This window comes from Marinobacter sp. L-80 (genome assembly GCF_056859395.1).
Window position 1 is genome coordinate 346,030 of the sequence record NZ_JBSXOI010000077.1, and the last position, 56,808, is coordinate 402,837.

54 protein-coding genes and 4 tRNA genes (2 of these 58 cut by a window edge) are annotated in these 56,808 nt (G+C 58.8%); 15 read left to right on the forward strand and 43 right to left on the reverse strand.

Annotation, left to right across the window (positions count from 1 at the left end):
* The 22 genes from fliR to AC13E3_RS21245 form a co-directional block, all read right to left on the reverse strand.
* Nucleotides 1–256: the 5' end (the start) of a flagellar biosynthetic protein FliR gene (fliR, locus tag AC13E3_RS21140; RefSeq protein ID WP_008173076.1), read on the reverse strand. 530 nt of this gene lie to the left of the window's left edge; the window shows 256 of its 786 coding nt (coding positions 1–256); the start codon lies at nt 254–256; its stop codon lies beyond the left edge, outside the window.
* Nucleotides 257–259: 3 nt separating this feature from the next.
* Complete coding sequence (fliQ, locus tag AC13E3_RS21145) at nt 260–529, reverse strand: flagellar biosynthesis protein FliQ (protein WP_008173075.1); 270 nt, start codon at nt 527–529, stop codon at nt 260–262.
* 8 nt (nt 530–537) lie between these two features.
* Nucleotides 538–1,314, reverse strand: coding sequence for a flagellar type III secretion system pore protein FliP (gene fliP / locus AC13E3_RS21150; RefSeq protein ID WP_008173074.1), 777 nt, complete (start codon nt 1,312–1,314; stop codon nt 538–540).
* Between the two features lie 4 nt (nt 1,315–1,318).
* A complete protein-coding gene (gene fliO / locus AC13E3_RS21155; protein WP_273018029.1) occupies nt 1,319–1,768 on the reverse strand; it encodes a flagellar biosynthetic protein FliO in 450 nt (149 codons plus the stop codon).
* A gap of 1 nt (nt 1,769) precedes the next feature.
* Nucleotides 1,770–2,252: a flagellar motor switch protein FliN gene (gene fliN, locus AC13E3_RS21160; protein WP_053112483.1), complete on the reverse strand. Its 483-nt coding sequence runs from the start codon at nt 2,250–2,252 to the stop codon at nt 1,770–1,772.
* A complete protein-coding gene (fliM, locus tag AC13E3_RS21165; protein WP_273094625.1) occupies nt 2,245–3,243 on the reverse strand; it encodes a flagellar motor switch protein FliM in 999 nt (332 codons plus the stop codon). The genes fliN and fliM overlap by 8 nt, the downstream gene beginning before the upstream one ends.
* Nucleotides 3,244–3,279: 36 nt before the next feature.
* Entirely contained in the window at nt 3,280–3,789 is a 510-nt protein-coding gene (locus AC13E3_RS21170; RefSeq protein ID WP_008173070.1) for a flagellar basal body-associated FliL family protein, read from the reverse strand.
* A 165-nt stretch (nt 3,790–3,954) separates the two neighbouring features.
* Complete coding sequence (locus tag AC13E3_RS21175) at nt 3,955–5,145, reverse strand: flagellar hook-length control protein FliK (protein WP_482902464.1); 1,191 nt, start codon at nt 5,143–5,145, stop codon at nt 3,955–3,957.
* Between the two features lie 153 nt (nt 5,146–5,298).
* On the reverse strand, nt 5,299–5,646 hold the full coding sequence (locus AC13E3_RS21180; RefSeq protein WP_008173068.1) for an Hpt domain-containing protein: 348 nt from the start codon (nt 5,644–5,646) through the stop codon (nt 5,299–5,301).
* A complete protein-coding gene (locus AC13E3_RS21185; RefSeq protein ID WP_008173067.1) occupies nt 5,639–7,396 on the reverse strand; it encodes a PP2C family protein-serine/threonine phosphatase in 1,758 nt (585 codons plus the stop codon). The genes AC13E3_RS21180 and AC13E3_RS21185 overlap by 8 nt, the downstream gene beginning before the upstream one ends.
* A gap of 24 nt (nt 7,397–7,420) precedes the next feature.
* A complete protein-coding gene (locus AC13E3_RS21190) occupies nt 7,421–7,726 on the reverse strand; it encodes an STAS domain-containing protein (RefSeq protein ID WP_014577632.1) in 306 nt (101 codons plus the stop codon).
* 122 nt (nt 7,727–7,848) lie between these two features.
* Nucleotides 7,849–8,292 (reverse strand): flagellar export protein FliJ, encoded by a 444-nt coding sequence (gene fliJ, locus AC13E3_RS21195; protein WP_273071297.1) that lies wholly within the window; start codon nt 8,290–8,292, stop codon nt 7,849–7,851.
* Nucleotides 8,292–9,686, reverse strand: coding sequence for a flagellar protein export ATPase FliI (gene fliI, locus AC13E3_RS21200; protein WP_014577634.1), 1,395 nt, complete (start codon nt 9,684–9,686; stop codon nt 8,292–8,294). The genes fliJ and fliI overlap by 1 nt, the downstream gene beginning before the upstream one ends.
* On the reverse strand, nt 9,667–10,560 hold the full coding sequence (locus tag AC13E3_RS21205; RefSeq protein WP_482902465.1) for a flagellar assembly protein FliH: 894 nt from the start codon (nt 10,558–10,560) through the stop codon (nt 9,667–9,669). The genes fliI and AC13E3_RS21205 overlap by 20 nt, the downstream gene beginning before the upstream one ends.
* Complete coding sequence (fliG, locus tag AC13E3_RS21210) at nt 10,560–11,603, reverse strand: flagellar motor switch protein FliG (protein WP_008173060.1); 1,044 nt, start codon at nt 11,601–11,603, stop codon at nt 10,560–10,562. Before fliG ends, AC13E3_RS21205 begins: the two co-directional genes overlap by 1 nt.
* The gene (gene fliF / locus AC13E3_RS21215; protein WP_482902466.1) at nt 11,596–13,305 is read right to left on the reverse strand and encodes a flagellar basal-body MS-ring/collar protein FliF; all 1,710 of its coding nucleotides are present in this window, start codon (nt 13,303–13,305) and stop codon (nt 11,596–11,598) included. Before fliF ends, fliG begins: the two co-directional genes overlap by 8 nt.
* A 15-nt stretch (nt 13,306–13,320) precedes the next feature.
* Nucleotides 13,321–13,689 (reverse strand): flagellar hook-basal body complex protein FliE, encoded by a 369-nt coding sequence (fliE, locus tag AC13E3_RS21220; RefSeq protein WP_008173058.1) that lies wholly within the window; start codon nt 13,687–13,689, stop codon nt 13,321–13,323.
* 251 nt (nt 13,690–13,940) lie between these two features.
* Nucleotides 13,941–15,407 (reverse strand): sigma-54-dependent transcriptional regulator, encoded by a 1,467-nt coding sequence (locus tag AC13E3_RS21225; RefSeq protein WP_008173057.1) that lies wholly within the window; start codon nt 15,405–15,407, stop codon nt 13,941–13,943.
* Between the two features lie 12 nt (nt 15,408–15,419).
* Nucleotides 15,420–16,658: a sensor histidine kinase gene (locus AC13E3_RS21230; protein ID WP_092033265.1), complete on the reverse strand. Its 1,239-nt coding sequence runs from the start codon at nt 16,656–16,658 to the stop codon at nt 15,420–15,422.
* 230 nt (nt 16,659–16,888) lie between these two features.
* Nucleotides 16,889–18,340, reverse strand: a complete 1,452-nt coding sequence (locus AC13E3_RS21235; protein ID WP_104270007.1) for a sigma-54 dependent transcriptional regulator — start codon at nt 18,338–18,340, stop codon at nt 16,889–16,891.
* Nucleotides 18,341–18,410: 70 nt separating this feature from the next.
* Nucleotides 18,411–18,740: an SOS cell division inhibitor gene (locus AC13E3_RS21240; protein WP_092033270.1), complete on the reverse strand. Its 330-nt coding sequence runs from the start codon at nt 18,738–18,740 to the stop codon at nt 18,411–18,413.
* Between the two features lie 17 nt (nt 18,741–18,757).
* Nucleotides 18,758–20,116: a DUF1329 domain-containing protein gene (locus AC13E3_RS21245; RefSeq protein ID WP_482902467.1), complete on the reverse strand. Its 1,359-nt coding sequence runs from the start codon at nt 20,114–20,116 to the stop codon at nt 18,758–18,760.
* A gap of 224 nt (nt 20,117–20,340) precedes the next feature.
* Here AC13E3_RS21245 and AC13E3_RS21250 point away from each other — a divergent pair, with 224 nt between their 5' ends.
* Nucleotides 20,341–20,853 carry a DUF6586 family protein gene (locus AC13E3_RS21250; protein ID WP_008177455.1) on the forward strand — a complete coding sequence of 171 codons (513 nt, stop codon included), beginning with the start codon at nt 20,341–20,343 and terminating at the stop codon, nt 20,851–20,853.
* Nucleotides 20,854–20,904: 51 nt separating this feature from the next.
* Nucleotides 20,905–21,165: a hypothetical protein gene (locus AC13E3_RS21255; protein WP_008177453.1), complete on the forward strand. Its 261-nt coding sequence runs from the start codon at nt 20,905–20,907 to the stop codon at nt 21,163–21,165.
* Nucleotides 21,166–21,169: 4 nt separating this feature from the next.
* Here AC13E3_RS21255 and AC13E3_RS21260 read toward each other — a convergent pair whose 3' ends face one another.
* Entirely contained in the window at nt 21,170–21,661 is a 492-nt protein-coding gene (locus tag AC13E3_RS21260) for a cell division inhibitor SulA (RefSeq protein ID WP_008177450.1), read from the reverse strand.
* Between the two features lie 42 nt (nt 21,662–21,703).
* Complete coding sequence (gene lexA / locus AC13E3_RS21265) at nt 21,704–22,315, reverse strand: transcriptional repressor LexA (RefSeq protein ID WP_008177448.1); 612 nt, start codon at nt 22,313–22,315, stop codon at nt 21,704–21,706.
* A 215-nt stretch (nt 22,316–22,530) separates the two neighbouring features.
* On the opposite strand from lexA, the gene AC13E3_RS21270 reads away from it, so the two are divergent.
* The 3 genes from AC13E3_RS21270 to AC13E3_RS21280 are packed head-to-tail and all read left to right on the forward strand — an operon-like array spanning nt 22,531 to nt 24,995.
* Nucleotides 22,531–23,532, forward strand: coding sequence for an amidoligase family protein (locus AC13E3_RS21270; RefSeq protein WP_482902468.1), 1,002 nt, complete (start codon nt 22,531–22,533; stop codon nt 23,530–23,532).
* Complete coding sequence (locus AC13E3_RS21275) at nt 23,525–24,259, forward strand: gamma-glutamyl-gamma-aminobutyrate hydrolase family protein (protein ID WP_008177443.1); 735 nt, start codon at nt 23,525–23,527, stop codon at nt 24,257–24,259. The genes AC13E3_RS21270 and AC13E3_RS21275 overlap by 8 nt, the downstream gene beginning before the upstream one ends.
* Nucleotides 24,260–24,290: 31 nt before the next feature.
* Nucleotides 24,291–24,995: an SIMPL domain-containing protein gene (locus tag AC13E3_RS21280; protein ID WP_482902469.1), complete on the forward strand. Its 705-nt coding sequence runs from the start codon at nt 24,291–24,293 to the stop codon at nt 24,993–24,995.
* A 2-nt stretch (nt 24,996–24,997) separates the two neighbouring features.
* Here AC13E3_RS21280 and AC13E3_RS21285 read toward each other — a convergent pair whose 3' ends face one another.
* Both AC13E3_RS21285 and AC13E3_RS21290 read right to left on the reverse strand, forming a co-directional pair.
* Nucleotides 24,998–28,759 (reverse strand): translocation/assembly module TamB domain-containing protein, encoded by a 3,762-nt coding sequence (locus AC13E3_RS21285; RefSeq protein ID WP_482902470.1) that lies wholly within the window; start codon nt 28,757–28,759, stop codon nt 24,998–25,000.
* Nucleotides 28,756–30,405, reverse strand: a complete 1,650-nt coding sequence (locus tag AC13E3_RS21290) for an autotransporter assembly complex protein TamA (RefSeq protein ID WP_273157559.1) — start codon at nt 30,403–30,405, stop codon at nt 28,756–28,758. The genes AC13E3_RS21285 and AC13E3_RS21290 overlap by 4 nt, the downstream gene beginning before the upstream one ends.
* Before the next feature lie 292 nt (nt 30,406–30,697).
* On the opposite strand from AC13E3_RS21290, the gene AC13E3_RS21295 reads away from it, so the two are divergent.
* The 3 genes from AC13E3_RS21295 (at nt 30,698) to AC13E3_RS21305 (ending at nt 33,608) form a co-directional block, all read left to right on the forward strand.
* Nucleotides 30,698–31,705, forward strand: coding sequence for a hypothetical protein (locus AC13E3_RS21295; protein ID WP_482902471.1), 1,008 nt, complete (start codon nt 30,698–30,700; stop codon nt 31,703–31,705).
* A gap of 199 nt (nt 31,706–31,904) precedes the next feature.
* Nucleotides 31,905–32,240, forward strand: a complete 336-nt coding sequence (locus AC13E3_RS21300) for a hypothetical protein (protein WP_482902472.1) — start codon at nt 31,905–31,907, stop codon at nt 32,238–32,240.
* 129 nt (nt 32,241–32,369) lie between these two features.
* A complete protein-coding gene (locus tag AC13E3_RS21305; protein ID WP_008177432.1) occupies nt 32,370–33,608 on the forward strand; it encodes an SAM-dependent methyltransferase in 1,239 nt (412 codons plus the stop codon).
* A gap of 66 nt (nt 33,609–33,674) precedes the next feature.
* Here AC13E3_RS21305 and AC13E3_RS21310 read toward each other — a convergent pair whose 3' ends face one another.
* From AC13E3_RS21310 to AC13E3_RS21340, 7 genes are all read right to left on the reverse strand, one after another.
* Nucleotides 33,675–34,151: a phosphoketolase family protein gene (locus tag AC13E3_RS21310; RefSeq protein ID WP_482902473.1), complete on the reverse strand. Its 477-nt coding sequence runs from the start codon at nt 34,149–34,151 to the stop codon at nt 33,675–33,677.
* A gap of 74 nt (nt 34,152–34,225) precedes the next feature.
* Nucleotides 34,226–34,897, reverse strand: coding sequence for a DUF998 domain-containing protein (locus AC13E3_RS21315; protein WP_482902474.1), 672 nt, complete (start codon nt 34,895–34,897; stop codon nt 34,226–34,228).
* Between the two features lie 75 nt (nt 34,898–34,972).
* Entirely contained in the window at nt 34,973–37,519 is a 2,547-nt protein-coding gene (glgP, locus tag AC13E3_RS21320) for an alpha-glucan family phosphorylase (protein ID WP_482902475.1), read from the reverse strand.
* 152 nt (nt 37,520–37,671) lie between these two features.
* Nucleotides 37,672–37,944, reverse strand: coding sequence for a DUF5676 family membrane protein (locus tag AC13E3_RS21325; RefSeq protein WP_053112513.1), 273 nt, complete (start codon nt 37,942–37,944; stop codon nt 37,672–37,674).
* Between the two features lie 12 nt (nt 37,945–37,956).
* Complete coding sequence (locus AC13E3_RS21330; protein WP_053112515.1) at nt 37,957–38,148, reverse strand: hypothetical protein; 192 nt, start codon at nt 38,146–38,148, stop codon at nt 37,957–37,959.
* A 224-nt stretch (nt 38,149–38,372) separates the two neighbouring features.
* Nucleotides 38,373–38,449, reverse strand: a tRNA-Met gene (locus AC13E3_RS21335).
* A 99-nt stretch (nt 38,450–38,548) separates the two neighbouring features.
* Entirely contained in the window at nt 38,549–39,886 is a 1,338-nt protein-coding gene (locus tag AC13E3_RS21340; RefSeq protein ID WP_075267570.1) for an acetyl-CoA C-acetyltransferase, read from the reverse strand.
* Nucleotides 39,887–40,196: 310 nt separating this feature from the next.
* Between AC13E3_RS21340 and AC13E3_RS21345 the strand changes: the two genes are divergently transcribed.
* Entirely contained in the window at nt 40,197–41,603 is a 1,407-nt protein-coding gene (locus AC13E3_RS21345) for a 3-oxoacyl-ACP reductase (RefSeq protein WP_482902476.1), read from the forward strand.
* 41 nt (nt 41,604–41,644) lie between these two features.
* On the opposite strand, the gene AC13E3_RS21350 is transcribed toward AC13E3_RS21345, so the two are convergent.
* The 6 genes from AC13E3_RS21350 to AC13E3_RS21375 form a co-directional block, all read right to left on the reverse strand.
* A tRNA-Val gene (locus AC13E3_RS21350) sits at nt 41,645–41,720 on the reverse strand.
* 22 nt (nt 41,721–41,742) lie between these two features.
* Nucleotides 41,743–41,819, reverse strand: a tRNA-Asp gene (locus AC13E3_RS21355).
* A gap of 67 nt (nt 41,820–41,886) precedes the next feature.
* A tRNA-Val gene (locus AC13E3_RS21360) sits at nt 41,887–41,962 on the reverse strand.
* Between the two features lie 173 nt (nt 41,963–42,135).
* Nucleotides 42,136–42,393 carry a hypothetical protein gene (locus AC13E3_RS21365; protein ID WP_482902477.1) on the reverse strand — a complete coding sequence of 86 codons (258 nt, stop codon included), beginning with the start codon at nt 42,391–42,393 and terminating at the stop codon, nt 42,136–42,138.
* A gap of 47 nt (nt 42,394–42,440) precedes the next feature.
* Nucleotides 42,441–43,313 carry a DUF2846 domain-containing protein gene (locus AC13E3_RS21370; RefSeq protein WP_482902478.1) on the reverse strand — a complete coding sequence of 291 codons (873 nt, stop codon included), beginning with the start codon at nt 43,311–43,313 and terminating at the stop codon, nt 42,441–42,443.
* A 140-nt stretch (nt 43,314–43,453) separates the two neighbouring features.
* Complete coding sequence (locus tag AC13E3_RS21375; RefSeq protein ID WP_482902479.1) at nt 43,454–44,434, reverse strand: hypothetical protein; 981 nt, start codon at nt 44,432–44,434, stop codon at nt 43,454–43,456.
* Between the two features lie 296 nt (nt 44,435–44,730).
* Between AC13E3_RS21375 and purE the strand changes: the two genes are divergently transcribed.
* From purE to AC13E3_RS21405, 6 genes are all read left to right on the forward strand, one after another.
* Nucleotides 44,731–45,222 carry a 5-(carboxyamino)imidazole ribonucleotide mutase gene (purE, locus tag AC13E3_RS21380; protein ID WP_482902480.1) on the forward strand — a complete coding sequence of 164 codons (492 nt, stop codon included), beginning with the start codon at nt 44,731–44,733 and terminating at the stop codon, nt 45,220–45,222.
* 169 nt (nt 45,223–45,391) lie between these two features.
* Complete coding sequence (locus tag AC13E3_RS21385) at nt 45,392–46,510, forward strand: 5-(carboxyamino)imidazole ribonucleotide synthase (RefSeq protein WP_482902481.1); 1,119 nt, start codon at nt 45,392–45,394, stop codon at nt 46,508–46,510.
* 71 nt (nt 46,511–46,581) lie between these two features.
* Complete coding sequence (gene sodB, locus AC13E3_RS21390) at nt 46,582–47,160, forward strand: superoxide dismutase [Fe] (protein ID WP_482902482.1); 579 nt, start codon at nt 46,582–46,584, stop codon at nt 47,158–47,160.
* Between the two features lie 282 nt (nt 47,161–47,442).
* Nucleotides 47,443–49,503 carry a putative bifunctional diguanylate cyclase/phosphodiesterase gene (locus tag AC13E3_RS21395; protein ID WP_482902483.1) on the forward strand — a complete coding sequence of 687 codons (2,061 nt, stop codon included), beginning with the start codon at nt 47,443–47,445 and terminating at the stop codon, nt 49,501–49,503.
* 22 nt (nt 49,504–49,525) lie between these two features.
* Complete coding sequence (locus AC13E3_RS21400; protein ID WP_459422914.1) at nt 49,526–50,113, forward strand: LemA family protein; 588 nt, start codon at nt 49,526–49,528, stop codon at nt 50,111–50,113.
* Nucleotides 50,114–50,124: 11 nt separating this feature from the next.
* Entirely contained in the window at nt 50,125–52,122 is a 1,998-nt protein-coding gene (locus AC13E3_RS21405) for a M48 family metallopeptidase (RefSeq protein WP_482902484.1), read from the forward strand.
* A gap of 4 nt (nt 52,123–52,126) precedes the next feature.
* Here the strand turns inward: AC13E3_RS21405 and gspD are convergent, their stop codons facing one another.
* The 4 genes from gspD to groL form a co-directional block, all read right to left on the reverse strand.
* Nucleotides 52,127–54,079: a type II secretion system secretin GspD gene (gene gspD / locus AC13E3_RS21410; RefSeq protein ID WP_474546378.1), complete on the reverse strand. Its 1,953-nt coding sequence runs from the start codon at nt 54,077–54,079 to the stop codon at nt 52,127–52,129.
* A 32-nt stretch (nt 54,080–54,111) separates the two neighbouring features.
* Nucleotides 54,112–54,966 (reverse strand): type II secretion system protein N, encoded by an 855-nt coding sequence (locus AC13E3_RS21415; protein ID WP_474546379.1) that lies wholly within the window; start codon nt 54,964–54,966, stop codon nt 54,112–54,114.
* Nucleotides 54,966–55,757 (reverse strand): type II secretion system protein N, encoded by a 792-nt coding sequence (gspN, locus tag AC13E3_RS21420; protein ID WP_482902485.1) that lies wholly within the window; start codon nt 55,755–55,757, stop codon nt 54,966–54,968. The genes AC13E3_RS21415 and gspN overlap by 1 nt, the downstream gene beginning before the upstream one ends.
* A gap of 164 nt (nt 55,758–55,921) precedes the next feature.
* Nucleotides 55,922–56,808: the 3' portion of a chaperonin GroEL gene (gene groL, locus AC13E3_RS21425; RefSeq protein WP_349518175.1), read on the reverse strand. 766 nt of this gene lie beyond the right edge of the window; only the last 887 of its 1,653 coding nucleotides appear in the window; its start codon lies off the right edge, out of view; its stop codon occupies nt 55,922–55,924.

Below are 56,808 nucleotides of genomic sequence, written 5' to 3' on the forward strand. Positions count from 1 at the left end.
CGACGCCGATGAGTATCTGCTGCAGGGTAATGACCACGGCATCGGCGCTCAGGGCTTCCACCTGAGGAACGGGCGGTATCATGGGCGCGATGAGTATGGTCATCAGCAAGGCCAGCCCGAGACGGATCCGGGCCGGCACCAGCTGGGCACCGAAAATGGGGATCACCATCAGGAAGCTGGCCAGGCGGAACAGCGGCCAGAGGTGCTGGCCGACCCATTGGCCGATCACATCCGCGCTGATCTCCGCCGGTATCATCCGTCAGCCAATCAGGTAGGGTATGTTGCCGAACAACCGGTTGGCATGATCCAGCAACTGCGTGAGCATCCAGGGGCCCCAGACGATGATGACAATCAACGTAACCAGCAGGCGCGGCAGGAAGCTCAGGGTCTGTTCGTTAATCTGGGTGGCAGCCTGGAAGGTACTGACCACAAGACCAATCACCAGCCCCGGGCCGATGATGATCGAGGCAAGAAGCACGATCATCCACAGGGCTTCGCGCAGAATGTCGATAACGGTTTCCGGAGTCATGATGCCTCCTATATTCCGTAACTGGCGGCGAGTGTGCCCATGATCAGGGCCCAGCCATCCACCAGAACAAAGAGCATGATCTTGAACGGCAGGGAAATGATGATCGGCGACAGCATCAGCATACCCATGGCCATGAGAACACTGGCCACCACCATATCGATAATCAGGAACGGGATGAACAGGATAAACCCGATCTGGAACGCGGTTTTGAGCTCACTGGTTACGAATGCCGGCATCAGTATCCAGAAGGACACGTCCTGCGGTGTATCGTACTGTGTGTCGGAGATCCGCATGAACAGGGCCAGATCGCTCTCACGGGTCTGTTCCAGCATGAATTTCCGGAACGGTTGGCTTGCCAGCTCGACCGCCTCCAGGGAGGTTACTTCCTCCTGCATGTAGGGTTGCAGCGCCACCCGGTTGGCCTCTTCCAGCACCGGTTTCATGATGAAGATGCTGAGAAACAGGGCCAGGCCGAGAAGAATCTGGTTCGACGGTGTGGATTGCAGGCCAATTGCCTGGCGCAGGATCGCAAACACAACGATGATGCGGGTAAAAGACGTCATCATCATGAGCATGGCCGGCAGGAACGTCAGCGCTGTCATCAGCGCCAGGATCTGCAGGGTTACCGAGTATTCCTGGGCGCCCTCGCCTTCTCCGGGCGTCACTGTGAAAGCCGGTATACCAGGGATGCCGGAAGGCTCCTGAGCCAGCGCCAGTGGCGCCCAGACAAAGCCCGCCAAGACAATCAGGGATGGAAGCAGTCGCTTGATGGTTGCCGCAAGCATGGGGCTAGTCGTTCCTTGTCGGGGAAGTCCAGGATTTGCCGATCATGCCCTGCAGACGCCGGGCAAAATCACTGGAGCCGGCGCTGCCAGCCTCGACAACCGGCTCGTCAAACACATGCAGGGTCCGGATCGCCGATGGGGTAATACCCAACAGGATCTGCTGGCCGCCCACCTCAATCAGCGCGATACGCTCGCGAGCACCAATGGCCATCACCGACACCACCTTGATGGCGTTGTTGTTCATGCCGGTCATGCCGTTCATCCGGCGGATGATCCAGGCGCAGCCATAGATCACGGCAACCACGGCCACCAGACCCAGCCCCAGGCTGAGAATGGTTCCGAGGGTATCCGGGGCTCGCACCGGCGAATCAGGCGCAGCAGTCTTTGCCGTTTCCTGGGCAACAACCGGATTGATCACAAGCAGCGCCAGTGCCGCAGTCACTCTGGACCACATGTTACTTCTGCAACCGCTTGATACGTTCGCCCGGGCTGATCACATCGGTGAGACGGATGCCGAACTTTTCATTCACCATGACCACCTCGCCATGGGCGATCAGGGTACCGTTTACCAGCACGTCCAGCGGCTCGCCCGCCAGCCGGTCAAGCTCGATAACCGAGCCCTGGTTGAGCTGCAGCAGGTTCCTTATCGGAATCTCAGTGTTGCCCACTTCCATGGAAATGGTGACCGGAATATCGAGAATAACGTCGATATCCGGAGCCGGGCCTCCCCCTTTCGTGGGTTCGCTTCCGGTTTCAAACTCCTCCATGGGGGCAGCCTGAACATCATCCTCGGCCTCGCCGGCCTCAGCCATCGCAGCGGCCCACTCGTCCTCGCGTTCGCCCTCATCCCCGGACTCTTCCATGGCGGCTTCCCACTCGGCAGCCAGCTTTTCATCTTCGCTGAGCTCCTGCTCGTCTTTCTTGTCGTCGTCAGCCATTGCGTCCCACCTTCAATTGTTTCTTTACCTTGGGCCTTGATGCCCGCTCATGAATCCGCAGTGCCAGTTTCCCGTCACGGGTCCCCAGAGTTGCCTTGTAAACGGGGATGCCGTTGGCGGTGACCGTCAAATGCTCGGGCACCTCCACCGGGATAATGTCACCGGCTTTCATCTTGGCGATGTCCCGCAACGAGATCCGACGGCGACAGACCGTCGTGTTGATCGGAACGTTGACCTCTTTGATGTCTTCCTGGAGCGCGTTCACCCAGCGCTCATCAACATCGTCAATATCACTCTGAACCCCGGCATCGAGCACGTCGCGGATGGGCTCGATCATGGAATAGGGCAAGGCAAAATGCAGCTCACCGCCGCCGCCGTCGAGTTCAATGTGGAAGGTGCTGACCACGACCACCTCACTGGGGCTGACGATGTTGGCCATGGCCGGGTTCACTTCTGAGCTCAGGTACTCGAAATCCACCTTGAGGACCGCGTGCCAGGCTTCCTTCATATCGTGGAACACCTGATCCAGAACCATCTGCACGATGCGGGTCTCGGTCGGGGTGAACTCGCGACCCTCGATCTTGGCGTGCCGCCCCTCCCCACCGAAGAAGTTGTCCACCAGTTTGAAGACCAGCTTGGCATCCAGCACGAACAGCGAAGTGCCGCGCAACGGGCGGACTTTGCACAGGTTCAGGCTGGTGGGCACGTACAGGGTGTGGATATACTCGCCGAATTTCATGATCTGGACGCCTCCGGTGGAGACATCGGCGTTGCGACGCATCAGGTTGAACAGGCTGATCCGGGTGTAACGGGCAAAGCGCTCGTTGATCATCTCCAGGGTCGGCATCCGGCCCCGAACGATGCGGTCCTGACTGGCAAGGTCGTAGTTCTTTATGCCGGTATCGTCAGTCTCTTCATAGGTATCAATGTCACCGTCATCCACCCCGTGGAGGAGGGCATCGATTTCATCCTGTGACAACAAGTCCTGCATACGTAGTCCTGCCCGTGAAGTACCTTGGCCCGTGCGCTATTGCACGACAAAATTTCTGAATAACACCCGTTTGATGGCGGGCTCGCCTTCCTGCTCCAGAACCTGATTCACCGTGGTCAGCATCCGCTCGGCCAGGCCACTGCGGCCCTCGGGCGTCTGCAGCTCGTTGAAGTTACTGCTACCAAGGACTGTCACCAGCTGGCTTCGAATGAGAGGCATGTGCAGCTTGGCAGCTTCAAGCGCCTGTGGATCGGTGGACTCCAGCGCCAGATAAGCCTGGGCGTAGCGTTGGCGACCCTCAGCCTGAACCGTGGTAACGATGGCTTTTTCCATCTGGTAGTAGCTGCTGGGAATAAAGGTTTCCTCTGCAACCTCGGTTGCGTCACCCTCTTCCTCCCCCATGCCCGGAAGACCGCCGCCCAGGAACCACAGGGTACCCACCACAGACAGCACAATGGCCAGGATCACCACCACAACCAGCATGATGATCAGTTTCAGTTTTCCCTTCTTGGCAGGAGCCGCTTCAGATTCGTTATTTTCAGCCATAATGTTCGCTTTGCCAGAAATCCGTCACGGGGAGCAATTTTCCGCGACTTTTCAGGATTGGATGCAAAGGGCGGGCCAGAACACCCAACCTTCCCGTTCAGAACAGCAGTTTAGCGTTGCCGGGAAGGATGGGCAAAGGAGATTGGAAGAGAATATCGAAGGGTATCAGGCGAAGATGTCTACTTCGCCTTTCCAGCTGAGATCAAGGCTGCCGGAGCTGATGCCTTCATCGTCCTGATCGCCAGCGACCAGCGATGCCGAACCGCCACCGGAGCCATTATCGTTTCCGGTGCCCTGCTCGCCGGTCTGCTGGCGAGGCGAATCGGAAACATCGAAGCCTGCCAACGACATTCCCTGCTCACCCAGCATATCCCTGAGCCGGTGGGAATGCAGTTCAAGCTGGTCACGGACCACGGGATTGGCCGAATGGACCGTAATACTCGCCTGCTCGTTCTGCACCCGGACCTTGACCTCCATGGGGCCCATGTCCGGTGGTGTCAGGTGGATTTCGGCAACCGACATGTTACGGGCAGTCAGCCAGCTGAGCTTGCCCACCAGTTTGTCGCCCCACTCTGCATGGCCTACCGGCACATCAATGGACGTAGCATAACCTCGTAATGGCGCAGCGTTCTCGGCCGTCAGTTTTGCTGCCCCATTGGCATTATTGGCCGCTTGCTGGGACACCAGATCCATGGCGGACTGGAAGCGGCCAGAATTGATCAACGAGCCGGAATCCGCATTGCGGCCGGAGTCGGTGAGCACTGAGGCCTTCATGACATCTGTCAGTGTCGCATCGCCGGAAACACCGCCGGATCCGGACTGAGCTTTCTGACCCGAGGCCCCTGTGAGAAGGCCACTGAACAATCCGGCAACGGAATTCGCTTGGCCCGAAACACCGTTGGCTGCATTGACGCCGACTCCCGGCATTGTAGCTGACATGGCGGACTCACCGGCACCTCCGGCTTTTGGATTCAGCCAGGACTGCAACTCGACAAAGGTAAGGGGAAGCGCCGTCGGCTCTGATTTGCCATCACCTGCTACAGCGGCCCAGTCCGCGTCCCGTGATTCAGCATCCGTGGCAGCGTCGGCTTTTTCGCCACCCTTTGGATCAGCGTTCGCGTTTGCTTCCGTTTTCGTCTCTGAAGAAGTGTCCTGGGTCGCCCGGGATTCATCGGCAGATCTGGCCTCAGCGTTCCGATCCGCCCTCTGGCGATCGAGCCGCTTTTGCTCAGCCTGGGAGACAGAGTCGAAATCGCTTTTCCTGTCAGCCGGATCCCGGCTGGCTCCGGATTTTGACGGGCCGGGATCTTGTTGCGTCCCGGGCGCGGGGGTTTGGGGAAGAACCATCTGGGCCATGGCAACCTCTTGCCGCTTTTATCGCATTGTCGCCCTCACCTTGCCGGACCTGGCCGGTGCATGGGCGGTTAATCCACTCAATGCGAAGGACAAAGCAATTGTGATGCCAGCGCACACCTGCTTCGCCTGACAAACGGCCTGAATAGACCTGATTCACCCCACCATCAAGCCATCCAGGCCTGCGATTACCTGTTCGAATTCCCGGGCGATGTCATCCAGTAATCCCGAGGCATCGTCCAGCCGGGATTCCTTTCCTGCGATTTCCGCCCTCAGGCAGAGATCGCCAAGTCGTGGGGCGCCAATATTGATACAACTGCCCTTGAAGCTATGGGCCGTCTTGGCAAAGGCGTCACTATCGTCAGCCCTCAGGGCTTCTTGCAATCCCCGAATCCTGTCGCGGGAATCTGCAACATAGGTCTGTATCAGCACTTCGAATTCGTCCTCCATGACGTCTCGAAGCTCAGCCAGTGCCTCCTCGTCCAGGTGTGGTTTATCAGTCATCTCGATTCTCCGCTGTACGGGCGAACTGCCAATCGTAGACAATTTCAACATGATTGCCCTGTTCATGAAACCTGATGGTCTCCGCCAGACGTTTCAACAGCAGCAGGCCCCGCCCTGCATAGCGCCCGCTCATGGTTGGGGAATTACCGGGGGCCACGCTGGGATGATTGTGAAAATCAAACCCCTGGCCGCTGTCCTCACAGATAACACGAAGCCGACCTCCATCCGGTTTCAGGGAATGGTGCAGTGTGAACCGGATGTAGTGACCCTCCACGTTGGCCAGGCGCCGATTGCGCTCCGCGTAGTAGCGGCCAAAGCCCTCCGGTGAGTGCTTCCATTCTGACGGGAGTTCCAGAACACCGTGCTCCAGCGCGTTGTTGTAGAGTTCCGCCAGCAGGGTATAGATTTCGCCGCTCTTCCGTCGAAGACCCGGCACCTCCATACAGATATGAAGCAACAGAGGCAGGGGACTGAACTCTCCGAGGGTCCTTTCCCGGATTTCATAGCTGCAGCGCCATTCCGCCGGCCCGGCAAGAGCAGACGGTGCGGCACGATCTGGCAGGGTAGCCAGCCCCGCCTCGTCCATCATTTCCAGACAACAGAGCGTCAGGTCATCGCCATCCTCAAAGTTGCCGGTGAACCGGTGAACCGCGGACATCATGGCATCGAACGGATGGTCCCCATCGTCCAGCCGGTCAAGCGTGCCGGTAACGCCCTGCTCACCGAACACGTTGCCGGCGCTGTCGGCAGATTCCAGAAAGCCGTCGGTCATCATCAGCACTCTGTCGCCAGGGGCGGCACCAACCCTCTCGAAATCGGCATTGAACTGATCCGGCGCAAGGATACCGAGGGGAAGATGCCGCGATGGCAATGCCAGGAGTTCTCCGGTGGTCCGGATCAGCCAGCCATCCGGCAGACCGCCGTTCCAGATCTGCAACTGATTAAGTTTGAAATCCGCCTCAATCATGGCGCCACAGCAGAACATGCCCGTCGGCAGAATCCGTTTGAGTTTCTGGTTGATCTCGCGCAACACGTCCTGGCCGTTAAAACCCTTATTGGCCATGCCGTAGAAGATCTCGGCTACAGGCATGGCGCCGATGGCAGCCGGCAGACCATGGCCGGTGAAATCCCCCATGAAGATCAGCATCCCGCCCGCCGGCCGGGGCGAGGCAAACAACACATCACCATTGAAAATGGACAGGGGCGAAGCGTGATAACGAATATTGGAGGCATCCAGGCAGCCGGAATGAGCCACGTTATCGAAGACCCGTTTGGCGATTTCCTGCTCTTCGGTAAGTTGTCGGTTGCGCTCACGAATGAGATCCCGCTGATCCGATAGGGTCCGGTGCATCAATCGCATTCGGTTGAAAGCCTTGATCTTGGCTTCAATGATGATCCGGTTATAGGGCTTTCCCAGGAAGTCATCGCCACCGGCCTCCAGGCATCGGGCCAGGGCACCAGCTTCAGAGAGGGAGGTCAGAAAAATCAGGGGAACCAGCCGTTCACCAGCCAGGAGCTTGATCTGACGGGCTGCTTCCATGCCATCCATGACCGGCATAAGGGCATCCAGCAGCACCAGATCCGGCGCCTCCCGCTGGAAAACAGAGACCGCGTCCAGCCCGTTTGCCACATCAAGGACTTCGTGCCCCAGTCGCTTCAGCAGTGTTTTGAGGATCAGGCGATCGCTGTCTGAATCGTCAGCGATCAGTATTCTCAGGGGACGGCTATGTTCTGCAACGGAATCATCCATGAGTACTCCGGCAGTCCGCGAGCATCAGCGGATATTGAAAAGTTGCTCGAAATTGGAGATTGAAAGGATACGACGGACATCGTTATTGCAGTTTTCGATGACGATTCCTGCGCTGTCACCTCCGGCATAATCACGGAGTAACAACAGCATTCCCAGCGCCGAGCTATCCAGGTAGGTGGTGTCAGACAGATCCACAATGTAATTCCGGATGTTCGGATCACCGTGCTCGTAGGCATCACGGAACGCCTGATGGGTGCTGAAGTCGAAACGCCCCTCTATCCTGATAACAAGAGTCTGACCGTCATCATCGCGGCGCGTCTGGATCGGCATTCCAAAACCTCCCGGGCTATCAAGAGCAGCATTTGACCGGCGTGTTCTACCAGCCCTACATCCGGTAAGGATAGCTGAGTGGTCTGATTTTGCATCTGTATTTGCTTGATGCGGAGCAAGATTCAGCGTCGACGTTGGTTAAAAGCCCGCCCCGCGGCCTCATCCGAAAGCTTCTGTTCCCGGAGATCCTGCTCCCTCTGCTCCTGCTGGCGGCAGGTTTCTATGTATTTTTCCATGCCCCGCCGGCGCTCCCAGGCGTGCTGCCATTCCTTTTTGCGCGCCTCGAAGACCTTTTCCGCCTGCTCCAGCTGCGTCTGTTGCTGCCGGATTACCTGATCCAGTTGCGCAATAAAGGCCTGCCACGCCTGGAGCCTGGACACCTGCACAATCCCCTGTTGGCTGTTGCGAATCTGATCCCGGTACTCCTGCTGGTAGCGATTCAGGTTCTGGACCTGTTCGCGCTGCTGCTCCGCCAGCTTCCTGGCCTCTCCCATTCGCTCCAGGGCTTCCAGCTCCTTGCGCTCCTCCAGGGAAAGAACCACTTCCAGACGCCGGGAACGCAGCATCAGGCATCACCTCCGCCGCCAGCTGCCGGATTCGGCACGGCCGACTTACGCCGATCGGGGGATCGACGCTCTGGCACCACCGCCAGCAACTGGTCAACACTTTCCTTCAGTGGTGCACTCTCATTCAGGCCCTGCTGCAGGAACTGGCGCATATTACCGATGTGAGTGATGGCAAAATCGGTCTCGGGATCGGAACCCTTCACGTAAGCGCCCACAGAGATCAGATCCCGGGCCTGCTGGTACCGTGAGTACACCTGCTTGAATCGCTGGGCCCTGGAAAAATGTTCGGTCTCGGTTACCTGCGGCATCACCCGGCTGATCGACGCTTCCACATCAATGGCGGGGTAGTGTCCCTCTTCGGCAAGCCGGCGGGAGAGTACGATGTGGCCATCCAGAATCGCCCGGGCAGCGTCTGCAATCGGATCCTGCTGGTCATCGCCTTCGGTTAGTACAGTGTAGAACGCCGTGATAGAACCACCTCCGGGGCGACCATTGCCGGTTCGCTCCACCAACTGGGGCAGTTTGGCAAATACCGAGGGCGGGTAGCCTTTGGTCGCCGGCGGCTCACCCACGGCCAGGGCAATTTCCCGCTGGGCCTGGGCGTAACGGGTCAGGGAATCCATCAACAGGAGCACGCGTTTGCCCTGATCCCGGTAATACTCGGCAATCCGGGTGGTCAGCATGGCGGCGCGCAACCGCATCAGTGGCGAATCGTCCGCGGGCGCGGCCACCACCACCGAGCGGGAAAGGCCCTCTTCGCCCAGGATGTCTTCGATAAACTCCTTTACCTCGCGGCCCCGCTCACCAATCAGGCCCACCACGGTGATGTCGGCATCGGTAAAGCGGGTCATCATGCCCAGCAACATACTCTTGCCCACGCCACTGCCGGCAAACAGACCCAGGCGCTGCCCCTGGCCGACGGTCATCAACGCATTGATCGCCCGTATACCCACATCCATCGACTGCCGCACCGGGGCGCGGTTCAGCGGGTTGATAATATCGCCGGTGAGCGCCACGCGGGCTTCGGCCTGCAAGGGGCCTTTTCCGTCCAGGGGCTCGCCACTGCCATCGACCACCCGGCCAAGCAGCTGGGGGCCAACCGGCACCCGGCTTGCGGCAGACAGAGGCACAACCCTGGCACCGGGCTTGAGCCCCTCGATTGCTGTCAGGGGCATCAGATACACCCGGTCGTCCTCAAAGCCCACCACTTCCGCCTCAACATTACCGGTGTTCTGGCCAAAAATGACACAGCGGTCACCGACCACCATGGGGCAGCCGACACATTCGAGGGTAAGGCCCACCATGCGGGTCAGTCGGCCGGAAAGTTCAGGCTCGGGCTCGTTTCCCAGAAACCCCTGAAAGCGGTTGAGGCGATCAGCGAGGCTCGAGGTCATCACCGTCACCTGTATTTTGCGCCGGCTTCGGATCGTCTGAGGAATCCCCGGTCTCCGGGGAATCCAGCACGTCCCGATGGAAACCGGTCAAGTCTTCCATCATGGAGTCCAGTTCCTCGGTTTCTCCGCCCTCACTGTCGCTCATCTGCTGGTCCAGCATGCTCTGCACGGCCCGCTGGAAACGTTTCTCAACCGTGAAATCCACCAGGCTGTGACGGGTTTCCACCTTACAGCCACCGGGCAGAATACTGGCGTCTTCAATGACGGAAGCGGACGCTTCGAGGCGGGCGGTCACCTCGCGAACCATTTCACAGTCTTCCGGGTTTATATGGATGCGGATGTTTTCCGCGGTGGAGGGTAGCGCCTCCATGGCGCGGCGAACCACGTGACGGATCTGGGAGGAGTCGATGGTCAGTTCACGAAAGACCACCGCCCGGGCCAGAACCGTGGTCAGGTTGACCAGAGAGGTTTCAAGTTCGTCCTCGTGGCGCTTGATCGGCAGCAGTAACTCACCGAGCAGATGTTCGAGACGGTCAAGCTTGGTGTCGATTTCCTTGCGGGTATCGTCGTAGCCCTGACTTTTGCCTTGCTCCCTGCCCTCTGCCAGGCCGGTTTCCAGCCCATCCTGGTGGCCTTCCTCTTTGCCGGCCTTCAGGCCATCCTGGTAACCCTGTTCCCGGCCCTCGTTATAGCCGTCTTCCCGGGCCGCCTCGCGAATCTCGTCAATGTCGGCGGCGGTGAGGGGCTTGACCTCGCGCTCCTCTTCCCGCGCTACTTCATTGCCACGGGCATCCAGCAGGGGCAGCTCCCACCGTTCATAGGCGGTCAGCTGTTCCTTGGGAATGCGATTGACGTCACGGGTGGAATCTTTCATCACATCATTTCTTCGCCGGCACCGCCGAGGGAGATTTCACCGGCCTCGGCCATACGGCGTGCAATGGTGATAATGTCTTTCTGGGCGGATTCAACTTCGCTGACCTTGACCGGCCCCTTGGCCTCAAGATCATCCTGCAGCAATTCCGCAGCGCGTTTGGACATGTTCTTGAAGATCTTGTTCTGAACCTCCTCGTCGGCGCCCTTGAGGGCCACCACCAGCACTTCCGAGGACACTTCCCGCAACAGCGCCTGGATTCCGCGGTCGTCCACTTCCTTTAGGTTATCGAACACGAACATCAGGTCTTCGATGGTGCTGGCAAGGTCCGGATCCATATCCTTTATGGAATCCATCAGATTGCCTTCGATGCTCCGATCCATGAAGTTCATGATGTCCGCTGCGCGCTTGACCCCGCCAATGCGGCTGGTCTGGGAGGCGGCGCCACCCGAGAACTGCTTCTCCAGGATATCGTTGAGTTCCTGCAAGGCCTGGGGCTGGATACTCTCCAGTGACGCAACACGCATCATCACATCAAGGCGGACCTTCTCATCCAGGGTGCCAAGAATTTCAGCGGCCTGATCCGGATCCAGGTAGGAAATAACAATGGCCTGGATTTGCGGGTGTTCATAGCGAATGATGTCGCCAACGGCCCGGGGCTCCATCCACTTGAGAGTATCGAGGCCGGTGGTATTGCCGCCAATCAGGATGCGATCGATCAGGCTGGATGCCTTGTCGTCGCCGAGCGCCTGGGTGAGCATCGTCCGGATGTACTCGTCATTGCCTACGCCAAGCCCGGTCTGCCCGCCTACGGCATCAACAAACTGGTTCATCACGTAGGTCACTTCGTCCTTGCTGACATCCTTCATCTGAGCCATGGCCACGCCCACACGCTGGACCTCTTTGGGGCCCATGTGCTTGAGGATTTCTGCGGCATCCGCTTCGCCCAGTGACATGAGCAGAATCGCAGCCTGCTCCACACGCGGAATTTTCCGCTGCGGCTTTGATGGCTCACCGCCACCCTGTTGATTGGCTTGCTCAGTCATCGACGTTCACCCACTGGCGCATTACCTGTGCGACCCGCGCCGGGTCTTCGGCAATCAGCCCTTTCAATGCGTTCAGCTGCCTATCATAACCGTCTGTGGCACCCGGCAAAAGCAGATCATCCTGGGCGGACATGGCCTTGCGGAGCTCATCTCCACCCTCGATGTCATCAAGGCCCCCGTAACCACCGCCACTGCCGGAGCCGGAATCCAGGCCGCGTTCCCGCTGGCCACCGCTGGACAGGCTTTTAAGCGTTGGGCGCAGCAGCCCCAGCACGAGCACCAGAATCACCAGGCCTGCGAGCACTTGCTTCATCAGATCCCAGAACCAGGGCTGTTCCCAGAACGCCGGAGCCTCGAATTCAACGGATTCTTCCTGCGCAAATGCGGTATTCATCACCGTAACACTGTCACCCCGGGCAGCTGAATAGCCCACGGCGTCCCGAACCAGCATGCTGAGCCGCTGCAGCTCCTGCTCCGGCCAGGGCTCGTAGCTGACTTCGCCCGTTTGTGGATCCACTACTTTCATGTCGTCCACCGCCAGAGCCACGGTCACCCGCTTGACTCTGCCCAGCTCCTGACGTCGGTAGCTGACAGTACGATCCATTTCATAATTTCGCGTGGATTCACTTCGCACGTTGACCGGTTCTGGCACCGCCTGCTCACCATCACCGCCGGCAGCCTGCTCTGGCACCGTAGCATTAGCCGGCGGCTGGTTTGCCAGCGCACCGGGAATGCCGCCCTGTGCGCCGGCAGTGCGCCGTTCGGTCAGCTCACGCTCACTGCGCACCGCCTGCTGTTCGGGGTTGAACAATTCCTCTGCCTGCTCCACCGAGGAGAAATCGAGATCCGCCGACACTTCGGCACGATAGCGGCCATCACCCACGATGGGTCCGATGAGAGAGGCAACCCGACGTGTCAGACGCTCCTCGACTTTGGCGGTGTATTCGTATTGGTCCGCCATCTGATCCGCACCGCTCTGACTTTGCTTGCCCGTCAACAGATTGCCGTTTTGATCGACAACGGTTACGTGTTCCTTGCTCATCATGGGAACACTGCCGGCAACCAGATTCACAATAGCGTTAATCTGTTCCTGTTCTGGCCGGCGACCAGCGAAAACTTCAAGAAACACCGAGGCAGAGGGATCACGGGCATCGCGAACAAAGACAGAGCGCTCCGGGATAGCCAGGTGCACACGGGCATTCCGAACGCCACGCATGCTGGCAACGGTGCGGGCAAGCTCACCCTCAAGCCCGCGCCGGTATGAGATGGTTTCCATAAACTGGGACGTGCCGAGACCACGTTCCTGGTCCAGCAGTTCGTAGCCCATGGTTTGACGATCGGTGACACCTTCGGCCGCCAGCTTCAAACGGGCGTTGTAGACCTGATCCGAGGGAACCAGTAATGCGCCGGTGCGCGGATCCATCTTGTAGTCGATACCGTTGCTTTCGAGGATGGTGGTCACATCCTGGGGATTGTAGGATGAAAGATCACCCACCACCGGCTGATAGTTCGGCTCCTGAGCCCAGAGCACGACCGCCAGCCCCAGCGCCACGCTGGCGGCAAGCCCCACCATAAGCCCGATCTGGCGCAGCAGGTTGAGCCGGTTGAACCCCATGAACAGGTCGCTACGGCTCTCTGGCGCGTCTCCCTCCCGGGCTGCGGGCATGTTGGAGGCATTGGTTTCTGCAGGTACGCTGGCCATGACTCTGCTCCGTTATCAGATCGGCATGTTCATAATGTCTTCGTAGGCCCGAACCACCCGGTTACGTACCTGGGTCAGCGCTTCGAAGGAGACAGAGGATTTCTGGGCGGCAATCATCACACGGGTGATGTCTACGTTCGGATCGCCCATGTCGTAGGCGGTTCGCAGATCCCCAGCCGTTTTCTGGAGGTCGTTCACGTTGTTCACCGCGTTGCTAAGCATGTCATTGAAGCTGGGCGTCTCCTGGGTTTCCTGAACCTGGCGAGGGCCGTCTATGCGACCACGAACCGATTGATCCTGCTCGACCCGCTGGTTCTGCATCATCTGTGAACGCAGGGACCGGATATCGGACAAAACACTGTTGATGTCGGCACGCTGAACCATAACTCTCTCCTGGCTCCGCCCTCCCAGGGACGGAATTGCTCTTGGGATAATCTTAGCTCCGGTGAAGCAATTGGCAGGCCAAGTAGTTTTTAGATATAAATATCAGAAGGTTACGGATAAAAGGACGGAGTCGTGAAAGTTCCATGACGGACTTTTGACGACGGGCAGGGTGCCCCCACCGGCATGGGGAATCGAAGATAAAAAAACGGCACCCCGAGGGGTGCCAATGAAGGAGTTCGTCTTGCAGGGGGTCAGACCAAGGCCATTTCGGCGTCCAGATCGATTCCGGCGTCGCGCATCTGGGCCAGCTTGTACCTGAGCGTGCGGGGGCTGATCCCCAATTGCTCCGCGGCCCTGTTGCGACGCCCACGCTCTTTCCGGAGTGTCTGAATAATAATACGGAATTCCTGCTGCCTCAGATCATCTCCCAGCGAAACCGCGCCCTCCGGCTCGTCACTGCGCAAATGAGAAGGTTCGTCTAGGGGGGAAAAGCCAGAGTCTGAAATATCCGGCTCGCCCGCTGCTATGTTGGCAACGGTTTCGGTCATCGAAACCGGCGCCGCGCTGCGAAGGTCCGGCCGGCCGGTGATGCCCAGCTCCAGACACAGATCGCCAGAGTGAATGACATTTCCCTGGTGCAGCACCAGCGCTCGCTGGATGGCATTGTCCAGCTCCCGCACATTCCCCGGCCATTGATGATTCATAAGCGCACTTTTTGCGTCCTGGGCAAAGGTAATCCCGGTCAGCTTCATTTTGCGGCAATGCTTTTTAAGCAGCGAAGTAGCCAGTGGCATGATATCCAGCGGCCGCTCCCGGAGCGGCTGCCAGTGCATCGGGAACACTGTCAGACGGTAATAGAGGTCTTCCCGGAACTTGCCTTCGCGAACGTAATCCGCCAGATCCCGGTTGGTGGTCGCTACAACACGGACATCCAGGCTGATGGTCTTGCGACCACCAACCCGCTCCACTTCCCGCTCCTGCAATACCCGCAAGAGCTTGGACTGAAGCCCCAGATCCATCTCCGAAATCTCGTCCAGCAGAATGGTTCCGCCGTTGGCCTGCTCGAATTTGCCGGGCGAGGAGGCGACGGCACCGGTAAAGGCACCTTTCTCGTGACCGAACAGGATAGCCTCCAGCATGTTTTCCGGTATTGCAGCACAGTTGATCGCCACGAATGGCTGCTCTGACCGCGGGGACTGCTGGTGAATGAACCGGGCAAGGACTTCCTTGCCAGTTCCGCTTTCCCCCGAGATCATGACGGTGGAATCGCTGCCGGCCACTTTGGTCGCCAGCTGGAACATCCGCTTGCTGATCGGGTCTTCTGCCACCGGTTCATCACTGGCTTTCTCACGCCCGCCGCCAACAACCTTGCTGACGGCATCCACCAGGAAACGCGGTTCGAATGGCTTCACCAGATAATCGATAGCGCCGGCCTGCATGGCGGATACCGCATCGCTGATCTGGCCATAGGCCGTGATCAGCATCATTGGCAGGCCCGGGTACAGCCGCTGCACCTCTGCCAGAAGCTGGTGCCCTGACAGACCCGGCATGTTGACATCACTGACCACCATATCCACCGGAGCCTCGGCCAGTCGCTCAAGGGCTTCGCTGGCATTGCATGCTTCCCGAACCCGGAATTTTGCCAGTTCGAGGGTGGTTACCAGCGCTTCACGCAGGTCATGGTCGTCCTCAACAATCAGAATCTGGGCCTTGGCCATGGTTGCCTCCGATCAGTGTCTGTTACGTAATTGCGGCAAACGCAGGGTGGCTACAGCACCGCCCTGCTCCGGCGATTCAATGGAAAACCGTCCCTGATGCGCCTTGATAACGGCCTGAACCACTGCAAGGCCGAGACCCGTGCCATGGGACTTGGTTGTATAAAAAGCTTCGGTCAGCCGGGCAGCGTCCGAGAGCTCAAAACCTGGGCCGTTGTCCACAACCCGGATGACCAGTTCCCCGGTTTCCTCGGTTACCCGAACCGCCACATGGCGAGCGCCGGCCTCCAGGCTGTTATTCACCAGATTGGTACAGGCGCCAACTAGGGCATCCCGATTACACATCAGCCGGCAGTCGCTGGAGATTTTGTTCTCAAGCTTCACTGTCGCGCCCGGAGCCGGCTTCAGCCCCTCGACTGCCGATGCCAGTGCCGAGACCAGTTTGTCGGCAGATAACTCCTCGGCCAGCCGGGTTTCGCCCCGGGCGAAAATGAGCATATCCCGCACCTGCTGTTCCAGGTGGGTCAGGCGCGACATCAGGCGGGAAGCACAGCGCTGGCGCATTTCTTCGTCCAGGTCCTCCTGGCTCAGATGACCACCGTAAAGAATGGCCGCGGACAGCGGAGTACGGATCTGGTGAGCGAGAGACGCAACCATCTTGCCCATGGCAGACAGACGCTGGGCGTGAGCCAGCTGCGCCTGAAGGTGCCGGGTTTCGGTGAGGTCTGTCAGCAGAATCAACTGGCCGGGCTGGTTCTCCATGGTCCGGATCTCGATGCTGACCCTGCGACCATCCTTCAGAGACACTTCGTGACCATCGTCCCGCCGGGGCGCAAAACAGCGATGGATGACATCAACCCAGCGGGCACCGTCGAGGGGCTCCCCCAGAAGCGCAATGGCTGCCGGGTTGGTCTGCGTTACCACGCCCTGGCTATCCAGAACGACAACGCCGGCAGGCAGTGCGTTCAGCAAGGTGGACAGACGATCTGCCAGCTGCTCTTTTTCTTCGAGCTCCTGCTGACGCTGGAGCGATTCCTGGTTCAGCTCGCCGGAAAGCTGGTTGACCCGGGATTCGAGGGTCCGGTAGGAGTCAGTGATCTGCCGCGACATCCGGTTAAACAATTCCAGGGCGGTATCCACCGCCTCATCGTCCTGTTCCGGAAACAGGGCGGTAACCTTGTCATTGACGTCCGCCGCAGCGTTGGTCTTTGTACCGCCCGCGCCGGACTGAAGAACAAATTGTGCCTGACTCATAACCTGACTCCCCGATCGGCCCGTCGGTTCGGACCTCATAGTTCGGATACTTCGTTTGCAGGTTTGTAAGCCAGCAACGTGCCAACTTGATTTTTTCTATATATTTCAAAGGAAAGGAGATTCTTGAAAGAGGAGAATGACAATTTTACGTCGGTCAGAAACGGAAACGGCGCCTCAGGTTACGAACCTTTGACGCCGTTCAGGGAGCTCTAAATTCCGGGCGATCCTGCTCAGGACTCCTCGGATTCCTCTTCCCGCAGCCCGTATTTTCGAACCTTCTCTACCAGAGTAGTGCGTCGGATCCGCAACTTCTCGGCAGCCCTGGCCACAACGCCGCCGGCCTCGTCGAGCGCCTGCTGGATCAGCTGTTTCTCGAGGTTGGAGAGGTAATCCTTCAGGTCGATACCGTTCACCGGCAGCAATGCCGGGGCATCCAGGCCCACCAGGCCAGGAATACCGGAAGGCATACCGGTGTCCTCCACCGGGCGATTCTCATCATAGTCGTCAACGTAGCGGAACTTCTTGGGCAGCTCCTGCACGCCGATTACACCATAGGGATGCATGATCGACAGGCGTTCAACAAGATTCGCCAGTTCGCGCACATTGCCCGGCCAGTCGTGCCTGCACAGACTCATGATGGCCGCGGAATTCATCCGCAGCGATCCACGCTTCTCTTTTTCCATCCGCGAAATGAGTTCATTAATCAGAAGGGGAATGTCTTCCACCCGGTCACGCAGGGCCGGCATCTCGATGGGGAACACATTCAGGCGATAATAAAGGTCTTCCCTGAAATCCCCGGATTCAATCATGTCTTCCAGGTGCTTATGGGTGGCCGCGATTACCCGCACATCTGCAGACTGGGTGCGATTGCTTCCCACCCGCTCGAACGTTCGCTCCTGCAGAACCCGGAGAATCTTGACCTGCATGTTGAGCGGCATGTCTCCGATCTCATCGAGAAACAGAGTGCCCCCCTCGGCCATCTCGAAGCGCCCTACCCGGGCCGTGATGGCTCCGGTAAAGGCCCCTTTTTCATGGCCGAACAGCTCGCTTTCCAGCAGCTCCGCCGGAATGGCGCCACAGTTGACCGGAACAAATGGTTTATCACGACGGGAAGAATGGTAATGCAGGTTGCGGGCGACCACCTCCTTGCCGGTACCGGACTCACCGGTAATGAGAACGCTGACGTCCTTATCCGCCACCTGCTCCATCAGCTGGCGTACCTGCTGGACTTTTCGGCTGGTTCCCACAAGGCTCCGGAAGAGCTGCAAACCGCGCTGCTGGCCACGCTCCCGGGAGCGGGTGAACTGATCCCGATAGATCTGGGCCCGGTAGAGCGAATCGACGAACTTGGTGTAATTGAGCGGCCATTCCATGCGAGCAATGATGCGACCGCTGGTCTCGTCGGACAGCCCCTTGAGCTCAGGGTGACCAACAACCAGAAACGGTACGCCCTGAACGGCATCACACACAGCGGTGATCGCCTCGGTGGCTCCTGCATCCTCGCCATTCACCACCGCGACCGCGATATCTGAAAGGCTTTCCTCATCACCACTGCTCAAAAGTGCCCTGGCTTCATCGCCGGCAAGGACCTGCTCCTCGCCAATGAACTCAAGAATGGTGACTATGTCCCGCAATCTTGAATCATCCTCGCTCAGCACCAGCACTTTGTTATTTTTAGACATTCAACCGAATCTCTTGGGGGATTTGTGCGGTATTTAAGACTGTAAGAACCCCAGAGTCAATTTTATGACGCTATTTTGGTCGGTTTGAAGAAACGTTCTGGTAGGCCTTCGCCGCACTCCGGTTCCTGTTTACACCCTTCAGGCCATCCTCCGCCTCCTTGCGGGCCATTCGGGCCGATTCATCGGCGGCGTCAATAAACTGCTGTAGTTCCTGCAAGCGGAGCCTCACCGGCTCCGCATCAACCTCTCCCGCTTCCAGGGCAGCCATCAGCGGCTCGACTGCCGGCTTCACCTGCTCGTTCAGCCCCGCCATCGCGTCCCAGTCCTTTTCGGCCAAGGCGCGACCGAGATCCGCCATCAGTCGATCCAGGTGGTCCAGATGGGCTTGCGGGTCTGCCATGTCAGTCTCCTTGGAAATCAGCGGCGAGCGGCACGACGGGCGGCGGAGGCAGTAAATTCGTTGCCACGGAACCCCGGGGCGAAATCGTACGCCGGGAATCCATTATCCAGCCCATCAATGTAATAACGCTCCGCCTTGAGGTCGTACGTCATTTCCATGGTAGTCCAGAATACCGGCTCACTGTAATAGCTGATGTTGTGAGCTTCGGACACACGCCACAGATTCCCCTCTGCATCGTATTCCTCGGACGCGAGGATCTGCCAGCTGTCTTCATCCACGTAAAACACGCGGCGATCGTAAATGTGACTGATACCGGTACGGCGTTTCGCTTCGACGACCCAAACCCGATGCAGTTCATAGCGGGTAAGCTCCTGATTGATATGGCCCGGACGAATCACGTCGTCGGCTTCTATTTCCGGCCCGTGAAGCTTGTAGGCATTGTAGGGCACGAACAGCTCGCGCTTACCTTTCAGCTCCCAGTCGTATTGGTTAGGCGCACCGTTGTACATGTCTTTCTGGTCGACGGACCGCAGCGAGGATGAATTCGGCAGGTCGGTTTCGTAGGCCAGGTTGGGCGACCGGCGAAGACGACGGGAACCGGAATCATACCGCCACGCAAGACGCGGCGACCGCACCTGGTCAAGCGTTTCATGCACGAGCGTGATGGTGCCGGCCAGTGACGACGGCGAGACAGTGTCCGTCTTCAGGTAAAAAATCTTGTTATCGATTTCCGCCAGCTCCGCACCCCTCTGGCTGTATGCGAAGAAGTAGTCGTAATCATTGACCACCGGGTTGTAGGAGCCATCCCTCTGGGGCGTTGCAGAGGCACTACGCAGGGAAATTTCTTCGCCCCGATAGCGCAGGATATGGTTCCAGATAACCTCCAGACCATTTTTTGGAATCGGGAAGGGACTGGTCATGATGGTGTCGCGAACGCCGTTACCGTTGTCCAGCAACTGCGCTGTCAGCGCGTTCTCACGAAATTTGTCGTAGACGTGCTCGGGAAACGCGGCAGTCCGTCGGGTCTGGTAAACCGGCATGAAGAAGTCGGGCCCATACTTCTCCAGCATGGCAATGTGGCCGTCTGAAAGCTTGTCCCTGTATAGCTCCAGATTGTTGGAGGTAATAACGAAAAGAGCCTCATCTTCGGGAAACGGGTTAATTTCCACTTGCCCCTCACGCCAGCCGTCCGGCGGCGTGGCCAAACCTCCGGTCCATTCGGGTATGCTGCCTGAGCGGTTGCCCGCCTTTTCGGCTCCGACCGGGGTCAGTTCACCACCCAGCCGCTCGGCCTCGGCGGCCGTGACCTTGGACAGGGCCTGTCCGGAAAACCCGAGAAAAACCAGTGCGACACCTGCAACGAGTTGGCTTCGCATCCCTTACACCTCCAGAAATTCATGCTGTTGGGTAGCCGCCACGAGCAGAACTCGCACAGTCGGGCGCCTTTTTGCCAAATTCAAACGGTCGTTTCAAGTGAATGTTTGTGTTTTATTGTGAAACCTCACCGCACAGAGAATGGAAGAAATTTGATAGCGAAAATGATATAGTGACGAATTAATTTTTCGGGGTTACACCCGCGCTGGGGGATTGAAGGTATTCCATGGCCTCGCAATGGCACTCACTGGTTTCTCAAAAGCTCTTTCTCGCCCGCACGCTGCTTCAGCCACTCGACCGGCCCACAGACGAAGCTCAGGAACAACGTCCCAACGAGGCGGAACAGGCGCTGCGCCGGGAAGCCGCTATTCAGGGGGCGATCGAGCTGCTTCTGCGGTCTCGAAAACTGTTGCTGGTCATGGTTGCGAGGCTATACCAGAGAAAATCAGAGGAACCTTCAACCCTTGATGAGCTGGTCGCTCTTATCGGGCCAGAACCGAGTGAAGTTGGCCGCCTGAAGGAGCTGGAACAGCGATCCGGGAGTTGGTGGAACCATCTTGAGCAACTCGAGCGCGCTCAAAGCAGACCTCCGGCGACCAAAAAAACCGTGAGCGAGGAAAACATTATTGCGGTATCGGCCGATTCCGGCCCGGATCGATCGTCGGCTGCTTTGATGAAAACGCTGACCGCCGTCAAACATTTTGCCGACGATCTGGAAGAGCAGCACAGCGAGTGGTAAGCCACTCCCAGCTCCGGCTATTCAAATCGTATTAACTTGAAGGTTTATTGAATGTCACCATCGTTTTTTGAAATCGTGCAATTGACCAATGGCGATTACGCCCTGCGCCGCATTGATGATGACAGTGCGCCACTGGTAAAAATCTCTTTTTCGGAAGAAGCCCGGGAAATGATGGAAGATCGGGATATGTCGGTTGCCAAAGCCATGATTGCAGCTGGCATTGAGGCTGTAGGCAATGTTGCCCACGATATCGACTGGGAAGATGACGAACTGGACGCCTCAGACGCCCAGCCCTCCTACACTCTGCATTGATCGGTTAACGCTGCCTGAGAACGACGCCGTGGCTATTGCCCTCGGCCGAGGCTCTTTGCAGGGATTCGAAGGCAGTTCGTCCCAGTTTACGGGTCCACATGACCACCGCGTGACAGGTGCCGGCACTGAGGGCTCGCTCTGCCAGATCCTGGGCAGGATAGTCCGGTGTTGAACGCAGCACCAGCAACTCGCCGGCGACAATCCCGTGCATTTTTTGCCACTTGCTGACCAGCGCCTGGGGCGGGTCGATCCAGGCCAGCCAGCGCTTCTCCTGATTAAGCTGGGTCAGCATTGGCAACAGCAGCTGGAAATTTTCTACCTGGCCTTCCGGCAGAATGATCTCAGTCACATTGCCACAGACTTTGGGTTCGGTGGTTTCCGGAGCGCGTCGGGCGCGAATGACGGAACGTCGCTCGCGGGCGGCGGTTGCCGACACTGAACAGGACAGAGCATTGGGGTTGTAGGCCAGATTCTGATTAAAGCTCATTTGTTCCATAATTCACCCGTTATTCAAACTATCTGAGGCTATCCGAACCGCTCAGTGCAGGTCAGAGCGGCGGATAACACCAACACCCAGACCCTCGATGAACAGCTCCTGTTCGGTCAGGTCCACTTCGATCGGTGCGAATTCTTCGTTTTCGGCAATCAGGTAGACTTTCGAGCCTTCCTTGCGGAAACGCTTTACCGTGACCTCATCGCCAACCCGGGCAACAACCACCTGGCCGTTGTGAACATCCTGGGTACTGTGAACTGCCAGCAGGTCGCCATCGAGAATACCGATGTCTTTCATGCTCATGCCCCGGACCCGCAGAAGATAATCTGCAGACGGCGAAAAGAATTCTGGCTGCAGTGTGCAGTGGTCCTCGATGTGCTCCTGAGCAAGGATCGGACTACCGGCAGCGACCTGACCAATGACCGGGAGGCCCAGATCCTCTTCCGCCTCAGGCAGACGGATGCCGCGGCTCGCTCCCGGCACCATCTCGATGGCACCTTTCCTTGCCAATGCCCGGAGATGTTCTTCCGCGGCGTTGGCCGAACGGAAGCCCAGTTCTGCTGCGATTTCAGCACGGGTTGGCGGATAGCCGGTCTCGTCGACGTATCGGCGAATAATATCCAGTACCTGGGACTGCCTTGCTGTCAGCTTCATCAAGCTACTCCGCTATATCGGGATCGGGCCGCTGCAAACATCAGCCTCTCGTAAGAGTGGCTCCGGTGGCCCTGTTTTTTTATACAGTAAACTGACTATATACAGTGTTTTATCCAGTGTAAAGTCGGCTCCCTGATTTTCTTGCATCCGCTTAATAATGAGGATCAACAGCGGTGTGATATGGTTAGGGCAATATTCCTCACGAACCAGGGAGCACCATGACTCAAGTCAGTGCCTGCAGGATGCCTGAAATCCTAGAGACGAACGAAGGGAAGGAACGCCGGGTTGGCGTCGAGATCGAACTGTCTGGTCTGGGCTACGATGAGCTGGTTACATTGGCGGCGAAGATGCTGGAGGGCACACCTGAGCTCAAGTCACGCTATGTGACAACCTTGCAGACAGCTCTTGGCGACTTCACGGTTGAGCTTGATTCCGATCCGATCAAGGATCTTGATCTGGCGGATGAGCGCCTCCCCGAGTCCATTCGTGAACTCGGTGGACAGGCGATGGATGTGATCGACGCCGCGGCCGAACGCGTGGTACCCCTTGAGATCATAAGCCCACCCCTGAAGTTTTCCAGCGTCGAGGTGATTGAAACGCTCGTCGACAAACTCAGGAACGCCGGGGCACTGGGTAGCCGGGACGCCATCTATTTTGCGTTTGGCCTGCAGCTTAATCCCGAGTTGCCCGACCTCAGCCCGGAGACCCTGGTTCGTTATTTCCAAGCGTTCGCGGCCCTGTATGAATGGCTCAAGTACCGGCATCAACTGGACGTCAGCCGCAAATTCACCACCTACATCGAACCCTGGCACGGCCGCTACACAGAGCTCCTGATGGAGGATAACTATCATCCAAACCTCGGGGAGCTCATGGAGGATTACCTGGAGTTCAATCCTACCCGCAATCGCGCGCTTGACCTGCTTCCACTGTTTGCCCACCTGGACAAGGAACGGCTGGAACGCCATGTTCAGGATCCCAGGATAAAAAGCAGGCCAACCCTGCATTACCGGTTGCCGGATTGCGACATCGACAATCCCGGCTGGCATTTCTCAACCGTTTGGAACGACTGGGTCGTTCTGGAGCAACTGGCCAACAATCCCGACGACCTGGCCGACATGCGGCAACTGTTCCGGGAGCGGCGCAAACTGAATCTTCACAACCTGACCCACAGCTGGCGGGAAACCACTGACGACTGGCTGGCCAAAAACGGGTATGTCTGAAGAGTCCAAAGAACAGGAACTTGAGGTTCCGGGCCTGACGATCGGCATCAGTGGTCCCGCTCGAAAAAGCCTTGCCCATCGCCTGATCAGCCTGGGTCTGCGCCTCCACGGTGCCCGGACCCACTATATTCGCCCCGGTTCACGGGTTGCCGTACCGATGCTTGATGGCCTGGTGCTGTCAGGCGGCACCCACGTCCATCCTGAACGTTATGGGCAGGAGCCACAGGTTACCGCCAACTATGACCGCAAGCGGGATAAAACCGATCAGTCACTGCTTGAGCAGGCTGAAGCCATTGGCATTCCCGTGCTCGGGATTTGCCGCGGCGCCCAGTTCATCAACGTTTTCCACGGCGGGTCCCTGTGCCAGAACGTGACACCGCTGAGGGTCAATACCCGGCATCGCCCACTGCTCTTGCCCCTGCAAACCGTGCGACTGGTAACGCACAGCCGGCTTGAGCAAGCCATGCGCTCCCCGGTGATCGGCGCCAACCGGATTCACAGCCAGGCCATCAAGCGCCTGGGCCGCAACCTGCGCGTGACCGCCGTGGACAATGATCTGTTTGTACAGGCTATTGAAAGCACCGGACGCCAATGGCTAACCGGCATCCAATGGCACCCGGAATACCTGCTCTACCATGGCGGACACCGACGCATCTTTGGCCAGTTCGTGGATGCTGCCCGCCGATACAAACTGGCGCGCCTGGAACCGGATTCCGACGACGCCTGATCCATCAACGGTTTCCAAAGGAGGCACTACCATGAACGGACGGAACCGAAAGCTCCGTTTAAACCTGAAGTCCGGTTTTATTCTCCCTCTCGCGCTCACAGTACCTGCCCTGACAATGGCAGGTGAGGTTACGCTCACCGGCGAGGGCAGTGTCCGATACGAGCCCGACAGCGCCCGACTCCAGTTCACAGCCAGTGCCGAGCACGAGCTTCCCCAGAAGGCCACCGAACGGGTAGCGGCTCTGATGGCGCAGTGGCGCGAGGGTATTACCGAGTACCAGGATCAGCTCAATGATTACTCAGACGCGTCGGTAAACCTTTACACCCGAACTCTGCCCGCACCTGAAAGGGAGGAGCAGCCCCGCAAACAGGCCGTCGCCTCCCAGACCGTCAGCTTCAGCATCAGTGATCTTACCCTGCTCAATCCCCTGCTCCAGCAGGCCCAGGCTGTGGGCCTGGATTACCACCTCGGCCCTCACCAGTTCTTCCACTCGGATGAGACCGGTATGGAACAGGAAGCACTGGCCAGAGCCATCGCAGACGCCCAGGCCCGCTGCCGATTCGTGGCCAGTCAGCTCGACCAGACCTGTGGTGATGTGGTCACCATCAACATCAATGGCGGGCACCGCCCGGTACCAATGATGATGGCGGAGGCAAAATCCATGTCGGATACGGTCTCGAGCGTGGGTGAGCGGGAAATCCGGGCCTCAGTGAGCGCCACCTTCGAGCTGGACTGAACTCAGAAATCCCGGGTGTAGAAAATATCCAGGGAGGCCGCCAGCCCGCTGGCAGCCTCCAGATAGAAGTAGCGGCCCAGATCGTAGCGCAGAGCAACCGTGGTGATCGGCTCGAAGATGCCGACACCGTAGCGGACACTCAGCTCATCCGTCAGATACCCGCTCGCCACCACCGACGTCTGATCGCCGGAACCCTCCGCTTCCAGGGTGAGCTGGCGAATACCTAACTCTTCGCCAATTTGCCCAGTCACCTTGTTGGCCTGGGTCAGTCCCAGGGACAGCGCCGCCCGGCTCATCTGGCCCTCATCACCCCGGCTCTGGGGCGCCCGGCCAAGAATGACATAGGAAAGCGCCTCCGTCTGAGGCATGTCGGGGTTGGAGAATACTTCCGTCTGGGGCGACTGCACCGGGCCGGTCAGGCGAATACCGGCCACAACGGTATCCACGGTGCGGACGGCCTCGATGTCCAGATAGGGTTGGGTAAGGTTGCCCACGAACAACAGTCTTGCCCGCCTGAGCTTGAGCTCCTGACCATAGGCTTCATACTGGCCATTGACCAGTTGGAGCGTGCCACGGGTATCCATGTCATTGCCAATGCGAAGAGATCCCTCCAGATCACCGGTCACGCCGAAGGCGGCAAAAGTCACCTGATCTTCTCCAACAACCACGGTCACATCCATATTCAGCGATCGGACAACGGGCTCTTCCCGCTCCACACCAACAATGACCTCATCCTCCGATACCGATACGGCCTGCTCCGGCAAACCCTGTATCTCTATGTCGCCTCTCGGCACTCCGACCTGTCCGGATACTTCCAGGGCTCCCTCACTGAAAACAATGGTCAGGTCCGGCTCCACCTCAAGCTGCGCATAAGGCTCCAGGTTGAATGGCACACGGCTGCCGGAAATGGTGATTTCGCCCCGGGGAGACTGTTGCCAGTCGATTACGCCATCCAAAATAGTCTGGCTTCGCGCATTGCTCCGGATCCTGCCACTGATCTCGGCCGAGTAGCCGGCGAACCGAACGCTGGCGATCATCTCCTCGATCGGTACCGGCAAGCGGGGATCGGAAACTCGTCCATTCACCAGGTGCAGTTCGCCGGTCACCGCCGGGTTCATCAGCGGGCCGGAGAGCAGGCCCTGGCCGTTCACCCGACCGGCAACTTCGTCCAGTCCGGAAAGCAATCCTGCAAGGGCAATATCCAGACCCTCGAGACTGAAGGAACCCTCAACGCTACGGTCGTCCGAGTTCGGATCCAGGTTCATATCCAGCGTGAAATCGCCAAGCTCGGGTCCGGAAAGACGGACTGCAAGGTCGGCCTGTTTCGGCTTCAGGGCGACCTCGCTTGTCAGGGTATTGTAGGCGAGCGACTCCCACTCGCCGTCCACCAGCAACTGGAATTGTCCTTCACCGGCGTCCAGGAAAAGGCGTCCGTCCGGACCGTCGCCGGTGGTGGTGAAATCGACCTCTCCGTTGATCCAACCGTCCCAACGTAATGTCTCTGGCAGCAAGGGAGCGAGGGCCCCGGTTGGGAAGCGGTCGATACGATAGGCAATGCGGGGAACCGGGAGCAGTGTCTGGTCCTCGGCACAAACCGTACTCTCCTCCCAGCGCCAGCAATGATTGCCAAATGTGAGCTCACCATCGGCTTTGTATGCCAGGGTCGCCGGGGCCTGAAGCCGCCATTGCTGGGACTGTTCCGGAAGGTCAATCAGGCCGCGGGACAGCTCTCCCTGCCAGGTTCTCCAGTCAGCGCCGGCCTCTCCTGCGAAAACCAGCTCAAGGTCAGCCTCGGCATGACGTGCACCGATGCTCACGGTGTGCTTTCCCTGGGTGCCATTGGCTTCCAGAGTGAGCGTTTCAAGCTCTTGCCCGAACCCGTTGAGGTTCTCCGCCTGCAAACGGCTGACAAGGCGCATGCCGTCCTGCAGATCGGCCTCAAGACTGAGGGTTTCAATGGCGAGCTTATCCTGCCAGCCCAGGTTTTTGCCACTTGCACTCAGCTCGCCCCTCGGGCGCTCTGGTGTTCCCTCCGCCGTCAGAGTGGCTTGCAGATTCCCCGTCAGGCCAGGCAGGACAATTTCCGGCGCGGGCAGGTTCAGAGCCAGATCACCACGCAGAACGTCGCCCCAGGTACCGCTACCCTCAATACGGTTGTCACCCACCAACAACTGCAGGTCGGATAGCTCCCAACTGCCTGATGAGGTATCTAGCCGTCCCTGCAGAGACGCGGGATTGGAACGCCAGTCGCCCTCAAGATCCCATCCGGCATTCATGGCAGGTACCGGTCCATCCCCGAGTTGTCCCTCGGTCGTCACATCACCGCTGAGACTGGCTTCCAGTACAGGTACCCAATAACCGGGATTGAAGTCCTTCAGGCGCAAGGCCGCCTGCCAGGAAAGCGGCCCGGAAAAGTTCACCGAGCCGTTGCCGGTAAGAGACCCGGCGCCTGTGCTGACGGTCAGGTTGGTCAGTGTGGTCTGCCCGGCATCGCCATCCACCGTGGTGGTCAGTTCCGCGTTGCCCTGGGGACCCTCGACACCGGCTTGAAGCTCTGCATGGTAGTTCCCCTCACGCCAGGACACGGTGCCATCCAGGGAACGAAGGGTTACCACTGGCGGCTCAAAGCCCGGGATCAGCGTATACCAGGGAAATCCGCGCAAACGGATGTCGGCACTGGCTTCGAGGCCCTCGCTCCAGGAGACATTGCCATTGGCCACCACAGTGTCTTGCCCTGCACCATTCTCCTTGTCTGCGGCCAACTCGATCCGGATGTTCTCCGCCGCACGAGTCGTCGCCAGGCCCTCCAGCGTCAGCCGTACCGGGCCTGTCGTGCCCGGAAGCGTAGCTTGCCCCCGGGTGCGAAAACCCTGCTGAAGGCTACCCCTGGCGTCCACAGACCAATCATTGAACACAAGGGTCTCCGGCAGCGCCTGCGCTGCGCGGAACTGATCCGAGGTTAGCCTCAACTGTGCCGGCAGGGCCGGATCGAGCGGCTCGACTTCCCCCGAGAGTTCAGCATCCAGGTAGCCACGGCTGGATGCAGCGACCATCAGGTCCCGAACGCTGCCGGAGAGCCGGGCGTCGAGAAGCCACTCGTCTCCATAAGGCGGCGGGATGTCCGCTTTGACTTCCAGATTGACAGGCCAGTCCCGGCGGGTTTCTATCCGGCCAGCGGCGGACACCGTGTACTCACCCAGCTGATACCAGGCGCGCTTTATGTTCCAGGCGGCGCCCGACCCTCCGGCGTCCAGCTCAAACCGGTCCCAGACTCTGTTGCCGTTGAAGGTAAAAGGCCCGAGCCGGACGCCACTGATATTCAGCGCCAGCGGCAGGTCCACGCCCGGCAGTGTAATGGGGCTCCCGCCTTCGGCTTTGTCCGCCGGGGGCAACTGCGAGACTTCGAGCGTCTCTGCTTCCAGATTCTCAATACAGAGCTGTTTTCGGAACAGACAGGAAGGGGACCAGTCCACGAGTGGCGACTCAACGACCACTTCGACCCCGTAACCACGCCATTGCAAGTGGTCGGCCTGCCACCGACCAAACAGAGATCCCCGGTCATTTTCCACCTGAAGCCCTGGCACCTGTTCTATAACCCAGGCGGTTCCCGTCTCAGAGCGCAGGGCCAGCAAAACAGCGGCCACCACAAGGACAGGCACGAGAATCAATACCGCCAGCCCTACCAACAGCCAGAACCGGAGGCGGCGCGGGCGTGCCGATGGCTTGTGCGGCCTGTCGTCCGAAGTTTCCGGTGTCCTCGTCACAGCTCAGGCCCCATGGAAAAGTGAATGCGCCAATCCCCGCCAAATTCACGATCCAACCCTTTGGCGATGTCCAGCCTCAACGGCCCGACCGGGCTGATCCAGCGTATGCCGACACCAGCGCCGGTGGCCAGCGGGTCGCTCGGATTGTTGATCGCGTTGCCGTGGTCGACGAACATGGCGGCACGCCATTTGTCCGCAAACTGATACTGATACTCGGCACTGCCAACCATCAGGAAGCGTCCGCCCACCGGCACGCCGTTATCATTCTCTGGCGACAGGGTTTCATAGCCATACCCTCGCACACTCTGGTCACCGCCAGCGAAGAAACGCAGGGATGGAGGCACATCTTCAAACCGGTTGGTTGCCACAGCCCCCGCCTGCAGACGACCCAGAAACCGGTGCTTGTCCGCCAGCGTAAACAGCCCCTTGACCAGTGCGTTTACATGAAGGATATCCACATCGGACAGCGCCGCCCGATGCGAACCGGTAACATCGAACTGCAGGCGATAGCCCCGGGATGGGTCCAGTGGCGAGTCCGTGTGTATTTTCGAGTATCCCGCACCGGGCAGCAGGAGTGTGCTTGTGCCTTTCTCGTCATTGCCGATGTTAAAGCGCTCACCTTCCCAACGCAGCGACAATATCTGTAGCCAGCCGTTATCCAACTGATGCTGCCACTGCTGCCCCAGGCTCAGAAGTTCCGATTCCACATTCTCGATGTCCTCGCGCTGGTAACCGGCGCTCAGGCGGATCAGGTCGGTCATGGGCGGATCCAGGGGCAGCTCGTACCAGGTACTCAGGTTCTGCCTGGGTACCGAGAGTTCTGTCTCGGCGCCCCGCTTGTGCCCCATGGGATTGATCCAGTGTTCCCGCCAGTTTCCACGGAACCTGGGTCCGACATCGGTCGAAAACCCCACGCCCGCCGCCACAGAGCGGGCCTCGCGCCGGGTGAGATCAACGCGGACCGGAATCACGCCGTCCTCGGCACTACCCGGTGAGGCATCGATATCAACACTGCTGAAATAGCCGCTGTTCAGGAGATCCCGGTTGAGCCTTGCTACTTCATCAGCATGGAAGGGTATACCTGGCTCGAAAGAAACGAACTGCTCCAGTAGACCGATCTCGAACCAGTGTCCCTCGGCAAAGGTTACCTCTCCGAGCCGGTGCCTTTCGCCGCTATCATAGATAAGCGTAACCGCAGCGCTTCGGGTTGCCGGATCCACTTCCAGGGTACGGGTAACAAATGTGCCGTCGAAATAGCCACGCCGTCGGGCACGGGTCTGGATGGTGTCTCGCAGGCTGGCATATTGACCGTGGTTGAGAATGTCGCCTTCCGCCGGGTGCTCTGGCAGATCGGCGTTAAACCGTTCATCTGACGCAGCTGCCCCCCTGATCTCCACGGTCCGGGACGTAACTCGCACCGGCTCCCCCGGTGTAATGGACAGAACGAGCGTTGCCGTTGTGTCGGAACCACCCTCTTCAATCCGCCAATCAATCAACGGGCTGTAATACCCGAGCGCCCGCAATGCCTCCTCGGCCTGACCAACGGCCGTGGGGGCATAACGCCTGAGATTACTGGCACTGCGGCCTTCAACCTCCCCGATAAACGCCTGGGCATTTGATTTCAGATCCGGGTAGTCTCCCTCCATGTTCACGACGACCTGTTGCGCGCAAACCCACGACGGCAGCCAGCAGAGCAACAAGATCAAAAGCCGGACCCGGCCCGAATTCACGACTTGATAGATTGATAGCATCCGGCTATTTCAGTTGTTGGTGGTAACAAGAAGGATTTCCTTTCAAGCGTGGGAGTTTAATGGCAGACGGTCAAGTTAATCCATGGTTGGCCAATCGGCCGGCGTTAACCGGCCTCAGGGCGAGTCGTTTGTGGCCTCGAAATAAGCTAACCTGTCAGATACTTAGCAACAGACCGGACCCTGGCGAATGCTGAAGATAAATCGAGAAAACCTGAAATCCAGCCACCAGCTTGTCTGGTTCATCATTGATTTCCTGATGCTGGGCCTGCTGATCATCAACCTGGCGTTCATCATCTGGGACTCGATCTATAACTTTGTAGCCGTTCAGAATCTGCTGAAAGAGCATGCTCCGGCCATACAGTCGGCCTACCACCCCATCCATGAACGCTTCATCTTTTACGATCTGATCTTCGTCAGCATATTCCTGACCGAGTTCTTCGTCCGCTGGGGTTACGCCATCAAGGCAAAAATCTACGACCGCTGGTACTTCTACCCGTTTATTCACTGGTATGACCTGGTGGGCTGTATTCCGGTGGGAAGCCTGCGTTTCCTCCGTATCCTCCGTGTGATCTCCATCATCTATCGACTGCACCAGTACAAGATCATTGACGTTACGAACACCAAGATTTACCGCTTCGTGAATTTCTATTACGAAGCCTTTATGGAAGAGCTCTCTGATCGCATTGTGCTGAAGGTGCTGAGCGGCGTGCAGCAGGAGGTCAAACTGGGCTCTCCGCTGTTCGACAAGATCCAGAAGGACATTCTCTATCCCCGACGGGACATGCTCTCCGACTGGATTTCCAAACGGGTTGCCGAGGCGGCCCAGGAAGGCTACGTACCCAATCGCGGAGCCCTCAGGAGCTACCTGGAAGACAGAGTGGATAATGCCCTCAAACAGAACCTGGAGCTGTCACGACTGAACTATCTTCCGGTGGTGGGCCCCACCATTCAGGAAACCCTGGAAGAAGCGGTCGGCGACATCGTTGCCCACGTGATCCACCAGATCCTCGAAGACCTGGCCTCAGCCTCCAATCATGCCTTCATTGAAGACATCGTGAATGTTTTCCTGCCGACACCCGGTGAAGTGAAAGCCGACGACGCCCAGAACGAGGCCTTGATTAACCTGATTATCGAAATCATCGACGCAGTCAAGGACCAGGTGAACGTAAAACACTGGCGATCAGAGCTGCCCTGACTCGCTGGCGACAGGCCTTAAGACCAACAAAAAAAGAGAACATCCATGGATGTACAAGACACCCCGACTCATTATCAGCCGGCCCATGAGCTCCTGAAACAACTGGAGGCCGGCACCCTGACCAGCGAGGCACTGATTACCGCCTTACTGGAAAGAATCCGGGACCAGAACCCTGCCATCAACGCGATTGTGGCGCTGGATGAACACAGCGCACTGGCCAGCGCCCGCGAAGCGGATAAGCAACGCGCGCTCGCTGGTTTCCTTCCGCGGCCACATCCCCGGCCCGCCAGGCACCCAGTCCCGACCGGATCTGGTCGAGGGCGGCCCCATGGCCCGCAATGCCCGGGTCGGTTTATGGCTGGAGGATCCGCTGTGCCCGGTGGAGCATGAGCTCACCGGGGGTTATCGCACCCTGGGCAAGTCCCTGGCCGACAGGGGCGCCCTGGTGAACCTGGATATCGATCCGGGCCGAAGTAAGCCAAGATCATCCGGAAATACAGGAGTACGTCCGGATGGCCGGAAAAGACTTCCGTAGTTCCGGTAACTCCTGCAAGCGTCGCAGTTTCCGATAAGGTTTGACGAACAGCAGTTGCCTAATAAATGATAGTCCACCTACTTTTTAACCCACTGAAACTTGCTGGGAACAGCGTAAGGATGGAAAGGCATGAGCAGGGAATCCTTGCCGGAAGGCGGGCACCTGGGGTCCCGGGAAAAGCCAACGGGAAAGACGAGCGCAATTCACCGTAATCTTTTCCTGCAGGCGCTGAAATCTCTTCAGTTCGGTTCGTTATCGCTTACATGGCCGGATGGAAAGACGACCCGCCATGAAGGAAAACAAGACGGTGTGCATGCGGAAATGGCATTGCTGCAGTGGGATGTCATCGATCACCTGATCACCCACGGTGACGTGGGATTGGGCGAAGACTACATGGCAGGCAAATGGTCCACACCCGACTTGCTTGCCCTGATGCGCCTTGCCGCAGGCAATATCGTTGTTTTTGATCGGGTTTTGCACACCAGCGTATGGCTCAGGTTATGGCACTGGTGCAGGCACCGGTTGTCTTCCAATACACTGAAACGCAGCCGTAAGAACGTCCAGGAGCACTATGATTTAGGCAACGACTTTTATCAGCTCTGGCTGGACCGGAGCATGACATACTCCTGCGCCCTGTTTGACGGCAATACGTCCCTCTCGCTTTACGAGGCCCAGAAAGCGAAATATGAACGCATCCTTCAGCGACTGGCACCGGAACCGGGAAGCCGCATTCTGGAAATAGGCTGTGGCTGGGGTGGTTTCATGGAAATCGCAGCCACACACGGATGCCATGTGACCGGTGCGACCCTGTCCGGCGAGCAGGCGGATTATGCCCGCCAGCGACTCGAGTCCGCCGGACTGGCGGAAAATGCCGAGGTTCGTTTACAGGACTACCGGGAGCTGTCCGGCCCCTTTGATTACCTGGTATCAATCGGGATGTTTGAGCACGTTGGCGAATCGTACTGGCCCGCCTACATGAGGGATGTGCACGACTACCTGAGACCTGGCGGCAAGGCAATGATACAGACCATTACCATTGCCGAGGAGCGATTTGAGCGATATCGCTCCGGCAACGACTTTTTGAGGGAACATATTTTCCCCGGTGGTATGCTGCCTTCCAGAAAGCGTTTTGAAGCTGTTGCCGCCGATAGCGGCCTGGTGGTGAACGATGTGTTCGAATTCGGGCAGGATTACGCCATTACGCTGGAAAAATGGCTGGCGAACGTCGACGAACAGATACCGGCGATACGGGCGCTCGGGTACAGCGAGATGTTCGTGCGAAAGTGGCGGTTTTACCTGGCCAGCTGTGCCGGTATGTTTCGCGCCGGAGGTATCAATGTGATGCAGGTGGAGTTAAGCCGGGAGTAGCGACCCGGCTTTTCCGCAGCGACGAGCGTTATTGGCTGCAGGCATGGGAGCCTGCAGCCATGGGAATTATTCTTGACTTCGGGTGGGGTCCGCGGTTGCCCCCCAGCACCATTGGGTAATCTCCGGCATATCCACGCCGTGCTCGATGATGTGATGCCGATGCTCGATCAGCCGGTCACGCAGCCATTGCTTGAGATAGGCGGCCAGTGACCCCAGTTGCGGAACCCGATCAATGACATCCGCCACCATGTCGAACGGCGTGGTGGTGGTGCCTTCCTCCTTGTAGCCACGCACGTGGAGGTTCTTGTGATTGGTGCGCCGGTAGGTCAGGCGATGGATCAGCCAGGGATACCCGTGATAGGCGAAGATGATCGGTTTATCGGTCGTGAACAGGGTGTCGAAGTCCTTGTGTGACAGCCCGTTCGGGTGTTCCGCCTGGTCCTGCAGGGTCATGAGATCCACCACGTTGATCACACGCACCCTGAGCTCGGGCAGGTGGCGGCGCAGGATATCCACCGCCGCCAGGATCTCCAGAGTCGGCACGTCGCCGGCGGGCTCGGCCCGGCACTGGCTTGTTCGGTTTGTATAGGTTTTTCAAGATCAGGTCCTCCACAAAGTCAGGGATAGGAGTGCTTCAGGTCAGGCTCAGGTTTCTGTTGCGGCCGGATGACCTGCAGGCAAGCCCAAACTTCCCAGACCAGGAAAACCGCCAGCGCGACACGCTCCGCCAGGCCCGGCGCGATATCCAGTTGAATGGCGATCACGAACGCCGTCACCGCCGTCGCCGCGATCACCGCCAGCACCAGCGAGGCGGCGCGCTGGCGGCGCCAGTCGAGCTGACGGCGAAAGGCCGCTGAAAACACGAACAGCGCGGCGAGTTCCAGTGCAAACGCCAGGCTGGCTGCCCCCCGGTGTATCTGCCCGGGCAGGTTCGGCGCCTGGCCGGGTGCCTCGATGGGAAACAACGCCGCCAGCAGGATACCGACCGCGGCCAGGCCGAACAGCAGTACCGACCAGGTCCGCAGCGGCCCCGGGCGCAGCGCGCCGCGCAGGGCCAGGGTCAGCGCCAGGTTACCCCAGCCATGCACGAAGGCGCCAACCATGAACAGCCAGCCAAACGGCTGGTTAGCCAGGTCGCTGACATAATCGCTGGTCCAGTCGACCCCGCTGCCGGTCAGGTGCAGGGCGATAATTGCCGCCCCGAACACCGCAACCCCCGCCAGCCCCAGCAGCGCAAGCCTGCGCACCGGCCATGAAAACCTGTGTTCCCTGGTCATACGTGCTTTCATCTCTCCTGAGTGTCTCCTGCGCGCCAGGACACCAACCCGACTCGCGATCTTCCTGGATGCGCGATACCCGCCCGCTCACCGTTGCCAAAGGATGTGAGCAGCTTCCAGGGGGATCGCCACACCATTGTGATGCGGAATGAGTCGCGCGGTATAGTCTGTCGCCGGGCGGGCCGCAGGGGCTGCTGCGCGATAGCTGTAGCCGCTTTCGCCGTCCGTCGGTTGCCGCAGGCGCTGCATCTCCACCCGTTCAGGTGCGCTACCGTCCCTGCCGTCGGCGTAGAGCTCAACCCGCACGGCCTCCGGATCAAGGTCTCCGAGGTAGACCTGAACCTCGAAGAGGTGTTGTTCACCGTCAGGCTCGACCTCAACGTCGCCGAAGCGTATCGCGGCCCATTTGTGATCCAGCGCGTGCCGCCATTCAACCAGTTCCGCGCCGACTCCCCCTTTGCCAGCGGCCCGCTCACGGTATGCAGCGGCAGCCGGGAGGTAGTGTTGCTCGGTGTATTCGCGCACCGTACGGTTGGTAGAAAAGCGCGGTGTCAACCGCGCCATGCTCTCGCGCATCCGGTTCACCCAGGCGGAGGGAATGCCTTGTTCATCACGCGTATAGAACTCGGGGATCACTTCGCGTTCGAGCAGGTCGTACAGCGCATCGGCTTCAGCCGCATCCCGGAACGGATCATCGCCATGTTCCTGGCCGTCCCCCAGTGCCCAGCCCACATCCGGAGTGTAGGCTTCCGCCCACCAGCCGTCCAATTCCGACAGATTGATACCACCATTGACAAGCACCTTCATGCCACTGGTGCCACTCGCCTCCCAGGGCCGGCGCGGCGTGTTGAGCCAGACATCCACGCCCTGCACCAGGTGCTCACCCAAGTGCATGTCATAGTCGCTCAGGAAGATCACACGGGCGCGCACCTCGGGCCGCTGGATGAATTGCATCCATTGCCGGATCAGGGCCTGGCCCGCCCGGTCCTGCGGATGAGCCTTGCCGGCCATAATGAGCTGCACCGGGCGCTGCGGGTCAGTCAGCAGGCGCAGCAGGCGCTCCGGGTCATGCAGCAGCAGGTTCGGCCTCTTATAGGTGGCGAAGCGGCGGGCAAAACCCAGCGTCAATACCCCGGGATCAAACAGCTGGTTCGCAGTATCAGCGGCCTCGGGCGCCTCGCCGGAGGCGGCCAGTTGCCGGGACAATCGATCACGGACGTAGTCAACCAACGCCTTACTGGCCGCCGTGCGGAATTGCCAGAGACGGGCGTCAGAGAGGGCGCGAATGTGCTGCTCATGGGTTTCCGTGGTCCCCAGCCAGCGTTCCTTGCCACAGGCCTCGGTCCAAAGATCATCCGCCGCCGCCGAGTCCCAGGTCGGCATGTGAACGCCGTTGGTCACGTGCGTAACCGGCACCTCATCCACGGGCCAGCGCGGGAACAGCGGCGCAAACAGGTGCCGGCTCACCTTGCCGTGCAGGCGACTTACGCCATTCACCGCCCCGCTGCCGCGGATCGCCAGGTACGCCATATTGAAATCCTCGGCCGGATCGTCCGGATTCCGGCGGCCCAGCGCCAGCAAATCGTCGAGCGTAATGCCGAGCTGGTTGCTTGCGTAGCCACCCAGGCAGTGCTCGATGAGGCCTGGTGGGAAACGGTCGAAGCCAGCGGCCACCGCCGTGTGGGTGGTGAAGAGATTGCCCGCGCGCGTGGCGGCCAGCGCAACGCCGAACGGCTGACCGGTCCGCTGCATGAAGTGGCGGGCGCGCTCCAGCACGGCCAGAGCCGCATGCCCTTCGTTCAGGTGGCAGACTTCCGGTTCGATACCGAGCGCGGCGAGCAACCGCCAGCCGCCAATCCCGAGGATCACCTCCTGCATCAGGCGTTGATCCGGCGCGCCCCCGTAAAGCTCACTGGTTATTCCCCGGTACGGCGGGTAGTTCGCCGCATCGTTGCTGTCCAGGAGGTAAAGCTTCACACGGCCCACCTGGACCTGCCAGGCGCGCAGCCAGATCGGGTGGCCGGGCAGGCCGAGCTGTATCCGCAGCCACTCCCCGTTGGAATGACGCAACGGCATGATTGGCAACTGGCCGGGATCGTTATACGGGTAAAGCGCCTGCTGTGCACCGTCCCGGTCGATCAGCTGGCGAAAATAGCCTTGCTGGTAGAGAAGCCCCACGCCAATCACCGGAACACCCAGATCGCTGGCGGCCTTGAGCTGATCGCCCGCCACGTTGCCCAGCCCGCCGGAATAAATGGGCAGGGCCTCGCTCAGCATGAACTCCATGCTGAAATAAGCGGCACAGGTTAAAGGCGGCCGCGGGTAGGTTTGCTGAAACCACGCCGGCGCCCGAGCGGCATCTCGCCTGGCCTGCACCAGGTCCCCGACGTCTTTACGGAACGCCGGATCGGCCAGAAGTCCCTGGAGCTTCTCCCGCGAGACCGTCTGCAGAACGACCCAGGGGTTACGTGTGGCTTGCCACAACTCGGGATCCAGCTGCCGCCACACCTGGTCGGTCGCATGATTCCATGACGAACGCATATCCAGGGCCAGCTCGGCCAGGGCATCAAATCCCTCGACATCCGTATGCAGCGGGCCGTATAGCAGCTGGCTGACAGGGGTTTCATTGTTCATGGGGTCTCCTTCCTTATTAAGACCGGGGCCTGCGCCCGTTGATAGCCCTTGCGCCGCCGCTCACCTGCGCCGCGGCTCACCAGAGTGGTGCCCCTGCCAGGGTCAGTTGTGCTCCGGGGGATTAAACCGCGGTTGCGTGGACGGGGGCGGACTCAGTCCCCACTTTGCTTGGCATCGAAGTAACGGTGAAGTCGATTGTAGATCGGGCAGAACACCAGCCCGGCATAGGCGCCATATAGGAAACTCTCAATCAGGCCGACCACAAATCCCCACCAGGTCAGCCACTTGAATCCCGGCAATACCTGCTCAAGAAACGCATGCATATGCAGGCTTTGGGGCGTTACCAGTCCATAGATAACGCAGACGATGAAGGTGACCGCTGCGAACAACCCCAGCGCCCAGGTAACCAGTTTCGTGTTAAGCATGTTCCACTCCCATCAATGGCGATGACCCGAGGGTCGGTCCTGATTGCTGTCCGGTTTGTCCGGCTTGTCTGTCTTGTCGGACGCGCCATGTCCGCCGTGCCCGCCTCCGCCGTGACCACCATGCCCACCGTGGCCGAACATGTGCATGGCCACGAACAGGATGCCGATAACCACCCAGAACCAGTTTTCCGCTAACCATTCCATATAACCCTCCTCCGTCTGCGGTTGCGCCCGACTGCCATTGTGTGATCTCCGGAGCGGGCATGCATCTCCAGCGAGATAAGCAAACCACAGTCACCTGAGTTCAACCTGAATTATTGGAGCGAACCGGATCGGGATTTGACCTCAATCAAGTCAGGAATGGGAAACTTTCTGCGGACAAATAAAAAAGGCAGACCAGTAGCTTACTGATCTGCCTTTCTCTTAGATGGTAGCGGGGGCTGGATTCGAACCAACGACCTCCGGGTTATGAGCCCGACGAGCTACCAGACTGCTCTACCCCGCATCAAACTGGTTGTTGCTCAGGGAACCCCTGATCAACGTGGCGCGCATGATAAGGGCTGAGCCTGGCACTGTCAAAGGAAAGTTCCGGTTTTCCGGAAACTTACCGCTCCAGAATCGCTGTTACCCCCTGCCCGCCTGCGGTGCAGATGGAGATCAGGCCGCGGCCACTGCCCTTTTCCTCCAGCAACTTGGCCAGGGTCGCAATGATGCGCCCGCCGGTGGCGGCGAACGGATGGCCGGTGGCCAGGCTGCTGCCTTTTACATTGAGTTTGTCCCGGTCGATGCTGCCCACCGGCTTGTCCAGCCCCAGACGGTCCTTGCAGAAGGCGGGATCCTGCCAGGCTTTCAGAGTACACAGCACCTGCGAGGCGAAGGCTTCGTGGATCTCGTAGAAATCGAAATCCTGAAGTGTCAGCCCCGCTTTTTCCAGCATCCGGGGTACGGCGTAAGCTGGCGCCATCAGCAGCCCCTCTTTCTTGTCCACAAAATCCACCGCTGCCACCTCGGAGAACGTCAGCCACGCCTTCACCTCATGGTTATTCTCTTTCGCCCACTCCTCACTGGCCAGCAGCACGCAGGAGGCGCCATCAGTCAGCGCCGTGCTGTTGGCCGCCGTCATGGTGCCGTTGTCCCGGTCAAACACCGGCTTGAGCGTCGCCAGCTTCTCAAGGGTTGTATCCGGCCGCAGAATATTGTCCTTGTCCAGCCCCGCCAGCGGCGTCAGCAAATCTTTAAAGAACCCCTCTTCATAGGCCTTGGCAAGCTTCTGATGACTCTCCCAGGCCAGCCTGTCCTGATCTTCCCGGGGAATGTCCCACTCCCTGGCCATCACCTGGGCATGCTCCCCCATGGACATGCCGGTGCGAGGCTCCCGGTTCTCCGGAACCAAGGGCACGAGGTGCGCGGGCCGGAACCGCGCCAGAATCTTCAACCGCTCGCCGGTGGTTTTGGCCCGGTTCAGATCCAGCAGAATCTCCCGAAGCCCCTCGCTTACACCAATCGGCGCATCGGACGTGGTATCGGTACCACCGGCAATACCACATTCGATCTGCCCCAGGGCAATCCTGTTGGCCACCAGAATGGCTGCCTCCAGCCCCGTCCCGCAGGCCAGCTGAATATCATAAGCCGGTGTCTCCGGCGCCAGACCACAACTCATCGCCGACTCCCGGGTAAGGTTAAAATCCCGGGAATGCTTGATCACCGCCCCTGCCGCCACTTCCCCGAGGCGCTTGCCCTGAAGACTGTACCGATCCACCAGCCCCCGCAGCGCGGATGTCAGCAACTCCTGGTTACTGATCTTGCTGTAGGCGGTATTGGACCGCGCAAACGGAACCCGGTTACCACCCAGCACTGCTACGCGGCGAATACCCGAAGGGGCTGTGCTGGTCTTTTTTGAAGTAGCGGTTTTCTTGCGTGGAGTTTTCGATGCTTCTGCCATGATCAATCCAATCCTTTTGCGGAAAATTTCATTGCCGGATGGAGCATTGGGGGCTGGCCTCCCAAAACCGTGCGGAGCCATGGATGGCGGAGCCGAGCGTACAAGGACGTATTCACAGCGTGTTTTGGGAGGCCAGCCCCCAATGCTCCCTGCACCCAGGCTGGCAACAAGTGTAGCGACAACGCACAATGCCTCATTGGCACCCCTGACAACACCCTACAGGCATTGAGTCAATCCAAAAACTGTCCGATTCTTTACCCTGTAGACAATCCGCATCCAGAGAACCGATTGCAACCACAAGGAAGCCCCCATGTCCGACCTCTATCTTAGACTGGTAAACACCCCCGTTGGTAGAACCGCCGCACAATCCCTTGGTCTCCCCGCGCCCGCGCCACTGAAGCGCCTGAAGCGCACCGACCAGCCATTTATCGAAGGCGAGGTGCTCATCGGCGCCGCCAACGGCGGAAAAGCCATTGCCACTTTAGGCAGTATTCTCGGCGCCAGCGCGGCCACCCTTCATCACGCCAGCGAAAGCAATCGCCTGGCGGACTCATCGAAAGCCGGCAATAAAGCCCGGCCGCTGGACCTGGCCTCCGACATCAACCAGCGGTTTTCGGCCCTGGTGTTTGACGCCACCGGCCTGAAAGGTCCGGCCGACCTGCGGGCACTATACGACTTCTTCCACCCCACCATCAAAAAACTGGGCAGCAACGCCCGGGTGCTGGTTATTGGCCAGAACCCTGCCAGCTGCCGCAAGCCACCCCAGGCGGCCGCACAGCAGGCCCTCGAAGGCTTCGTACGCAGCGTTGGCAAGGAAATCGGCAAGAAAGGCTCCACGGCGAACCTACTGTGGATGGCCCCAGGGGCAGAGAAGCAACTGGATTCCAGCGTGCGGTTCTTCCTGTCTGCCCGCTCTGCCTATGTGTCCGGCCAGGTCGTGAAGGTCGGCAAAGGCAACGCCGCCCCTGCCACCAATCCCGTCGCACCACTGACTGGAAAAGTGGCACTGGTCACCGGAGCGTCCCGGGGTATCGGTGCTGCCATTTCTGAAACCCTCGCCCGGGACGGCGCCACCGTGATCGGCCTCGACATTCCGCCGGCCATGGAAGAACTCGAAAAAGTCACATCCGCTATCAAAGGTAAAGCTCTGGCCTGCGACATTACCGACGACAAAGCACCAAAGCTGATCGCCGACTTCATCGAAGAGCATTTCGGCGGCGTCGACCTGGTCATTCACAATGCCGGCATCACCCGCGACAAGACCCTTGGCAACATGCCGGAGCACTTCTGGGATATGACCATCGCAGTCAATCTGACCGCGGAGGAGTTGATCGACGAGGAACTGGCAAAGCGGGAGCTCATGAAAGAAAACGGACGCATTGTCTGTATTTCCTCCATCAGCGGCATCGCCGGCAACTTCGGACAGACCAACTACTCAACCGCCAAGTGCGGAGTGATCGGCTACGTGGAAGCCATGGCCCGGCAACTGAAAAACGGCATCACCATCAACGCCGTCGCCCCCGGGTTTATCGAAACCCGGATGACCGCCGCCATGCCGGTCACCATCCGAGAGGCCGGTCGTCGGATGAACAGCTTGTCCCAGGGCGGGCAACCGGTGGATGTGGCCGAGGCCATCGCCTGGTACTGCAGCCCTGCCTCCAATGGAGTGAATGGCAATGTTGTGCGCGTTTGTGGGCAGTCTTTGATTGGAAAGTAAAAAAGGGCCGATCCTCGCGGATCGGCCCTTTTTTGGAATTTTGGTGGGTGGTACTGGGATCGAACCAGTGACCCTCGCCTTGTAAGGGCGATGCTCTCCCAGCTGAGCTAACCACCCGGGAATACTTCATAAATAAAAGTGGCGGAGCGGACGGGACTCGAACCCGCGACCCCCGGCGTGACAGGCCGGTATTCTAACCAACTGAACTACCGCTCCGCATCAATTCCGGCCCTTGGGCCCGAACCTGAAACCGGATGGGGTGATCCGGTGATGCAACTGAAAGTGGTGGGTGGTACTGGGATCGAACCAGTGACCCTCGCCTTGTAAGGGCGATGCTCTCCCAGCTGAGCTAACCACCCACTTTCAAGCCTTCCTATCTAATCTAAAAAGGCATTCACTTGCTTGCCAGCCGTGCTGTCTCAATCAAGTGAGAGGCGCATTTTAAGCATTTGGCTGACGGTGTCAAATATTTTCCGGCAATTTTATAAAAAAACCTGCAAGCCATTCAAAAGCGTACAGTTTTTAAGCAAATTCAGTTTTTACCCGAGGTCTTGCCCGCGGTTTTGACTGCCCGTATGGCCGGGCGATTCTGGCCCGCCTGCTGAGCCTTCTCCTGGAGGGACAATTCACTGACACGGCTGCGCCTGTCTTCCGGAACCGCCCGATTGGCCAGGGAGCAGTTCAGGTCATCAAGCCGTTTCTGCAGATCGCCCCAGCTATCGAGTAGTTGGGGGACCACATCATCGGCCAGTTTTTCAAATCTGAGTCGAAGAGAATCCTTGAGAGCCATTGTTTTAATTTCCCGAGTCCTTCACCTGCCGTCAGTGTAGTCAGCACTCAGAAAATCCACCAGCCACCATCCGATTCTGCTTCTTCCCGACGCTCACGTTCCTGCTCCAACTCCGCGTATTCACGCTCCAACCTGTCGATTTTACGTTCCGTTTCCAGGGGAACCGTGGGACCACCGCCGAACGGCCAGAACCAGGAGGCCGATTCGTACTTGCCCTCCTCCTTCAGGCGCTCGATCTCGAGCTCCCTTTCCTCTTCCAGCAGCACCAATTGCCGCTCGTAATCGATGTCTTCGTTCACCTCCACAATGGAGGTAGCCGCATGGTTCGGCGCCAACAGATCACTGTTCAGAAAACGGGTGGAAACAATTTCCTCTGCCTGCATGGCATATTCCCGCGTCACCAGTTGGAGCTCGCCCTGAGTCAGCGGGTGGTCCGGATCCAGATCAGGATGCCGTTGGCCCGGCTCGGAAAGCTCATTATAACGCAGGTAATAGATCTGGCCTGGTTCAACTTCCAGCGTCGCATCGGCGATCAGGCTCAGACTGAAAGAGTTCATCCCCTCCAGCCCCAGCAACGGTCGGCGCATGGCGATATGGCGCTCCCCGGGACTTACCTCAAGCCAGGTAAAGCTGTCATTGCGGATGTTGAAATAGTGGGTGTCGTCAATGTAGACACTGGGGGCTTCGATCTCGTCGGCTGCCCATTGGGAATGGGTCCGGTAGAAATACAGCACGGCGTTGCGCCGGTCCCAGCTGTCGTTATCAATATGGACGAAATCATGGCCGGAAACCGGATGCAGGAACGAACCAACGCTCTTGCCGATGGACTGATAAATGGTACAACCCGACAACGCCAGCAACAGAAATACCGCCACCAGCGGTCGGAGAAAGGGAAAAACAGAAGGCACTCGGGTTTTCATTGTTGTTAACTCTTCATCCTGATTGCGAGTTGCCTGATCATAACAACTGCAAATCGCCAGAAATGAGAGCTACCGCAAGGGATGGCTACAAACCGTTACAAAACCCGAAATGCCTAAGACCAAAATCCTCTGGGGGCCAGTTACTGCCCGCTGACCTGACTCCGCAGCTGGTTCACCTCTTCAGACAGCCGAACCAGACGAGAAGTCAGCTGTGAACGGGAAGCATCGATCGACTCGACCGTTCGCTTCAGACCGGCCACCTCATTCCGGAGTGCCTGAACCCAGCCATCGCCGGCTAGCTCATCCGTCTCCCGCTCCAGAGCCGAAATCCGCCCCTCCATACCACTGATTCCAAGCTTCTGCTCCTGCTCGAATCGCCGGATACGGCTCTCGATCACCTGATCCACATCCGCCAGCTGCTGACTCAGTTTCGTCAACTGATCCGTTGCCTGCCGGTTGGCATCCTGCAGCGCCGTAATCGACGTCTCCGTCTGCTGCTTCAGAGAGGTAATATCTGCTGAAAGCGACGACCGAACTTTCTCTACCGAGGTTTCCAGAGCGCCAATAGACTTTTTGCCTTCCGCAAGGCCGGATTCCAACGCGGCGATCCGCTCCTGCTGCTCATCCAGACGTTTCTTGTTGCGCTCATTGGCAATGGCCCAAAGCTTACGAATCTCACTGTCCGCCGTATCCAGACGCTTGCTGTGCGCCGCTATCTGATCCTCCAGGGACGCTCCCCGCTCCTGCAGGTTCTCACCCGTCTCCGAAAGCTCACCCTCAAACCGGGCCAGCGCCAGCTTACTCTGCCGCGCCCAGTAATCCGCTTCCTCAAGCTGGCCTTCCAACGCCTGAACCCGCTGCTCCTGCGAATACCACCCAGCCCCGGCCGCAACGGCCAGTACAATCAACAGCAGCCACAACATCCCCGTGCGACCACGACCATTGCCGCCACTGCCCCCGTTAACGCCCTTGCCACCTTTGGGCGGCTTCGGCGGCGTTGATGGTTCGCCATTCCCACCGGCAGATGGCCTGGACTTCCTCTCGGCCGGCTTCTTCGTCTCGGCACTACCAATCGGTCGTTCAGCCCTCAGCTCATCTTCATCTGGACGGATGGGTTCCATTACAGCTCCTGACTATGGACGGTTAAAACAATAAGATCCGATAATACCTGTACTTACCCGCAGGTAAAAATGAAGCTGCGCTCATGCCGAATCTTCCAGAGCGTTAGGGGCGGAGTTGAGAGGCCTTTTCCGGAAATGTCTGAAGCCAAGGATGGCTTCAGTCAAGCGCACAGGGATGTGCTCGTAGCGGTTTCCGGAAAAGGCCTCTCAACTGCGCCTTCCGCCGAGGTTTGTTGCATGGTAGGTAGCCAAAACATACAATGGCCGGCTTTCCAATTATCACAGGACTGTTGCATATGCAGCCGCTTGTAGGTCTCATCATGGGCTCCAAATCCGACTGGCCCACCATGGAACACGCCGCCAACATGCTCGAAAAACTCGGCGTGGCCTATGAAACCAAAGTCGTCTCGGCCCATCGCACCCCGGATCTGCTGTTTGACTACGCCAAAACCGCCGCAGACCGCGGTCTGAAAGTCATTATCGCCGGCGCCGGCGGCGCTGCGCACCTGCCGGGTATGGTTGCCTCACAAACCGCTCTGCCAGTCCTGGGTGTACCGGTTCAGTCCAAAGCCCTGAACGGTCTGGATTCGCTGCTGTCCATCGTTCAGATGCCTGGCGGCATCGCCGTCGGCACCCTGGCCATCGGCAAAGCCGGCGCCACCAATGCGGGGCTGCTGGCAGCACAGATTATCGGCACCTTCGACGACAACGTTCGCAAAGCCGTGGAACAGTTCCGATCAACACAGACCGAAACGATTCTGGAAAATCCCGACCCGCGGGACCAGTAACGGAACATTCGGAGCAAGAAGCGGGCGGGACCTTGTGTCCAAAACACGCTACGAGCACATCCATGTGCGCTTGTTTCGGGCCGTCCCTGGCCCTCAACAGTTTTGGACACAAGGTCCCGCCCGCTTCCCGAACATTCGAGCAATGCCTGGATCAGGCAGGAGAACACAAATGAGAATTGGTGTACTGGGCGCCGGCCAACTGGGAAGAATGCTGGCACTGGCCGGATACCCACTGGCCAAGACCTTTGTTTTCTATGACATGTCCGGCAGCCCCAGTGCCGGCCTTGGTGAAGTCATCATCGACCGCGACGGCGAATACCTGGATGACTTTCTCTCAAGGGTTGACCGCGTTACTTACGAGTTTGAACACCTGCCGGTGGACGTCGCCGAGAAAATTGCTGCCCACAAACCTGTCCATCCCTGCCCCCGGGCCCTGCAGGTGTGCCAGAACCGGGAAGCCGAGAAAACCCTGTTCGGCCAGCTGGGCATCCCGACCCCGGAGTGGAAGATTGCCGACAGCGCGGCCTCATTGAAAGCCGCTGCCGAGGAACTTGGCTGCCCGGTGGTGGCAAAGTCCAACACCGAAGGTTATGACGGCAAGGGCCAGGCTGTGCTCAGAATGCCCGAGGAAGCAGAGGCTGCCTGGGAATCCATCGGCCACCCGCGCCTGATCGTGGAAAAGTTTGTCGACTTCCACCGGGAAGTCTCGATTATCGCGGTGCGCGCTGAAGACGGTGAACTGGCATTCTATCCGATTGCTGAGAACACCCACCACGAAGGCATCCTGCGTTACTCGATTGCGCCGGCACCCAAGCTCGAAAAACATATTCAGGGAGATGCCGAGCGCTACATCAAGGCACTACTGAACGAATTGGATTATGTCGGCGTACTAACTCTTGAGCTGTTCGAGACCGCCGATGGCCTGGTGGCCAACGAGATGGCCCCGCGGGTTCATAACTCCGGGCACTGGACCATCGAAGGGGCGATGACCAGTCAGTTCGAGAACCACATCCGCGCGGTGAGCGGCCACCCTCTTGGGAATGTCGCGCCCCGTGGCGTAAGCTGCATGATCAATATCATCGGCGAGCATGGCGACATCGAGCGCGTCCTCGAACTGCCCTATGCCCATATTCACCTCTATAATAAAGGTGAACGGCCGGGCCGTAAGCTGGGCCATGTGAACATTCTGGCAGACAGCTACGAGGAGCTGGTGTGGCGGGTGAAGAACTGCGCGCAGTTCCTGCCCGGCAGCCCTGAGTTTAAAAGTTCTTTGACAGCAAAGACTTGATATAACTCACACCGCCCTTATATTGGGTTGGTGAACGTAACCATAAACAGAGAGACAGGGAGAACGACCTCATGGCATTTGAACTTCCCGCACTGCCTTATGAAAAGAACGCACTGGAGCCGCACATCTCTCAGGAAACCCTTGAGTACCATTACGGCAAGCACCACAACACCTACGTTACCAAGCTCAATGGCCTGATCGAAGGTACAGACAACGCCAACAAATCTCTTGAAGATATCATCAAGAGTGCCAGCGGCCCGCTGTTCAACAACGCCGCGCAAGTCTGGAACCATACCTTCTACTGGCACTGCATGAGCCCGAATGGCGGTGGTGAGCCCACTGGCGCTGCCAAGGAAGCCATCGAGAAGGCTTTCGGTTCTTTCGAGGACTTCAAGAAAGAATTCAACGACAAGGCCGCCAACAACTTCGGTTCTGGCTGGACCTGGCTGGTCAAGAAAGCTGACGGCAGCGTTGGCATTGTTAACACCAGCAATGCTGAAACGCCGCTGACCGGTGCCGACAAGCCAGTGCTGACTGTCGACATCTGGGAGCATGCGTACTACATCGATTACCGCAATTCCCGCCCGAACTATCTGGAAGCTTTCTGGAACCTGGTCAACTGGGATTTCGTGAACGAAAACCTCGCCTGATCGAGGTCTCGCTTCCGGATACAGTCCCTCAGGACTGTGTTGAAACGCCCGCCCCAGGCGGGCGTTTTTGTGTCTGTCACATGAGAGCAATTACAATTTGATACAAGCACACCCTGAAATCTTTGAAAAAATCGCCGATACTCCATGAACATATCGAGACTCTGAACCATACTTAAAACCAATAATCAGGGTGAGGCCCCAAGCACGTCGCCCGAGGTGTGATACTTTCGCCCTGAATAATGCGGAACGATCGTCCTGCAAACCGGAATAAGACAGGCCTGAATGCAAAACTCCTTCGAGGTTGAACATCGCCTGGGCTATCGAATCTTACGGTGGATTCTTGCCGTGGCCCTTGTCAGTGGCGTTATTGTCAGCACCATACAGGTTATCCTGGATGCGCAGCGCGTGTCTCTGGGACTGGACAACGACGCAGAACAGACAATCGCGATGGTAAAAGACGCAGCCACCCAGGCAGTGTTCAGCATCGATGCCGAGTTGGCCCAGCAAGTGGTGGACGGCCTTTTCGCGAAAGAAGCCGTGCATATGGCCCGCATCGTCCACCCGAACGGCGATCCGCTGGGAAACCGCAACCGCCCGCTCCAGGAAACCGCCTTCCGCCCGGTGACCGATCCGATTTTCGAAGCCGAGCGCCTGTATCGGGAACCGCTGTTCCGGGAAGGCAGCCCGGAGAGCGTCTATGGCTATCTCGATGTTCACTATGACACCGCGCCGGCAGCCCGCACGTGGCTGGACAGGGCCGCGGTGACCTTCGCTTCCGGCATAGCGACGGCACTCATACTCGGAATGGTGCTGTTCTATGTTTTCCATCTGCTTCTGACGCGACCGCTGCTGAGAATCGTCAGTTCCGTGAAACAGGTGGACCCTGCTCATCCGGATGACCGCCTGGTTTCCACGCCTTCCGGCCACCAGAGCGACGAGCTCGGCCTCTGGGTAAACGCCACCAACAATCTCCTGGTCGCCATTGGTGACAGTCAGAAACGCCACCGGGAGGCGGAAGACCGTGTAAGCCGGCTGTCCCGCTATGATCAGCTCACTGGCCTGCCCAGCCGGGATACCTTCATGGAACTGCTGGTGCGGGACATCGAGGATGCCAGCAAGCGCAACGCGCAGCTGTCCCTGATCGTCTGCGGCATTGATGACTTCAAATCGGTAAATGAGCAGTGCGGTTTTCGCTCCGGCGACCTGATCCTGCAGACCATCGCAGACCGGCTGACCAGCAAGCTGGACAATGCCCGCTTTACCATTGCGCGCCTCGGCAGTGACCAGTTCGTGATTGTTCAGAAAGGACTGCGGGACGGGTTTCAGGCGGCAGACACGGCCGAGCGTATCCTTGCCTGTATCAGCGCGCCCATGCTGGTCGAGGAGCAGCACATTTCAATGACTGCCACCATGGGGGTTGCGCTGTTCCCGTCGGACACCAATCAGGCCGACCGCCTGCTGCAAAGTGCCGAGCAGACCATGACCCTGGCCAAGCAGAACGGCCATAACCACTTCCAGTTCTACGTTGCCAGCATTGACCAGGAAATCCGGGACCGTAAGCAACTGGAAAAGGATCTGTCCCAGGCACTTGCCAACCATCAGTTGCACCTTGTTTACCAGCCTCAGATAAACCTGGAAAGCAAGCGGGTGATCGGTGCCGAAGCGCTGTTACGCTGGGAGCACCCGATGCGGGGCATGGTGCCTCCCGACACGTTCATACCAGTAGCCGAAGCGAACGGTTCCATCGTTGAAATCGGCCAGTGGGTGCTGGACCAGGCCTGCTGGCAGGCCGCCCGCTGGGCATCGGATGGCTCTCCGCTGCGCATAGCCGTTAACTTGTCAGCGGTTCAGTTGCGCCAGGAAACCATCGTCGATGACATTCTCGATACCCTGCGACGACACAGGATTCCTGCTGGGCGCCTGGAGCTTGAAGTGACCGAAACCAGCTTCATGACCAACCTTTCAGATGCCGTGGCCAAACTTCACAGGCTCAACAAGGCGGGAATCAGCATCGCCGTGGACGACTTCGGTACCGGCTACTCATCTCTCACTTACCTGAAACAGATGCCTGTCCAGCACCTGAAAATCGACAAGCAGTTTATCCAGGACCTGCTGGTCAACGAGGAAGACACCAGAATCGCCAACACCATCATCGATCTTGGCAAGAGCCTGAATCTGACAGTGGTTGCCGAGGGCGTGGAAACAGCAGAGCAGGAATACTATCTGAGCCAGCGCGGCTGCAAGCTGGCCCAGGGCTATTTCTTCAGCAAGCCTTTGCCGCCCCGCGAATTTGAGACCTTCGTAAAAGGTTTTCACGAGCAAATCGTGGAAAATAACGCCTGATCAATCACCCTGAGGAGTAGCCATGGGAACTACCGTTATCGGCCTGATCGTTATTGCCGTCGTCGTTTTTTATCTGGTCTTTATCTATAACCGCCTGGTATCACTGCGCAACCAGTTCAAGAACGGCTTTGCCCAGATTGATGTCCAGCTACAGCGAAGGCACGATCTGATTCCCAACCTTGTGGAAGCAGCCAAGGCGTACCTGACCCACGAGAAAAGCACCCTCACCCAGGTGATGGAAGCCCGCAACAATGCGGTAAGCGCCCAGAAGGATGCGGCCAAAGATCCCGGTGATGGCACCAAGATCCAGCGCCTGGGCAGTGCCGAGAACCTGCTGACCAAGGCGCTTGCCAATTTCTACGCGGTGGCGGAAAACTACCCGGAACTGAAGGCCAACGAAACCATCCAGCAACTGATGGAAGAACTCTCCAGTACCGAGAACCGCGTCGCCTTTGCGCGCCAGGCCTATAACGATGGCGTGATGAGCTACAACATTTTCCGTGAGCAGTTCCCCAACAACTTTGTTGCCGGCATGTTCGCCTTCAAGGAAACGTCTCAGCTGGAACTGGAATCACCGGAAGCCCGCCAGGCACCGAAAGTGGCCTTCTGAGGCCCTGAGGCATGGCTCACCCCGGTTTCTTTCAGCGCCAGGCCCATGCCCGGCGCAACACCAGTCTGCTGGTTTTCCTGTTCCTGACGGCGGTCGCGTTTATTACGCTGGCCGTCTGTCTGGTGGGTTATTTCGTGACCCGTAGCGAATCCTCAGGTCTTGCCTTCCATCACTGGCTGCTCTCCAATCACGGTCTGTTAACGGCCGTTACCGTTGTCGGGCTGATTGTACTGGGTTCGCTGCTCCGTTGGGTCGACCTGGCCGGCGGCGGCGACCGGGTGGCCAAAATGGTCGGCGCGCGACCGATTGATCCGGATACCCGGGACAGTGACGAGCGCAAACTGCGCAATATTGTCGAGGAAATGGCCATTGCCAGCGGTGTTTCGGTGCCGGAGCTCTACGTAATGGACCTGGAAACCGGTATTAATGCGTTTGTGGCCGGTTACACGCCCGGCGAGGCGGTGATGGTTGTGACCCATGGCGCCATCACCCAGTTGTCACGAGACGAACTGCAGGGTGTAGTCGCTCACGAATTCAGCCATATTTTCAACGGGGATATGCGGCTGAACGTCCGGCTCATCGCCCTGCTTGCCGGCATTCTGATGATCGGGCAGATCGGCGGCTTCCTGCTTCGGGCCTCGCTCTACCGGGGTCACCGAGTGGGCCGATCCCGGGACGGCCGAGCCCAGGCTGCCATGGGCATTATCGGTCTGGCCCTGTTTGTGATCGGCTATGTGGGGGTTTTCTTCGGCCGGCTTATACAGGCGGCAGTCTCCAGACAGCGGGAGATGCTGGCGGATGCCTCTTCAGTGCAGTTTACCCGCAACCCCGAGGGTATCGCCGGCGCCCTGTTCAAGATCGGCATGAAGGGCGGCTACCTGGACACCACCAGCCACGCCAGCGATATGAATCACATGTGTTTTGGCGAGAGTGCCCGGATGAAATTTACCTCTTTGCTGGCATCCCACCCGCCGATCGACGAGCGAATCAATGCCATTCAACCGGGCATGCTGGCCAGATTACGCAGCCGGCTTCGGGATACCGAGCCCGGCTCCGACCTGTACCGCAATTCCACACCAGCGCAGGAAGCGGGGGCATCGGGCTTTACCGGCGCGGCATCCGACATCCTCGGACCGGTCACCGGCAGGAGCGGGCGAACATCACCGCTCGCATCAAGCCCGGAAAGGACCATAAAGCCGGGCCGGAAATTTTCAGATCAGGTGGGAACCATAAACCGGCAAAGCGAAGATTTCGCACTGCGATTCCTGGAACGGCTGCCAGCCACCTTTCGGAACCTTCTGTACACCCGTGCCGGGGCCACACAGCTTTGCTATGCCATGCTGATCAGTGAACTGCCACGCCCCCAGCAAACGGAACGACTGGACCTGCTGCCGGCTCACCCGGTATTGGGCTGCCAGCCTGAACTGCTGGAAAAACTGTTGCCCGCCCTGAAAACCATTGGTGAGGGCGTCCGCTTCCCTGCTCTGGAACTGGCCATGCCGGCACTACGCAAGCTGGACCCGGAAGAACGGGAAATGCTGATCACCAACGTCCAGAAACTGGTCGCAGCGGATAACCGGGTAACCCTGTTCGAACTGGCCCTGACAAGCTTTCTGTCCCGCCATCTGGGCGATGAGGCAGCCAGAGTGGTACCGGTTCGCTACAGGAGCTACAAGCCGGTCATGCCGGCCCTGCAGCGGCTCCTGAGCCTGATGGCGCGGGCTGGCTCTGAGTCCCAGGCTGACGCCGAAAAGCTGTATCGGGAGGCCATGGCAGGTTTCATGAGTGCGAAGGATGGTGTTGAACCGGTTCTGGAGAAAGTCACCATGCGCCAGCTGCGGGAGGCGTTGACTGCACTGAACGGCCTCTCGCCTCTGCTGAAACCGGCCATCATTGATGCCTGCGGGCACTGCATCACCCACGATGGCAAGGTGGAAACAAAGGAATACGAGCTGATGCGACTGGTGGCGGATCAGATGGATTGTCCGATGCCGCCACTGGCTGTCTGAGGGATTACTGGACCCGGGAGCTCCCGCCTTCGAACAGCGCGTCCACCGTCGGGCGCTGTTCTTCCGTCGGGACACCCAGTTTTTCACGGATGTTCAGATTCACGTCCCATAGCTGATTGAATTTGTCGGAGGTGGCTGCAACGGCCTCCTCTTTGCCCAGCATGATTTTCGGGCGCAGGAAAACCAGCAGGTTACGCTTGACCCGACGTTCCGACTCCGATGAGAACAGGCGTCCGATAAACGGAATATCACCCAGCAGGGGCACCTTGCTCCTGTTGACCTGGTAATCATCCCGGGTCAAACCGCCCAGCACGATGGTCTCACCGTCATCTGCCAGCACTGTGGTCTTGATTTCCCGCTTGTTGGTGACGATATCCGAGGCGTCCTCGATGCTGTCTGCCACGTTCTCCGTGGTCTGTTCGACGACCAGACGAACCAGACCATCGGCGCTGATGGTCGGGGTAACCTTGAGGGTCAGACCAATATCGCGACGCTCGATGGTGGTAAACGGGTTGGTGGTGCCGTCACCGACAACCGTCGACTGGCCAGTGCGGAACGGGACATTCTGGCCCACGATGATCTCCGATTCCTGGTTGTCCAGGGTGATGATGCTCGGCGTGGAAAGCAGGTTTGCCGCCGCCGAGGTGGAAAGCGCCTGCAGGAGAATCCCCCAACTGACACCATCCTCGTTACGCTGGCCGGCGCCGATGGTGATACCACCTGTTGCGGGGGTAATGGCGGATTCAGTCAGAATCGCGCTCAATACCTCACCCAGGCTGCGACCCACGTTGCCGAAGTTGGTGCCGGCCACTGGTGAGGATTCACCAGACTCGTCACCGACGGCAACCTGGACGCCCAGATCCTGACCCAATTCGTCACTGATCTCGACAATCGCTGCCTCAATCATGACCTGGGCACGACGCACATCCAGAGCAGCGACAATCTGCTCGGCTTCCTGCATCAGGGACGGCTCGCCCCGAACCACCAGCGCGTTCAACCCTTCATCGGCAAAAACCGCGAAATTGCTCTGCGGTCGTGAGCCTCCAGCGGAGCCCCCTGACCCTGAGCCTTCTTTAACCAGCTCGCCCATCACACCCTTGAGAATTTCAGTGAGATTCTTGGCATCGGCGTGCTTCAGCCGCAGCACCTTGGTAGCGCCACCGGTGGCTGACGGCTGATCCAACTGCCGGATCAGACCGCGCATCTTGTCCCGGAAGGTCTCATCACCCCGTAGAATCAGTCGGTTACTGCGCTCGTCCGCGGTAATGCTGTACTTTCTGGCGGCATTGTCACCACCGGCCCGACCCAGTTCATCCGGGGCCAATTCCTGCAGCAGAGTCACCATGTCGCCAACCCAGGCTTCCTGAAGCTGAATGACTTCCACTTCGTACTTGGACGGGCTATCCAGCTCCCGGACAATCTGCTCGATACGCTGGATGTTCGAGGAATGATCGCTGATGATCAGCGCGTTGGCCGCGGCCACACCGGCCAGGTGGCCGTACTTGGCCACCAGCGGGCGCAGGATCGGCACCAGCTCCAGGGCGTTGGCGTTGTCGATCTGGATAACCCGGGTGATCAGCTGCTCGGAGGGGGTTTCGGGAAATCGCTCCAGGATTTCCGCGGACTGTTTGGCATCAACCTGCTGCACCACCTTGATCACTTCTTCACCGGGAATCGCGGTAAAGCCATGAACATTCAGAACCGCCAGGAACAGGTCGTAAATCTCATCCTTGTTCATGGGCGCGCTGGAGAGCACGGTTACCTTGCCCTTCACCCTCGGATCCACCACAAAACTGTACCCGGTAATATCAGCCACCTGGGTCACGAACGCGCGGATATCGGCGTCTTTCAGGTTCAGCCGCCATGTCTCGGCTTCCTGCCCGTGCGCCAGGGACATAAAGGGAAGGAGAACAAGCAGGACAATAGCCCGCAAAAGATTGGTCTTATGGTTATACATCTGGCGATTTCGTCCTGTTTCGATGAACCCGGTCAGCGCCACTGCTCGGGTATGGCATAACTGATGGTGAGGATGGATCCGTCACGCTCGATTTCTATTTCCAGCTGGGCCTGGCCGCGCCAGTTCTCAAGCAGGGCCTTGTCCTGGCTGATATCACCCAGTCGCTGGCCGTTGATGGCGGTTATCACATCACCGGCCTGCAGGTTGACGGCATTGAGCATGGCGTTAGAGCCGTCGTATACATAGCCGGACATACCGCTGTCGTCCACCGGGCTCAACCCGAAAGGCGCCAGTGCGGCTATGCCCTGACTGTCAATCTGTTCGCGGGCGCTGGCCAGGAACTCATCCGGTCCTGATTCTGCCGGCTCGGCGGCCACCTCTGCAACCAGATCCGAGGATACCTGCTCTTCAAAGGTCAGGGTCTCGTAGCGTCCGCCCCGACGAATCAGAATGCGCCCGGGCTCCACTTCCGCAAGTTCCGCATTGCCGGGCAACATTTCCCCGACCCGGTAATACGCTGTTTGACCATTACTTCCAGCAACTATAGCACCGGAGTCCTCCGGGCGCTGTGCTACCAGTACGCCTTCCAGCCGAAGCCGAAGGCGGGTTTCCGGCGCCGAGCGGCGAACGGCTTCCGCCACTTCAGCCGGCCGCTCCGAACGCCCGAAAAAATCATACACTGCCATGGAGGTCGTCAGGCCGCTGGACCCGGCCATGTTGCCGGCGCCGTCTGTGGCCGGCGCGCTGGGAACCGGCCTGTCGTCCCAGGCGAACAACCAGGTCATACGGGCGAGACTCACAGCCAGGTACACCACCAGCACCAGCAGCAACAGGTTCGCCAGGGTCCGCGATATCCGGCGCTGAGCCGGAGTACTCAACAGAGCCATTATCGTGCCCCCGGTACGAGAGGCTGGCGTACCCGGAACACCACATCGCCGGCGCTGGCAGAATCCGGCCAGGGTTGGCCGGCCAGGTCCACCATCCGCTTGTAGACACGCAGTTCCATCATTCCGTTCCACATTACCGTCGCATCCGCCGCCGGTCCCTGACCGCCCTGCTCGGAAACGGTCAAGGCAACACCGCCCTGGGTGGTGTCCATGGTCGCCTGCATGGGCGGAAATTCTGCCTGACCCCGCTGATCACCCATTGGCCAGGTTACAAGGCCGCCGTCCCAACGCCCAAGGCCTTCGGCCCGGGTAATCCGGTTGTCGGCCCAGGCCATCTCCAACCGGTCAATAACCACTTCGCCTTCGATCATGGCGCCGCCGCTCTGGCGAATCAGGTCCTCAAACTCGGCCACCATGACCCGCCCATTGGCATCCAGCTGAGCGCTGGCGGGCCAGCCGATCGTAACATTGCCGTTGAGCGAAGATTGTGATGATTCCACGGAAATTCTGGCGGGCCATTCGAGGCTGGTGACAGAGGGCATGTGAAGGCGCCAGTCAACCCGCAGCGGAAACCCGGCCAAGACGACTCCGGCTTCTCCATCCCAGAGTTTGCCGGCGACCTGCCGGACCTGCACCTGAGGCGGCAAAGGCACCTGGGCAGAGGCCTGCTGCCAGACCCATCCCGCAGGTACCAGAAAAACCAGTGACAGCAGATAAACCAGAGCGCCCAGTAGCAGAAGCAGTAATAACTTGCCGGGGCGAAGAAAGGATTTGGGTTCAGCGTCACTCATTCGGCGTTGCACAGATAATGGACCGGAAGCCGAGTCTAGCAAAGGCATGGGGCAAGTTCATGACAAAAAAACAAAAACCCCGCGTTAGCGTGAACCAACGCGGGGTTTTCGTAATGGAGCGGGCCACGCCCATAATCCTGAGCGTGGCTGGGCTCAGATAGGCATTACATCATGCCGCCCATGCCTCCCATGCCGCCCATTCCACCCATGTCGGGCATACCGCCACCGGCGGACTCGTCCTGCGGCTCGTCCGCAACCATCGCCTCGGTGGTGATGATCAGGGAAGCCACAGAAGCAGCTGCCTGCAGCGCGGAACGGGTCACCTTGGCAGGATCCAGGATACCCATTTCCAGCATGTCGCCGTAGGCTTCGGTAGCAGCGTTGTAGCCGAAGGAGCCTTCGCCGTCGCGAACCTTGGCAACCACCACAGAAGACTCACCGCCTGCGTTGTATACGATCTGACGCAGAGGAGCTTCCATGGCACGGCGCAGGATGTTCACACCGGCTTTCTGCTCTTCGTTGATCGCGTCTACCTTGTCCAGAGCCGCGATGGCACGGATCAGGGTAACACCGCCGCCCGGTACGATGCCCTCTTCTACCGCAGCGCGGGTAGAGTGCAGCGCGTCTTCAACGCGAGCCTTCTTCTCTTTCATTTCCACTTCGGAACCGGCACCAACCTTGATGACGGCAACACCGCCAGCCAGCTTGGCAACACGCTCCTGCAGCTTTTCCTTGTCGTAATCGGAAGAGCTGTCTTCGATCTGCTTGCGGATCTGCTCAACGCGAGCTTCGATATCCGCCTGCGCACCAGCACCGCCAATGATGGTGGTGTTTTCCTTGGTGACGTTCACACGCTTGGCTGTGCCCAGGTCGTCCAGGGTGGTGTTCTCAAGAGTCAGGCCGACTTCTTCAGAGATCACGGTACCGCCGGAAAGGATCGCGATGTCCTGCAGCATTTCCTTGCGACGGTCACCAAAGCCAGGCGCCTTCACGGCGTTGACTTTCACGATGCCACGCATGTTGTTTACTACCAGAGTCGCAAGCGCTTCGC

Excerpts from the sequence above, each read along its gene's own strand:
- fliQ (WP_008173075.1), bottom strand. The coding sequence starts at position 529 with ATGACTCCGGAAACCGTTATCGACATTCTGCGCGAAGCCCTGTGGATG.
- fliP (WP_008173074.1), bottom strand. The coding sequence starts at position 1,314 with ATGCTTGCGGCAACCATCAAGCGACTGCTTCCATCCCTGATTGTCTTG.
- fliO (WP_273018029.1), bottom strand. The coding sequence starts at position 1,768 with ATGTGGTCCAGAGTGACTGCGGCACTGGCGCTGCTTGTGATCAATCCG.
- fliN (WP_053112483.1), bottom strand. The coding sequence starts at position 2,252 with ATGGCTGACGACGACAAGAAAGACGAGCAGGAGCTCAGCGAAGATGAA.
- fliM (WP_273094625.1), bottom strand. The coding sequence starts at position 3,243 with ATGCAGGACTTGTTGTCACAGGATGAAATCGATGCCCTCCTCCACGGG.
- AC13E3_RS21170 (WP_008173070.1), bottom strand. The coding sequence starts at position 3,789 with ATGGCTGAAAATAACGAATCTGAAGCGGCTCCTGCCAAGAAGGGAAAA.
- AC13E3_RS21175 (WP_482902464.1), bottom strand. The coding sequence starts at position 5,145 with ATGGCCCAGATGGTTCTTCCCCAAACCCCCGCGCCCGGGACGCAACAA.
- AC13E3_RS21180 (WP_008173068.1), bottom strand. The coding sequence starts at position 5,646 with ATGACTGATAAACCACACCTGGACGAGGAGGCACTGGCTGAGCTTCGA.
- AC13E3_RS21185 (WP_008173067.1), bottom strand. The coding sequence starts at position 7,396 with ATGGATGATTCCGTTGCAGAACATAGCCGTCCCCTGAGAATACTGATC.
- AC13E3_RS21190 (WP_014577632.1), bottom strand. The coding sequence starts at position 7,726 with ATGCCGATCCAGACGCGCCGCGATGATGACGGTCAGACTCTTGTTATC.
- fliJ (WP_273071297.1), bottom strand. The coding sequence starts at position 8,292 with ATGCTGCGTTCCCGGCGTCTGGAAGTGGTTCTTTCCCTGGAGGAGCGC.
- fliI (WP_014577634.1), bottom strand. The coding sequence starts at position 9,686 with ATGACCTCGAGCCTCGCTGATCGCCTCAACCGCTTTCAGGGGTTTCTG.
- AC13E3_RS21205 (WP_482902465.1), bottom strand. The coding sequence starts at position 10,560 with ATGAAAGATTCCACCCGTGACGTCAATCGCATTCCCAAGGAACAGCTG.
- fliG (WP_008173060.1), bottom strand. The coding sequence starts at position 11,603 with ATGACTGAGCAAGCCAATCAACAGGGTGGCGGTGAGCCATCAAAGCCG.
- fliF (WP_482902466.1), bottom strand. The coding sequence starts at position 13,305 with ATGGCCAGCGTACCTGCAGAAACCAATGCCTCCAACATGCCCGCAGCC.
- fliE (WP_008173058.1), bottom strand. The coding sequence starts at position 13,689 with ATGGTTCAGCGTGCCGACATCAACAGTGTTTTGTCCGATATCCGGTCC.
- AC13E3_RS21225 (WP_008173057.1), bottom strand. The coding sequence starts at position 15,407 with ATGGCCAAGGCCCAGATTCTGATTGTTGAGGACGACCATGACCTGCGT.
- AC13E3_RS21230 (WP_092033265.1), bottom strand. The coding sequence starts at position 16,658 with ATGAGTCAGGCACAATTTGTTCTTCAGTCCGGCGCGGGCGGTACAAAG.
- AC13E3_RS21235 (WP_104270007.1), bottom strand. The coding sequence starts at position 18,340 with ATGTCTAAAAATAACAAAGTGCTGGTGCTGAGCGAGGATGATTCAAGA.
- AC13E3_RS21240 (WP_092033270.1), bottom strand. The coding sequence starts at position 18,740 with ATGGCAGACCCGCAAGCCCATCTGGACCACCTGGATCGACTGATGGCG.
- AC13E3_RS21245 (WP_482902467.1), bottom strand. The coding sequence starts at position 20,116 with ATGCGAAGCCAACTCGTTGCAGGTGTCGCACTGGTTTTTCTCGGGTTT.
- AC13E3_RS21250 (WP_008177455.1), top strand. The coding sequence starts at position 20,341 with ATGGCCTCGCAATGGCACTCACTGGTTTCTCAAAAGCTCTTTCTCGCC.
- AC13E3_RS21255 (WP_008177453.1), top strand. The coding sequence starts at position 20,905 with ATGTCACCATCGTTTTTTGAAATCGTGCAATTGACCAATGGCGATTAC.
- AC13E3_RS21260 (WP_008177450.1), bottom strand. The coding sequence starts at position 21,661 with ATGGAACAAATGAGCTTTAATCAGAATCTGGCCTACAACCCCAATGCT.
- AC13E3_RS21270 (WP_482902468.1), top strand. The coding sequence starts at position 22,531 with ATGACTCAAGTCAGTGCCTGCAGGATGCCTGAAATCCTAGAGACGAAC.
- AC13E3_RS21275 (WP_008177443.1), top strand. The coding sequence starts at position 23,525 with ATGTCTGAAGAGTCCAAAGAACAGGAACTTGAGGTTCCGGGCCTGACG.
- AC13E3_RS21280 (WP_482902469.1), top strand. The coding sequence starts at position 24,291 with ATGAACGGACGGAACCGAAAGCTCCGTTTAAACCTGAAGTCCGGTTTT.
- AC13E3_RS21290 (WP_273157559.1), bottom strand. The coding sequence starts at position 30,405 with ATGGAGGGAGACTACCCGGATCTGAAATCAAATGCCCAGGCGTTTATC.
- AC13E3_RS21295 (WP_482902471.1), top strand. The coding sequence starts at position 30,698 with ATGCTGAAGATAAATCGAGAAAACCTGAAATCCAGCCACCAGCTTGTC.
- AC13E3_RS21300 (WP_482902472.1), top strand. The coding sequence starts at position 31,905 with ATGAACACAGCGCACTGGCCAGCGCCCGCGAAGCGGATAAGCAACGCG.
- AC13E3_RS21305 (WP_008177432.1), top strand. The coding sequence starts at position 32,370 with ATGAGCAGGGAATCCTTGCCGGAAGGCGGGCACCTGGGGTCCCGGGAA.
- AC13E3_RS21315 (WP_482902474.1), bottom strand. The coding sequence starts at position 34,897 with ATGAAAGCACGTATGACCAGGGAACACAGGTTTTCATGGCCGGTGCGC.
- glgP (WP_482902475.1), bottom strand. The coding sequence starts at position 37,519 with ATGAACAATGAAACCCCTGTCAGCCAGCTGCTATACGGCCCGCTGCAT.
- AC13E3_RS21325 (WP_053112513.1), bottom strand. The coding sequence starts at position 37,944 with ATGCTTAACACGAAACTGGTTACCTGGGCGCTGGGGTTGTTCGCAGCG.
- AC13E3_RS21330 (WP_053112515.1), bottom strand. The coding sequence starts at position 38,148 with ATGGAATGGTTAGCGGAAAACTGGTTCTGGGTGGTTATCGGCATCCTG.
- AC13E3_RS21340 (WP_075267570.1), bottom strand. The coding sequence starts at position 39,886 with ATGGCAGAAGCATCGAAAACTCCACGCAAGAAAACCGCTACTTCAAAA.
- AC13E3_RS21345 (WP_482902476.1), top strand. The coding sequence starts at position 40,197 with ATGTCCGACCTCTATCTTAGACTGGTAAACACCCCCGTTGGTAGAACC.
- AC13E3_RS21365 (WP_482902477.1), bottom strand. The coding sequence starts at position 42,393 with ATGGCTCTCAAGGATTCTCTTCGACTCAGATTTGAAAAACTGGCCGAT.
- AC13E3_RS21370 (WP_482902478.1), bottom strand. The coding sequence starts at position 43,313 with ATGAAAACCCGAGTGCCTTCTGTTTTTCCCTTTCTCCGACCGCTGGTG.
- AC13E3_RS21375 (WP_482902479.1), bottom strand. The coding sequence starts at position 44,434 with ATGGAACCCATCCGTCCAGATGAAGATGAGCTGAGGGCTGAACGACCG.
- purE (WP_482902480.1), top strand. The coding sequence starts at position 44,731 with ATGCAGCCGCTTGTAGGTCTCATCATGGGCTCCAAATCCGACTGGCCC.
- AC13E3_RS21385 (WP_482902481.1), top strand. The coding sequence starts at position 45,392 with ATGAGAATTGGTGTACTGGGCGCCGGCCAACTGGGAAGAATGCTGGCA.
- sodB (WP_482902482.1), top strand. The coding sequence starts at position 46,582 with ATGGCATTTGAACTTCCCGCACTGCCTTATGAAAAGAACGCACTGGAG.
- AC13E3_RS21395 (WP_482902483.1), top strand. The coding sequence starts at position 47,443 with ATGCAAAACTCCTTCGAGGTTGAACATCGCCTGGGCTATCGAATCTTA.
- AC13E3_RS21400 (WP_459422914.1), top strand. The coding sequence starts at position 49,526 with ATGGGAACTACCGTTATCGGCCTGATCGTTATTGCCGTCGTCGTTTTT.
- AC13E3_RS21405 (WP_482902484.1), top strand. The coding sequence starts at position 50,125 with ATGGCTCACCCCGGTTTCTTTCAGCGCCAGGCCCATGCCCGGCGCAAC.
- gspD (WP_474546378.1), bottom strand. The coding sequence starts at position 54,079 with ATGTATAACCATAAGACCAATCTTTTGCGGGCTATTGTCCTGCTTGTT.
- AC13E3_RS21415 (WP_474546379.1), bottom strand. The coding sequence starts at position 54,966 with ATGGCTCTGTTGAGTACTCCGGCTCAGCGCCGGATATCGCGGACCCTG.
- gspN (WP_482902485.1), bottom strand. The coding sequence starts at position 55,757 with ATGAGTGACGCTGAACCCAAATCCTTTCTTCGCCCCGGCAAGTTATTA.